The organism is Coleofasciculus sp. G1-WW12-02, assembly GCF_040219735.1.
Taxonomy (GTDB): domain Bacteria; phylum Cyanobacteriota; class Cyanobacteriia; order Cyanobacteriales; family Coleofasciculaceae; genus Coleofasciculus.
This window is the reverse complement of sequence record NZ_JAVJRX010000121.1, coordinates 1-57,671: the sequence shown is the minus strand read 5'-3', so window position 1 is coordinate 57,671 and position 57,671 is coordinate 1. Positions and strand designations below refer to the sequence as shown.

The window sequence follows — 57,671 nt, the reverse complement described above, 5'->3', positions numbered from 1 at the left end:
TTAGCCGGTACCCTTGAGAGTCACTGCCAACAAAAACGCTACCGACACCAAAATGGCAGCATTGTCTGGGTACAAATCACTATATCCGTAGTGCGATCGCCTCAAGGGAATCCGAAGTACTTTTTGCACGTCATTCAAGATATGAGCGCCTGTCAAGCGGCTGAATCGGCTCTGCAACGCTCAGAAGCCCGCTTGCGCGAAAAAGCTCACCAAGAAGCCTTGCTCAATCGCCTCTCAACCCAAATCCGCAACAGTTTAGACCTAGATACGATTCTGAAAACAACTGTACTAGAAATCCGCCAGCTATTGCGAATCGATCGCTGTCAGTTTATCCGGTATCATGCTGAGCAAGTGCCCGCTTATTGGGAAGTTGTCACCGAAGATCGAGAGTCTTCGCTTCCCGATTTGACAGGCTGCTATTGGGCGGACACCAATCAAGTTCTCACGCAGCAGTTATACCATCTGAACATGATGCGGATTGATACCGTAGAAACGGTGAGCGATTCCTTATTACAGGAATTTATGCGATCGCTCGATTATCAGTCTCTATTGCTTATCCCCCTACAAACCCCTTCCGGAATCACCGGGGTGATTAGTTGCAGCCACACTCAGGAAACTCGCCCTTGGATAGATAGCGAAGTTGAACTCCTCGAAGGGGTGATCTCTCAACTGCTCATGGCAATTCAACAAGCTGAACTTTACGCCGCTAGCTGTCGAGCCACAGAACATGCTCGAAAACAAGCCGCACAATTGTCAAAAGCTCTCCACGATTTGCAGCGCACCCAATCTCAGCTGATCCAAAGTGAAAAAATGTCCAGTTTGGGTCAGCTTGTGGCGGGTATTGCTCACGAAATTAACAATCCGGTTAATTTTATTTATGGCAATCTTATTTATGCCCAAGAGTATTACCAAGATCTCATCGCGCTGGTACAACTTTACCGCACTGCTTATCCTAATCCTCCAGCCATTCTTAAAGAGCGGATCGATAGCATCGATTTGGACTTTATCTTGACCGATTTTGCTAAACTTCAATATTCAATGAAGGTTGGCGCTGAACGGATTCGAGAAATTGTTCAATCTTTGCGGACTTTTTCTCGTTTAGATGAGTCAGGGCGCAAAATAGTAGATATTCATTCGGGTATTGAGAGTGCTTTGATGATTCTGCAATATCGACTTAAGGAGAAGCCGGGATCAGCCGGAATCTGTGTGATTAAAGACTATGGAGATTTGCCCCCCATCGATTGTTGGCCCGGACAGTTAAATCAAGTTTTTATGAATATCTTGACCAATGCGATTGACGCGATCGAGGAAAAGGCAAGTCATTATTCGTCTCCAACTGAGGCAGAGTTTTTGGACGGGATGGGACTATTTTCACCAACAATTACGATTCGCACAGGTATTAGCCAAACAGACTCGGTTAAGTCTCCAATGGCTGATGATGTAGCCGAGGAAAATTCTAAGGGAGAAAGGGACGATTCTGAACCAGATACTCCTTATGTTTTTATCCGCATCACAGATAACGGAATCGGGATGAGTCCACAAACGAAAAAACGGCTCTTTGATCCCTTCTTTACTACGAAACCTGTGGGTTTAGGGACGGGTTTAGGGTTGGCGGTTAGTTACCAAATTGTTGTCGAAAAACATGGCGGTAAGCTGTGGTGTAATTCGACACTTGAACAAGGATCTGAGTTGGTGGTTGAGATTCCGATTCAACAACCGCAGAACAAACGGTGATTGGGGAAGATTTAATCCGGCTCCCCCGTGCAAAAAAAGCGAAGCATCCTCTGGTTTCCCCGTGCAAAAAAAGCGAAGCATCCTCTGGTCTCCCCCGTGCAACAAAGGCGAAGCATCCTCTGGTCTCCCCCTTTTTAAGGGGGACTTTGAATAAATCCGGTTCCCCCCTTGTTAAGGGGGGCTAGGGGGGATCTCTTCTCAAGTAGCGATTATTTTGCATCAGTTTATGGCTTTCTCTGTTCAGTTTAGATCCCCCTAAATCCCCCTTAAAAAGGGGGACTTTGAATAAATCCGTTTCCCCCATGGAACAAAAAGCGAAGCATCCTCTGGCTTCCCCCGTGCAAAAAAAGCGAAGCATCCTCTGGTCTCCCCCGTGCAAAAAAAGCGAAGCATCCTATGGCTTCCCCCTTCTTAAGGGGGACGGGAGGGGGATCTAAAGGGGGACGGGAGGGGGATCTAATAGGGGGACTTTTAGTGCTATGTTTAGTAGATTTCGCTTAAGGTTCGTTACAGTTATAACCAATGACAAAGAACTAATGCTCCTTAACTAATAACGTTACAGCATAAGCCGCTATTCCTTCTTCTCGTCCCACGGGTCCTAATTTCTCATTGGTGGTGGCTTTAATCCCGATTTGATCGGGTTGTAATGCTAAAGTCATGCTGAGGCGATCGCGCATGGTTTTGATGTGAGGCTTCAGCTTGGGACGTTCGGCGACGATTACCGAGTCAATATTGCTAATCTGCCAACCCTGCGATCGCACGAGCTGATTCACCTGACTCAATAACTCTAGACTATCGGCTCCTGCCCATTTTGGGTCGGTGGGGGGAAAATAATGACCAATATCTCCCAGACTCAATGCGCCTAGCATGGCATCCATTATCGCATGGGTTAGGGCATCCGCATCACTATGCCCTAGCAATCCGAGTTCGTGGGGAATGTTCACACCCCCAAGAATCAAAGGGCGTCCTTTCTCTAGTTTATGGATATCGTAACCGTTACCAATCCGGATAGTCATTGCTTTTTCCCCAGGTTAACCTCAATAATTTACCAAATCCTCATCCTTACCCAACTTACCCCATGACTAATCCCTAACCACGATTTTCTTTATCAACTCTTTACCAAACCGGTTAATTTTTAAAATCATAGTAAATTTTTGCCCCTTTTTCCAGAAATTAAGCGTCAAACACTTCAATTTTATCAATAGCAAGCTATTCTCAGTAATAAGAGTGACAACAGCCCTTTAAGTTTAAATAATCGTTCAACCTCGTTTAGGGTTGTCTACTTATAAATTTTATCGCCGTTGAATTGCGCCAAACGCTGCAACCTTTAACGACGATTTATTATCCGTTTCTCAGAACCAGCAACCTTATCTTGAAATTGCTCATTGTACTCAACTTAACCCTCCTATGAAACCGCAACATCATCGAATTCCTGAAGAGCAAGCCCAAGACGTTTTGATGCGAGCTGCTCAACTCTATGCTCAGCACAACCAAAGTTATTCTGCACAAGAGCTAATCGATGCTGGAACCGAAGCCCAAATTCCACCAGAGTTTATGGAAGAGGCGATTAATCAGATTGAGTTAGAAAATATCCAAGCTGAGGCTCAACTCCGGAAAGCTAAACGCGGTAAACCCTTATTTATGGGATTCGCGATTTGTCTTCCTTTATTAATCGCCCTTGGCGTAGCCGGATGGTTGTTGCCGAGAAATAGTGTAACCAATGCCGCCGTCAGTCAGTCAGCCCAGACAAACCAGGCGATATCCCCGCTAAGTAACATCAGTTCTGCCACTATAGCGCCGAGTAACTTTAAATGTGCTGGCTTAACCCTCAATGGCGCTGATTTGAGTGGTAAAAATCTTAAGGGTGCCGATTGTACCAATGCCGATTTAGCCAATGCTAATTTGACCAATACCAATCTCGAAGGGGCAAATCTGAGTCATTCTAACTTAGAAAATGCTAATTTAAATGGCGTTAATCTCAAAGGCGCAGATTTAGCTGGAGCGAATTTAGCCGGGGCAAACCTAGACAGCGCAAACCTAGAAGGCGCGAACCTGAGTAATACGGATTTAAGAAATGCCAATCTCAACAACGCCACTATCACCGGAACGGATATGGCTGGAGCGAACTTAGACGGGGCGAACTTGAATAACGCTCAAAAATAAGCGGTTCCCCATAGTGGGAGCATCTTGCTCCCTAGATGCTGCTCCCTGGGTGTTGCTCCCCCAGCTCCCAGACGTAACATGCTACGTCTCTAGATTGCTCTCCTAGCTCCCCCACCTCTCTCGGCAAGAGTGGTGGCAAAATGTTCTCTAGCAACTGTTGTAGATTCGCTGACTTGTTAAGCTTTTTTAAGGATAAACTGAAACAGACCTAAGTGAATCTACTTACCGCAACCTCAACATTATGAAAGAGCTCGACCTGAAAAAGACCATTGACGTACTCAACACCATTATGGAGTTTGAGTTGGCTGGCGTCGTGCGTTATACTCATTACTCCTTGATGGTGATTGGTCCTAACCGAATTCCGATTGTAAACTTTTTTAAGGCACAGGCTAGCGAGTCTCTGCTCCACGCTCAACAGGTGGGAGAAATTATCACAGGCTTAGAAGGTCATCCCAGCCAAAAGATTGCGCCCATCGAGGAAACCTACCAACATTCCGTGCAAGATATTTTGCAGGAAAGCCTTAATCATGAGAAAAAAGCATTAGATCTCTATAAAGACCTTCTGCATATCGTGGAAGATGCATCCGTGTATCTAGAGGAATTTGCCCGTGGTCAAATTGGTCAGGAGGAAATGCACAACGTAGAGATTAAGAAAATGCTGCGTGACTTTAGCTTGTAAATCACGGGTCATTAGTTATTGGTAATTACCTTAATATCTTCCCAGATCCAATCGAAGATTATGGTCTGGGATTCCCTAAAAACGCTCAATTAAGTTTTCTGTCTCAATTGACAACGATGACAAATAATTGCAACTGCATAAAGCGTGGGACTACTTTAAATCTCGTGGGTTTGGCTTTCCTAGGTTTAAAAAATTTGGGCAGTTTAAGTCATTGCTATTCCCTCAGTTTAAGGAGAATCCAGTAACGGGACTCCATCTCAAACTACCAAAACTGGGGACAATCCCAATTAACTTGCACCGCCCTATTCCATCTGGTTTTACGGTTAAACAGGTGCGAATTACAAGGAAAGCCGATAATTGGTATGCATGTATCAACATTCAGTGTAATGTCAGTGTCCCCGATCCAAAACCTCATGGACACCCAATTGGGGTAGACATAGGTGTAGGGGCGAAGCATTTGCGTACTATACTTATGCCACTTCCTGTTCACTAATCTCCGCAAATGCTTCGCCCTTACTGGCGACCAGCGATGGCGTTGTTGTCAAGCCGCCTAAGTTTTTTAGGACACTACAAAGCAAGCTTAAATTGCTGCAACGTAGGCTGTCTAGGAAACAGAAGCGGTCAAAAAATTACGAGAAAAAACGACTCAAAGTTGCCCGACTTCACCACTACATTGACAACATCAGGAAAGATTTTCACTTCAAGCAAGCTCACGCCCTTTGTGATGCTGGCGATATGGTTTTCATGGAAGATTTAGACTATAGAGTTAGCGCCAAAGGGATGTTGGGTAAGCAGATGCTTTATGCGGGGTTTGGTCAATTTCGTACCATTACCCAATATGTGTGTTGGAAGCGTGGAAAGTTTTTTGGTGTTGTTGATGCCAGGGGTACTTCTCAGGAGTGTCCTGAATGTAAAGGTGAAGTCAAAAAAGACCTAAGTGTTCGGGTACATGATTGCCCTCACTGCGGCTACAAAACCGATAGGGATGTTGCCAGCGGTCAGGTAATCAGAAACCGAGGAATAAAGTTAATTGGTACCGATGGGCTATCGGGAAAGGAAACTGCCTGTGCAGCCGATCTACCGGGGGTTGAGGTAACTCAATCTAGGCAAGTGGCGCAATCCCCAAGGGGAATAACCAGGAAATCCTCAAAGTGATTTGGGGAAGCCCACACCATAATTTTCAATTTGGTGTGGGAGGATGTCACTAGTCAATCTCCAAGAATCAAACCACTTGATACCCAAAAAACAACTAAGATACCCATATTTTTTCCTCTGACTCTGGATAGTCTAGTTAAGTAATCACTCCAGAAGCCTTACAGGATATAGCTTTCTCAAAAGCCCGTGACGAGGATTGAACTCGTGACCTCACCCTTACCAAGGGTGTGCTCTACCACTGAGCTACACGGGCATCACCATAAACGTTTCTCATACACACACTCTATAAAATAGAGCAATGTGGTGGGCCGGGTTGGATTTGAACCAACGTAGGCGTAGCCAGCGGATTTACAGTCCGCCCCCATTAACCGCTCGGGCACCGACCCATTTCGTTCACAGTTACCCATACTAGCACAACTTTTTATTTATATTCAACTTTTTTTTCGGACGTCCCCGTCTCAGCCATCTGAGCCATCTCCTCCAAGGGCGGGTTGAGTCACCTTATCGGCTTGTAGGCATAAGTTATCTGTAAAACCATCCGTGTCAATTTAAGCTACAACCCTTGCCAATTATTGGTTCGAGCAGTTCGATACAAACTGGGGCCTGTTGCTTGCTCCCTCTGCTTCCCCTACTTCCCCTACTTCCCCTACTTCCCCTACTTCCCCTACTTCCCCTGCTCCCCCTGCTCCCTCTGCTTCCCCTGCTTCCCCTGCTCCCCCTGCTCCCCCTGCTCCCTCTGCTCCCCCTGCTTCCCCTGCTTTTAGCGCTTAAGTTGACACCAATGCTGTAAAACCCGCCTCTACACCCCGGCTTCCAGACAGAGGTTCCACGCCTTACGTCTCTACTTGCCTATCCCTTGTAGTAGCACCATCTCACCCATCTGCTAAATCTCCTCCATCTGGGCGTTTGGTATCAGAAATAACAATTACTCGGCTAAGCTGGCTCTATTATCGCAGCTTAACCTTGTTTATCTCTATCAACGAACGGAATTACCTGAGGAATCTTTATAAAAATGGTTAGACGATTAGGGCGACGTAAATTTTTGATCTATGGCGGTGCCACGTTAGGAACCAGTCTTCTCCTCAAAGCCTGTAGTGAACCGCCAGCAACGGATACCACCGTAGATGCGACAACGCCTGACTCAGCAGCAGGTGGTAGTAGTGGCGAGACGATAAAAGTTGGGATTCTCCACTCCCTGAGCGGCACAATGGCAATTAGTGAAAAAAGTGTTGTCGATGCTGAACAACTCGCCATTGAGGAAATCAACGCCGCCGGTGGTATTCTCGGTAAGCAGATTGAAGCAATTGTGGAAGATGGTGCCTCAGATTGGCCCACGTTTGCTGAGAAAGCGAGAAAGCTAATTGACCAAGATAAAGTAGTCTCCGTTTTTGGCGGCTGGACTTCTGCAAGCCGCAAGGCGGTATTGCCCGTCTTTGAAGAGAAAAAACATCTGCTCTGGTATCCTGTGCAGTACGAGGGTCAGGAGTGTTCTAACAACATCTTCTATACAGGCGCTGCTCCCAATCAGCAGATTGAGCCAGCCGTGGATTGGTTGCTGGAGAATAAGGGCAAAAAATTCTTCCTGATTGGTTCTGACTATGTGTTCCCTAAAACCGCCAACACAATTATTAAGGCACAGCTAAAAGAACTCGGTGGCGAGACGGTTGGCGAAGATTACTTACCCTTGGGAAATACAGAAGTTACCCCAGTTATTACTAAAATCCGTGCCGCGTTACCAGAAGGGGGCGTTATCTTCAATACCCTCAACGGGGATAGTAATGTGGCATTCTTCAAACAGCTACAGGGTGCCGGTTTGACACCTGACAAGTATCCGGTTATGTCTGTCAGTATCGCTGAAGAAGAAGTCAAGGCGATTGGGCCCGAATACCTCAAAGGTCACTATGCGGCTTGGAACTACTTCCAAACCGTTGACACACCACGAAACCAGGAGTTTGTCAAGGCATTTAAGGCAAAATATGGTGAAGACCGAGTGACCAACGACCCGATGGAAGCCGCCTATATTGGGGTTTACTTGTGGAAGCAAGCGGTTGAACAAGCGGGAACGGCTGATGACTTAGAAGCTGTCCGCAAAGCGGCTTATGGTCAGAAATTTGAAGCCCCAGAAGGTATGGTGACCATGAATCCTAACCATCACCTCTCGAAAGTGGTGCGGATTGGTCAAGTGGGAGACGATGGTTTGTTTGAAATTGTCAATGAGACAGAAGCCGCCGTCGAACCGATTCCCTGGAATCAATTTGTGGCTGAAACTAAAGGGTATGGTTGTGATTGGTCTGACCTGAGTAAGGGTGGCAAATACAAGTTAAAAGACGTATAACCTCTGGAACAGGCAGACAAGGAACAGGAAAGATAGGGGAGTCGGGGCGGGCGCAAGTCCCCTCCTTGGTGAGGCAAGAAACGATAATAGTGAAAAGAACCCCTACACAATAAAAAATCAACCATCAATAATCAAAGTAGAAAATTGTGCTAGCAGGACTGTTAGATAGTCTCTATGGCGGTATCAGTATTGGCGCTGTTCTCTTAATTGCAGCTCTAGGATTAGCCATTGTGTTCGGACTCATGGGTGTGATCAACTTGGCGCACGGCGAGTTGATGATGCTGGGTGCTTATACGACCTTTGTTGTCCAAAATGGGTTCAAGTCTCTGGGGGCACCCTGGTTTGAAGCTTATATCATCTTTGCCGTACCGATCGCGTTTCTGGTTACCGCCGCCGTGGGATTGGTTCTCGAACGGGGCGTAATCCGGTTTCTGTACGGGCGTCCCCTGGAAACTTTGCTAGCAACGTGGGGTGTTAGCCTAATTTTGCAGCAGTTTATCCGCAGCGTAAATTGGGTGATGGCAATTGGTATTGTCCTATTTTGCCTGCTGTTTTTTGGGGCAATGTGGGTGCTGTCTCGTCGGGCAGATTTTCCGAGGATTCGCTCTTGGGCAATACCAACAATGCTGGTACTATCCTTAGGGATTGTCTTTACCATTGGGAAGGTTTTAGGTGAAACCTTTGCCCTGGCGACGACTAAGCCTTGGTTTGGCACTCAGGGTGTCGATGTAACTGCACCAACCTGGTTACGGGGAGGGTGGTTAGTTGAGTTACCCGAAGGCAGTTTTCAGTTATCTTATGTCCGACTATTTATTATTGGGCTAACTATTCTTTGCATTACGGGAATTTACCTATTCTTACAGCGTTCAGCTTGGGGATTACGAATTCGCGCTGTGACTCAAAATCGGAGTATGAGCGCTTGTTTGGGTATTCCTACGGGTAAGGTTGATGCTTTAACCTTTGCCATTGGTTCGGGATTAGCAGGAGTGGCGGGTTGTGCGATTAGTTTGCTGGGTTCAGTGAGTCCCAATACGGGTCAAAATTATGTCGTCGATACGTTCATGGTGGTGGTGGTTGGCGGCGTTGGTAAATTGGTAGGTTCGATTGTGGCGGCGTTAGCGATTGGGACAATTAATTACCTGATTGGTTCTGGAATACTGGCTTTGCTCTTTCAGCCCATTGAGCCGTTATTTGATTTGTTTACCTTTTTTGCCACCACCACTATGGCAAAGGTGATGGTGTTTGCCCTAATTATTATTTTCCTGCAAATTAGACCGGGCGGTATTTTCCCGCAGAAGGGACGCTCCTATGAATTGTAATGACGAATGACAAATGATATCTGACTCAGTAATTGAAATTCCTGGAATAGAGCGACGGCGAAAGCGTCGTCGATCACTGCTGATTGAAGTGGGTGTGGTTACTCTAATCGCACTGGTGTTGATTATTGTCATACCGTTGGCGCTGTCTGACTTTCGCCTGAACCTTCTGGGGCGATTTTTGGCATTGGCGATCGCAGCCTTGGCAATTGACTTGATTTGGGGCTATACCGGACTCTTGAGCCTGGGTCATGGCATCTTTTTTGCCCTGGGGGGTTATGCTTTGGCCATGCACCTGCAATTAGCCCCCCTTCTAGGGGGTCGTTTGCCGGAATTTATGACGCTCTACGGTGTGGATACATTACCCTGGTTTTGGCAACCGTTTGATTCTTTTGGGTTTGCTGTTTTTGCGGTTATTGTTGTTCCAGCTATCGTCGGGGGCTTATTTGGCTATCTCGTCTTTCGTAACCGGATTCGGGGCGTTTATTTCTCCATCCTCACCCAAGCCGCAACCATTATATTTTTCAATTTATTCAATGGTCAGCAGAAACTATTCAATGGTGCAAATGGTTTAACCAATTACCAAACCTTGCTGGGTGCTAATGTGAATGACGACCGAACCCAGTTTATATTTTATACCATTACAATCCTGTTGTTGATAATCTCTTATGCCTTATGTCGCTGGCTGACTCAGGGTCGTTTTGGACGGTTACTGGTGGCGATTCGCGATGATGAAAGTCGGGTAAGATTTTCGGGCTACAATCCCACAGGTTTTAAGGTTCTAGTTTTTGCTATTTCTGCGGGGTTGGCGGGAATCGCTGGTGCGATGTTCACCCTGCAAACGGGTATTGTTTCACCGACGACGATGGATATTGCCTTCTCGATTGAAATGGTGATTTGGGTGGCGGTTGGTGGTCGCGCCACACTCGTGGGGGCAATTTTAGGGGCGCTGGTAGTCAATTTTGCTAAAAGCATTTTAAGTGAAAAGTTTGCCGAAAGTTGGCTATTTTTCCAAGGGGGATTATTTTTGCTGGTGGTGACGGTATTGCCAAATGGAATTGTCGGTTGGTGGCGGTATTCCGGTTATCAGGGGTTGCTTAGTTTATTCGGTAAGCGCAAAGAAGTGATTACCTATCCCAGTTTAGAAGAAGACCCAGAGGTGCAGCGAGAACGAGAAGAAATTAGTCCTTAGTCATTCGTCATTACTCATTCGTCACCTCAACTCCGGCAAAACATGAATCAAAAAATCTTGGCAATTGAAGATTTAACCGTTAGTTTTGATGGCTTTAAAGCACTCAATAACCTCAACTTCAGTATGGATACTGGAGAGTTACGGGTGATTATTGGACCTAATGGTGCGGGAAAAACTACGTTTCTCGATGTGATCACGGGAAAAGTACAACCAACCCGGGGGCGAGTTTTATTTAAAGGACAAAATCTGCGGCGCAAATCTGAACATAAGATTGTGCAGATGGGTATTGGTCGTAAATTCCAAACGCCGCGAGTTTATCTAAATCTAACGGTTCGAGAGAATTTAGATTTAGTCTGTAATCGCCATAAAAATGTTTTTTCGACTCTCTTTGGTCGTCCTGCTGCATCGGAACAACGCAAGGTGTCAGGATTATTAGAAACGATTGGTTTAGTTCCCAAAGCCGATTTACAAGCTGATTTACTCTCCCATGGGGAAAAGCAACGGTTAGAAATTGGCATGTTAGTGGCGCAATCCCCGGATTTATTGCTTGTCGATGAACCTGTGGCTGGGTTAACGGATGAAGAGACGGAAAATATCGCTGAATTGCTAATCGCCCTCGCTGAAAGTCATTCGATTATTGTGATTGAACATGATATGGAATTTGTGCGGCTGATTGCCCGTAAGGTGACGGTACTCCATGAGGGTTCGGTATTATGTGAAGGGAGTATCGATGAGGTGCATAATGACCCTCGTGTTATTGAGGTGTATTTAGGACGAGAGTCCTCGATTAGCGCCCATCAAATGAAACTGCTGCGAATTGTGACAGCGATGGCTTGGTCTGATGGGGATTTAGCGCCTGCAGAAGCCCAGTTAATTATCTCTCGATTGAGTCAATTGTTTTCGCCTGATAGTGAAGAACAGGAAAAATTACAAACAGAACTACGGGATTATCTAGCGGCAAATGTTGATATTGATGAATTGGTTGCTCAAATTGAAAGTCCTGAAGAACGGGAGTTGATTCTAAAGTTGGGTTATGAGGTGATTAATGTTAGCGCCCGCACGCCTAATGAACCCATGATTAATGCACAAGAAGCCGCCGCTTACAAAGAACTGGTGAAACTTCTGGATTTACCGGAAGCAGTTATCAATCGCTTGGAAGCGGATACCGCCGAGTCGTTGTGATTGAGAATTCAATTCATTAAATGTGTTTTTTGTCAAATCAATCTCTGATCAAGTCCAGAAAATTTTGTCGTTGGGGTATGCTTGTATTATTTGAGTTTTGCCGACGTTAAGGAAAAAAATGACGCTATATTAAGGGTTTAAGCCAGGTTTTATTAAAAATTGCCTATAAATAGCCTATCTTATCATCATTTACAAAATTTCATAAATCATACTACAGTTAAAAAACAACGTCAAGTTAGGCTTTGCCAGGGACTGCTGCTGCCGGGTCAAAATTCTATCATCTTTGTAAAATCAAAACTCAAACTAGGAAATGAAAAGTTTTGCTTATATTATATCCAACCTAAAACAGTTCCTCAACTTAGCACTCCTCAACAACTTTTGAGTTATGCTGCACTAAACTAAGAATACTAATTCAAGGCTTCTAGGTATGAGTCCAACTGAGCAAGTTATATCTAAAATCGATCATCAATTCCCAACTCAGTTCATGCTGCAAATTAGGGATTTGAATGTGTATTATGGCGAAAGTCACATCCTGCGGGATGTGGATTTAACTGTACCCGTTGGACAAATGGTTTGTCTGATTGGACGCAACGGTGTGGGAAAAACAACGTTACTGAAAGCGATTATGGGGTTGCTCAAACCGCGAACGGGTACAATTACCTTAGCCGAGCAACCGATTACCCATAAATCCCCCGATCAACGGGCAAAATTAGGAATTGGTTATGTTCCCCAAGGACGGGAGATTATTCCCCGGTTAACGGTAAAAGAAAATCTGCTGTTGGGGTTGGAAGCCTGTCGTCAGGGTAGAGGGAACAAAGCTGAGATTCCTGAAGAGATTTTTAGCTTATTTCCCGTTTTAGAATCCATGCTATCTCGCATGGGGGGAGATTTAAGTGGAGGACAACAGCAACAACTTGCGATCGCGCGGGCTTTAATGGGGAAACCTCGATTACTGGTGTTGGATGAACCCACAGAAGGAATTCAACCCTCGATTATCTTAGAAATTGAAGCCGCTATCCGTCAGATTGTCAAGTCTACAGGGATTTCTGTGCTGCTGGTGGAACAGCATCTGCATTTTGTCCGACAAGCGGATTGGTACTACGCGATGCAAAAGGGAGGTATTGTCGCATCGGGTTCAACCCATGAACTAAGTCCTCAAGTGATTCAGCGGTTTTTAGCGGTTTAATCGTCCTTTGTTAAGCAACATGGGAGACGGTAAGATGATGGAGATAGAGGAGATGGGGAGATGGGGAGAATATTTACAATCCCGAATTGTGTTATGACTGAAACATCAAATTCACAGGATTGACATCTGAAAATTGTACTTTAGAGGGGCAAAGGGTGTTTTGTCTAGAGTAGAACAATGACGGTATTGTGTTTGTTTTATGCATCACTCAGAATCGGGTATTATTTCTCATCATCCAGGTATCGCGACTCCTTCCACGCCAGCGCGTCGCTTCCGTCTGCTTGCTAATCCTGGACTCTGGATCAATCGTATCAGCCGTCGTTGGAGTATTCATCAAAAAATTGGTTCTGGCTATTTTTTAGCGGTAAGCATTGCTGTTTTAGGAACGGCGACGGGATTAATCGTTGGAGAACATTATGATGATCGCGCCAGAGAGTCGTTAGAAATTACTCAGGAACGACTGGATATGTTGGGAAATTTAGAAAAATCTTTTTTCACTATTCAATTGTACCAAGAACGACTCACCTATTTATCAGCCAATCAGCTTTTGGAAGCTGATAAGCTTAGAGAATTAAATGAGACTTTAATAAAAAGCAATAGTCAACTCGAACAATTACAATTTCATTTAAAAAATCATCGTCAATTACCAAGGGATTATAGGAACTCCTCAAAAGAACTATTGAATTATTGTGATCGGGGTTTAGACACCTATCATCAGCTTGTTAGCTCTATTTTAGAAAGACTTAATTATGAAACGCTTACTCCCAGTCAAATTCAAACGATTCAACCTTTTTTGGTAACAACCTTTAAAAGCGAACTGATTCCCCAGTTTGAAACAATATCAGCAAGTTTAGACAAGCTCGTTCGCTTAACTGAAATTCAACAACAGCAGGCAAAGGCTAAATTTAAGGACGCTAAGATATTACGGGCTAGCATCATTGCTGGGAGTATGATGCTATCGATAGGAATTGCGGCAGTTTTAGCCATCTATACCAGTCGCGCGATCGCACGTCCGATTCAAGCCGTAACCCGCATTGCAGAACAAGCCACTCACGACGGTAATTTTCACCTGCAAGCCTCGGTGACAACTGAGGATGAAATTGGAGTGTTAGCCACGTCTCTCAATCATCTGATTCAACGAGTCGCTACCCAAATTCACGACTTACAGCAAGCCCAAGCGCAACTGATTCAAAGTGAAAAAATGTCTAGCTTGGGACGGATGGTAGCTGGACTTGCCCATGAAATTAATAATCCGGTGAATTTTATTCATGGTAATCTAACCTATGCCCAAGACTATACTCATGATCTTCTAGAACTGTTGCATCTATATCAGCAGCATTATCCCCATCCTTCGGCAGAGATTCAAACTAAACTTGATCAAATTGATTGGCAGTTTATTTGTGAAGATTTTCCCAAAATTATGAATTCCATGCAAGTGGGGACTGAACGCATCCGCCAAATTATTTTATCCTTACGAAATTTCTCTCGCCTAGATGAAGCAGACATGAAACAAGTCGATATTCATGAAGGCATTGATAATACAATTTTAATTCTAAATTCTCGCCTAAGTCGGGATATGAAAGTGATTAAACACTATGGGCAGATTCCTTTAATTGAATGCTATCCGGCTCAGCTCAATCAAGTTTTTATGAATATTATAAACAATGCTATTGATCAACTAAGCAGTGAGCCAGGATTGAGCAAACGGCAGATTATTATTCAAACCCAGCACGTTGCTCCTAATCAAGTTGAAATCAAAATCCGGGATACAGGTTCTGGGATTCCTCCAGAAATTAAACCTAAAATATTCGATCCATTTTTTACAACCAAGCCTGTGGGACAAGGAACGGGAATGGGTCTAGCTATCTCCTATCAGATTATTCACAAACATCAGGGAAAAATTGAGGTGATTTCAGAATTAGGTCAGGGTTCAGAGTTTATCGTCAGCTTACCAATAAAACCTGGATAAATCCGTGGATTATACAGTATGCGATCGCAATAACTCTCCTTTTTACTTAGCTCCACGGTTTCTTAGAACTGAGAAATGATTATAATTGTGATGGGAGTTTCTGGCTCTGGCAAATCTAGGGTGGGTCAAACTTTAGCTCAACGCTTGGGATGGCAATTTCGGGATGCTGATGATTTTCATACTCAAGCCGCAAAAGAGAAAATGAAACAAGCCATACCCCTAAACGATCAAGACAGACAACCCTGGTTAGAGGCGATGCGAGCGGCAATGGATCAGTGGCTAATGGCAGATAAAAGTACAGTATTAGCCTGTTCGGCTCTCAAGTCAAGTTATCGTCAAATTTTAGGTATTCAAGATTCACGAATCCAGTTTATTTACCTGCAAGGTAGCTTTGAACTCATTTATGAACGGCTCAAACATCGCCAGAACCACTTTATGCATGAAAGCCTGCTGCAAAGTCAATTTGAAACATTGGAAGAACCGACTCCCTCTGAAGCAATCTACATTGACGCTTCCCAATCTCCAGAGGCAATTGTTCAAAGCGTGATCAATAAGCTGCATATTAAGTGAAATTGGTTCATCATTGATTCTTCATTGTTAAACTAAAACCTAAAACCTAAAACCTAAGAACAATCGGTTAACTCACTCGCTGGAACCACTGCATTAGAATTGGCAAATCCTTGTAATTTTTGTTTATAATCAAATAACTGTTGCCGAACCTCTTGGGAGTCAGTCTGACCGATCATTCGATTGACAACATTCATCGCTTGTGACCAGTTTTGGTTACAGACAGCTTGTCGTAACTGGGCATTGAAGTTAGGTGGAGGGGGACTAACAGTTCCGGTGGCGCCTCCGGTAAGTCGGAAGGAATTAAAAAAGCCCTGAATACTTTTTTGTAAATAGTTTTCTTTGGAGGTGATAACTCCTAATAAATAGACACGTTGATTGACTAAATAAACCCGATATCTACCCACAACACCTTCACCATGCTGGGTTCTAAATTCTTTTCCCGAATAATTATTTAAAGTAATCGTTTGCTGATTTAATAGTTGACCTTCCAGACTCTCTAATAATCCCTGCACGACTGCATTTAAAAACTCGTTAATTTGACCAGAGGTTTGAATCCTATTGCTCAACTCCCCAGGTAAATCAAAGTAAGCTACCCAATAGATCGCCTCATTAGGACGTTCAACGCTAAATCCATTTAAGTTCAGTGAACCGAACTGAGTGTTAACTGTATCCTGTTCTTGGCTAGGTGTACCGGGCATTAAGACCGTGAAATTGCCTGCGGCTGAGGAGAAGGGTTTCCAGATAGATTGGGCGACTTGAATCGGGGGTTCAGCATGCCCGATTTCCGGTACTAAAGAGTCACTTACCAGCAAGGTGGTGAGCAAGAATGGGAGTAGTACTTTGGTATTCACGGTTCTATTCCTTTAGCAAGGCTATCAGCTTCACTTTAGCCCAAAAAAGACTCCTACAAAAATACAAAAAAGGCGCACTGTTGGTAGTGCGCCCTCGGTTATTCATTAGTAACAGAGGCATAAGTTTGAGAATCCTGCCACAGCTTAGAGAGAAAAAACTCGGTGCGATCGCTCAACTTGACTACAAACACACCCTCTTCACCATTAGGATTGGATGTCATCCAGTTGCCTTTGAGGGTGACTTCGATAAAATCAGCATCGCAAATCGATAGGGAAATGTCATCGATTGTTTGTTGCCGAACCGCCTTTTCTAAGTCAGCCAACTGAGGCATATCGGCAGGCAGTAAAAACGAAGCAGTGCTAGATTCAACCCAGAGGCTGGATGCGGCTCGCAGCGCCAATATGACTCGGCAAGTCACCCATTCCTCTAGAGAACCCGCTAGACGCTCTAGGTAAAAGCCATTTTCAGTATAAGTAAGTTTCAGCATGACCTGATATCTCCTATTATTCCAGGTGTACGTGCTGTTGGCGCCAGAACTGTTCGGCAAAAGCCACAGTGGGATGCATGGGCGCTTTAGGCTGGGTGAGTAGAGTCATTCCCGCTTGCTCAGGTGTGCGATCGCCTTTTCGACTATTGCACTGTTCGCAGGCAGTAACTACATTGTCCCAACGATGGTTTCCGCCCTTAGAACGGGGGATAACATGGTCGAGGGTGAGCCGTTTTGGGCTACCACAGTATTGGCAACGATGCTTGTCCCGGCGCAAGACTTCCCGGCGATTCACAGGGGGTACTTTCCAGACGCGATCGCAATTAGCTTTGGTCAAGCGAATCTGTTCGGGAACAAGTAAGACTAAGCTTGGTGAATGCACTGGATATCCTTGACCATTACACCAATCTAGCGGTTCGGCTTTCCCAGTAACCAGGAGCGTCACCGCCCGCTTCATGTTGACTCGACTCAGGGGTAGGTAGTTCTTAGAGAACACCACCACTGAGCGCCTTAATCTTTCAGTTACACTCGTCACGCTTTTTACTCCTTGGGATAAGAAACCCCGCTGCTGTTTGAGTCAGAGCGGGGGATTGGAAAAACGTTATGGTTTTCTTGTCCTATATCGGTACGGCTTGGATGCGCCTGTACCTCCCGCTTTTGTGATCCGGTTTTGGATTGATGGTTGTTAAATGCTCGGCGTCAAAATTAAATAGGTTGCCGATTTGGGCTATACCTGGTTCTATCGAGCGATATCCATCCCGAATAAAAAACTCCACCGACAAACCTGCTGAGCGCCAATCGCCGAGGCGACTGGTATCAGGGCAAGTGGTGGAGATGGATAGATGAAGGCTCACAGAAGGTAATTTGTTTCAATACTGCTTTTTAAATACTACACTTGTATTACGAACCTGTCCACATAGTTGAGGAAAAAAACATGATACGTGCCATTCCTAGGACTTCAACCACTGACATGGAAGTAACCAGCATCCGCTTGGAGAGGGAGTTAAAGGAGAAGCTCAAAGATCTTTCTGGCAACCAAGGCTATCAAGCCCTGATTCGAGATATCCTCTGGAATTATGTCCAGCATAAATCGGGGGATTATCGACCCAACTTTTGCGAATCGGATATCAGAGTCAGTATTCCGGCTACCGCCCAGCAAGAAGAGCGGTGTGTACTCACGGGCAAATTTATTCAACCCCAGGAACCGATGTTATTAGGACTGACGTTTAACGGCGATATGGTACCCCTCAGTCTGGAGAGTATGCCCCAGGAGACATCTAGAGCTAAAGCGGCGCGTTAGGTATCCACCTATTCAAAATGCGCTATCTGTAGGGACACGACACGTCGTGCCCCTACTAGAGGTTTCCTTTTATTCTCTTAAACAGAAGCGCTACAGTTTCTCAATCTCTTCTCTAGTAAGTCCTGTTGCTTCTGTGATTGTGTCAAGATCTGTCCCTTTTTCTTTTAATGTTCTCGCTATGTGAATCTTTTCCTGCTGTTTGCCTTGCTCTATGCCTTCCTTGAGACCCTTTTCTAAACCCTCCAATCTTCCCTCTGAGCGCGAACTTTCTATTATACTGACTTCATAACGCTGATTCTCCATAAATCTCAGGTAGTTCGCTCTTTCTTCTTCACTCAAGCTATCTACTAGTAAATTTTCCTTCGCTTCCGCTAAACCTTGGGCTGTAAATTCATCTTTGATTTGGCTCTTTTTCAAGAAATATATCCATTCGTCTAAGGTTGTTTTTGCTATGTCGTTAAAGTTGTTGACTTTAATCACATAATATTCGGGAAAAATCTCAGAGACGTCTTTGATATTAAACAGCTTCTGCTGGTTTATTGATAGACCCAACCTGTCTTCTAAGTGAAGACCACAAAAATCTAATTTTCCTTTGTAAATATAATCATCTCCCTGTCCCAGAGAAAAGTAGACGACATTCACTGAATAAACTTTTTTGACCTTCCCATAAGGCTCCCCTTTTTCCAGGAAGTCAGTAATTAATCTCGCAGTGCCATAGAGCATCCGATGGAAATAATCTTGCTCTGTATTGTTTTGCACTTCAATGAGAATCAATTCCCCCTGGTCATTTTCAGCCAGAATATCGACTCGATTTAGCTTGTCATCCTCCGCTTGTTGATTGCTTTCACCTTCGAGTATTGATTGGATCTTGATTGGTTTCCCCAATAACTCACTCAAGAAACCTGCCAAAACACCATAATTAGCTTTGTTTCTCAGTAATTTTTTAATCGCCCAATCAAATCTGATGTGTGTTTGAGGCATAACGGCATTGATGGGAACGTTTACTTAGTATATTGTGACAGATTTAGCCCTAATGATTCAAGATACAGCGCTTTGCGCTGTAATAAAGTACAGTAAATAAAAGTCCCCCTTTTTAAGGGGGATGCGAGGGGGATCGACAATGTACCGCATAGCAGAGCAAACTGCTGTAATGGCTCTGTTGCCAATCTACTCACGACTTGAACCTGAAGTCACCTCATCATTTATGTAGAGACGTTCCATGGAACGTCTCTACAATGGTGCCGAAAGTCTTAATCGATCTGTCTACTGCTATACCCTGAAAAATCTGTGTGTCACCCACTCACCACCAAGCCGCCGTTTTCCAGCACGTACATGACATCCGCACGCATCGCATGAGCCATGCGGTGGGTGATGAAAATCACCGTGCGGTCTTGGGTGATACGCTCAATAGTGGCGAGGATTTCCGCTTCTGTGGCAGGATCGAGGGCGGATGTGGCTTCATCCAGAATCAGAATCGCAGGATCTCTCACCAGCGCCCTGGCTAAGGCGATTCGTTGCCGTTGTCCCCCGGATAATTGCCCGCCTCTGTCACCTACTGGGGTGTCGTAGCCTTGGGGTAAGGACAAAATAAACTTGTGAATTTCGGCGGATTTAGCGGCGGCTTCCACTTGTTCGTCCGTGGCGTCTAAATAGCCCATGCGGATGTTTTCTCGCACGGAACAGTTAAATAGAATCACATCCTGAGAAACCAGATACATTTAACCCGGAAAAATCTGGCAATTGCTGGAATTTTCTGGGTATGGCACAATCTGGAATGAAGCTATCACTCCAGATGCGGAGGTATCTCTCAAAGCCTTCAACAAAATGTTGAAAGCGCCATTGATATCACGCCCAATCGCGTGACCACAGGAGGGGCAAACAAACTGTTTGTTGCCTCCTAGTTTTGTGTGAATGTGTCCACACTTTGAACAGGTTTTACTGGTGTACTCTTCTGTTACGTCTACTACAACACAACCATACTTGGCTGCTTGATGCTTCAACGAAAGCTTGAAACGGTAATGGGACCATGTAACCAATTTTCGCGCCGTCTTGGTTGATAGTCGCCGCTTACCCCGTTTGACCATATTTTTGACCTCAAACGTTGGCAAGAATATTACCTTATATTTGGTGCATAAGTAATTAGCTGCCTTTTTGTGTAGTTCCGAAACTAGGTTCCGAATCTTGATGCGGATTTTTTGGGCGGCTTGACGCAACCGATACCGTAGGCGTTTAGATTTGCGTCCCTTGGCTAGAGCCATCCGAGACATTAGCTTGTCAAGATGGCTGGCTAATCGGTAAATGCGTCCCATATCATACTTGCCAATCTCCCAAATTTCGGAGCCATCAAACCCCGTTAAAAACGTTCTCACACCCGGGTCAAGGGCAATGGCTAGCTCACTTTTCAGGGGTTCGGGTCTAGGCGCATCTATGGCGTAACAAATGAACCAACGTCCTCTGTCTAGTACCAAGGTAGGCTCATGGTGCATGACTTCGATAATTGGTTCACGAGCCTTGAAACTTAGCCCCTTGGTTTGTGTTGGATAGAACGTTCCTTTTTTCCAGTTATCCTTTTGAAACCGAATGGACTTAACGGGTTCACGCACTGAGCGGAACTTGGCGTCTCCCCCTGATTTTCTGGCACTTTTGTGTGCTTCAAACGCCTGAAATACGGCTAATTGACGTGGATTATAAGGGGTTTGGCTTACCCAAGATGGAGCCAAGCTCATTACCATTTTTCTCAAGTCGTATTTACCGATTCTTTGGGTTTTGAGTATGGCAATGGCTTGATTAAAACACCATCGGGAAGCCGATATCCATTGAAACCATGTCTTAGCTAGTGCCGTTTCTGGGTAAACTCGAATCTTCTTTGATAGCAGAATTGTACTTTCTTTTTCCGTACACTCGGCAACATTAGACATGGACGATGGCAAGGATATCCTCAACCCTTTGGAGTTCATTAGATCTCTCACTTGTGTTGAGAACCAAGAGGAAGCCGTTTTTTGGCTGACATAACCACTCGATGAAGTCAAGACCGAACCTGACAAGTCGGTCTTGGTGAGAGACCACAACTTCTGTGACATTTCCTGACAAGACTTGTCCCAAAAGGGAAAGTAATCCTTTGGGCTTGTAATTGAGTCCTGAGCCGACTTCATTGTTGTTTTTGCTAACCGGAGCAATATATTACCACGCCCAGGGAGATATTTCAAGAAGTATCTAGAAATTGCCTGTCAATCAGGCTCTAGTCATCAACAGTCCAATTTGAGAACGGAGGGAGCGTACTGTGACATGACGTAAATCAACGCCATCAAACAGAATGCGTCCTTTATCCGGGTCATAAAATCGCATTAGTAAGTTGATAATTGTACTTTTTCCCGCGCCAGAAGCACCGACAAATATTGCAAAGTCTCCTTGGCGAATCTTTAGGGATAGATTTTTTACCCCACTTCTTTCAGCCGAGTAGTTAAAGGTAACGTTGTCAAAGTAAATGTCACTCTGAAAATGAGGCAAGTCAATCGCATCTGGGGCATCCTGAATCGCAGGGACTTCTGACAAAATATCGTTAATGCGTCGCAGGGCTGCAATGCCATCGAGAAAATAAGGCACTGACCCAGTTAAAGCAATAATATTGAGATTCAACCTAACTAATAAAAGCTGATAAGAAACCAGGGTTCCTACCGACATCACATTGGAGAACGTCATCGACGCACCGACGCTTAAGGTCACAATCTGCGTCAGGACAAAACCAATCATGGGGATTCTCTATCATAGCTTGCTAATCAAGCTCAAGTGAGCCAACAAGATCAACCGATTCAAACTGAAACAAATTTTTGCATGATACGTGGACGATTCAGGTATTGCATTTAATTTCTAATAGCTATCCCCATTTGGAGTAATGTCATAATTGGAACCCTCCCCACCTATAATCTTTGATTGAGGTGGGGAGGGTTCAATTATGTATTTTTATCAAAAATAAGATGACTCAATTGAGTTAGGGTGATTAAACCACCAATTGTAGGAGCACGATATACCGTGTCCCTACAATTAGTGGCGTCTGTGCGTAAGTCCTGACTACGATACTATCTGAATACTTGTTTCGTAGAGACTGCCTTCATCCTCATTTTTGAGGACTTTTGTTTGCAGTAATTCATTCCACAATTTGGCTGTAGTAAAACTCAAAGTGCTTGAAGTCATTTTCCGCATCCTGTTTACAATCGTTGCGTTCATTTGCTGCATGCCATGCAGCGTTCCATGCTCCCCACTTGATATCGTCTAGTGCATTTTGGCTTAACTTAAGCTCCAGAGCAGTTACGGCTTTACTCATATCTCCGGAGTGTTTTTTGAAGCCTACGTCATTCGTTCCAGCATCCCCTTTATATTTGTCCCCTGCACGAGTGTTTGCCGCATACCATGCAGCATTCCATGCCATCCACTTGACCTCTTCAGCCACTTTAATTGGTAACTTGTTTATGGGAGTGGGAGTAGAAAGGATTTTCTTGCCCGGTTCCGTAGGGTGAATCTACCGACACTAAAGGAATCCCCCAATCAAGGCGAGCAGTAAAATTCTTCTGTTGCCACTGCTCGCCCCAGACCCACAGATGCCAGAGTATTGGGACTGGGATTCGCTTGACCGGAACTATTCCAAGCCGTGCCAAAATCAACAAAGGGAACCACCTGTATCACCCCCTTTCCCCGGAAAACCCGCAGGATAGGGAGTTGGACTTCTGCTGAAGCAAAAATTCCATTGTCGCGCGATCGCTCTTTTACTTGGTATGATAGGCAAGAAATTGCACCTCTAGATCGGATCGTCTGTTGTGGCTAAGGCTCGTTTTCATCAGGTTGTTAAGACGGCTCTTGCCAAGGATGGGTGGAATGTTACTCACGATCCGCTTGACTATTAAAGTAGGTGGTGTAGATATGGAAATTGACTTGGGGGCAGAGTCCTGAGCTTGCGAAGGATCTCTGGCTGCGGAGCGAGGAGATGAGAAAATTGCGGTTGAAGTCAAAAGTTTTTTAGCTAGTGCATCGGCAATTTCCGAGTTTCATACAGCGCCGACCGCAGTTTATTAACTATCGGGCTGCGTTGCGTCGTGAAGAACCCGATCGCATTCTCTATCTAGCTGTGCCCGATCTAATCTATAACAGCTTCTTTCAACTTGATTTTCCGGCATCAATGCTGCAAGAAAATTCCGTAAAAATAATTGTTTACGATATTGAAGTGGAGCAAATTTCACTATGGAAGGAGTGACGGATAAACTAACGAACTATCAGCAAATTGTGCAGCAACTGTTGATGAGGTACGCAGAAATTAAGCCAGCTTATGGTGAGATTGATGTTGAGATTATTTTTGATACGCAGCGAAATCACTATCAAATTGTGCATCTAGGTTGGCAGCATAAGCGCTGGGTGCATCATTGTATAATGCATCTTGATATTCGCCATGAGAAAATCTGGATTTTTCACAATTCAACGGAGCATGATATTGCGGCAGAGTTAGTCGATTTGGGCGTACCAAAACAAGATATTGTTCTAGGTTTTCATCCTCCTTTCATGCGGGAAATGAGTGACTATGCAGTGGGCTAAAAGCAGAAGGATGAAAGAGGCGATCGCTTGATGGATAAGTAGTGCGATCGCGCTCCGGTTAAAAAGTCACCAAAAATAACTTCCGCCGTTTACTCTTAGAACGAAGCGCCACCCCCACTCTCACCTCTGAGGAAATCGAACAAAGCGATAATTACCACACTGAAGACCCCAAAGGCAATATCTTAATTGTTGACGATCTCGTCGAAAATCTGCATTTTTTTAAATGACATCTTAACCAAACAGGAGTACAAAGTCCGCAGCGTCACCAACGGCACGATGGCATTAAGAACCGTCCGCAATCACCCCCCGGATGTCATCTTACTGGATATTAAAATGCCCGATATCGATGGCTATCAAGTCTGCTCAACCCTGAAAGCCGACGAAGAAACTTCAGACATTCTCATTATCTTCCTCAGTGCATTAAACGAAGTATTTGATAAAGTCAAAGCCTTTCAAGTTGGGAGATGGCTTTTCAATAACCGTGCGCGAGGTGAGAGATTAGGGAGGATGGGGGAGATGAGGGAGATGGGGGAGTTAGATTGATTTACTTCGGGTCTGCTGAATAAGTCTTGTGGGGGGGGTAGGTAGCAGGGGAAGCAGGGGAAGCTGGGGGAGCAAAGATACATTTTTCCTGATAAGTAGGTGGACACAATTAAAGTTAAAGGTGGAGATCGTCTTTCGTCATTTGTAAGAGTTTGAGGCGTGTTTACATAACTTAATAGGTTAATCATTTCTAGTGCAAGAAGGTAGAATTTCTGCCTTGGGATAGTACAGCTTTCCCGATGAAGGGGTTAGGGTGGAGCTGTTGAAACAATTAGGCTGTAATGAGTTCAGAACCAAACAACACATCACCGGAACAGGAAAAGGCTCCAGAGCAAACTCCAACCGTTGACCCAAAGGATTTAGCGATGAAACCCGGTTATATTGCCGATCGCGACGCCCAGGAAACTGTAAACAATCCAGCCGTAGCACCGCAAATGCTCAATGATCCCAGTGACGATCGGGGAGATTTAAGACGGGATTGACCTTGGGGTATTTTTGTGCTGAAGCGATCGCAAAAACTGGGCAAGGGGAATCCGCGATCGCATCTGTTTCTTCCTTGCCCAACCCCCTTAAATCGGGTTCGCCACCGATGGCTCTAAATCCACTTGAGAATCACCCATGGGTTGATACCCATTCTCTGGGAGAGGGCGTCGTTCCTCAATCAAGCGAATCGTACCACTCACCTTTTCCGGGAAAATCACCACCAAACCACCGGACGCCACTCCGTCTAACGCGGTGTTAATCGCCTCGGTTTCATCAAGAATAATTTCATAATTGCTATCCTGATTTTGCGCCAAAATTCCCTTGCGAATCAACTCCGCCGCGTCACCACTGGGACGTCCCCGTCGATCCGCATCTTCTTTAATAATGATCCGGTCGAAAATTTGTGCTGAGAGTCGTCCTAAGTTAATGAAATCCTCATCCCGGCGATCGCCAGGTCCACCGACGACGCCAACCCGTTCCCCAGACCAATTGCGGACAAAGCCGCCCACAGCTTCATAACTAGCGGCATTATGGGCATAATCCACCAAGGCATGATAATCACCCAGGTTAAATAAATTCATCCGTCCCGGTGTCTGAGCCACAGACGCCCGGAATGTGGTTAAAGCGTCACGAATTGCCTCAATAGGAACACCTTGAGCAAAAGCGGCGAGACTAGCGGCTAAAGCATTAGCAATTTGAAACGGTGCCATTCCTCTCATCGTTACAGGCATATTTTCCGCCTTCTCAATCCGCAGCGTCCATTCACCTCGGATTAATGACAGATAGCCATTTTCATACACAGCCGCCAAACCCCCTTGCCTGGTGTGAGCTTGCACCACCTCATTGTCGGGATTCATGGAGAAAAATGCCAGATGCCCTTTGACGCGCTGTGCCATGGCTGTAACCAGGGGATCTTCGGCATTTAGAATGGCATAGCCAGATGGACTCACGGATTCAGCCACCACACTCTTGAGATGCGCCATCTGGTCGAGGGTATCGATATCGCCAATTCCCAAATGATCCGCCGAGACATTTAACACAACGCCCACATCACAAGCATCAAAGGCTAAACCCGATCGCAGAATCCCGCCTCGTGCTGTTTCCAATACCGCCACCTCAACCGTCGGATCTTTGAGAATCACTTGAGCGCTTTGGGGTCCGGTGGTGTCTCCTTTTTCCACCAGATGATCGCCAATGTAGATCCCATCCGTGGTGGTATACCCCACAACATGACCTGTTTGCTTATAGATATGGGCAAGCAAGCGAGTGGTTGTGGTTTTACCATTCGTCCCTGTAACCGCCAGAATGGGAACGCGACTCTGTTGTCCCGGCGGAAACAGCATATCCATCACCGGGGCGGCGACATTGCGCGGTAAGCCTTGAGAGGGACAAACATGCATTCGGAATCCGGGTGCTGCATTCACTTCCACAACCACGCCGTCAATGTCCCGTAGGGGTTTGGCAATATCGGGCGTAACAATATCAATCCCGGCAATATCCAGACCAATAATTTTAGCCACACGCTCAGCTAACCAAATGTTTTCGGGGTGGATATCGTCCGTGCAGTCTATGGCAATACCCCCCGTACTCAGATTAGCCGTTGCCCGTAAATAACAAACCTCATCTTCTTTGAGGACTGTATTTAAACTGTAACCCTGACGTTCTAGTACACTCAAACTCGTATGATCGACGACAATTTTCGTCAGGACGTTATCATGTCCATCTCCCCGATTGGGATCGCGGTTCGTCTGTTCAATCAGTTCTTCAACCGTAGACTTACCATCCCCAATTACCCGTGCTGGAATCCGCTGGGCGACGGCTTCAACTTTCCCGTTAATCACCAAGACGCGGTGGTCAAAGCCGGGATAATAGCGCTCGACAATCACTGCACGGGAGATATCCTTGGCGCGGTCATAGGCTTTTTCCGTTTCGTCCCAGGTGCGAATGTCAATCGTAATCCCACGCCCATGATTACCATCTAGGGGTTTAATCACAATCGGATAGCCCCCCAACTCTTCTATCGCGCCCTCTAATTCGTCTAAATAACACACCGTTGTGCCTCGGGGAACCGGAACACCCGCATCGAACAAAATCTTCTTCGTCCCTTCTTTATCACAGGCTAATTCCACCCCTAAAATTCCGGAGTAATTACTCAAGGTGGCTTGTATTCGCTTCTGATGCACCCCGTAGCCAAGCTGAATCATGGCTCTGGCACTTAAGGGAAGCCAGGGGATGCCTCTGGCGTCGGCTTCTTTGACCAGGGCTTCTGTACTCGGTCCTAATGCCGCATCGCGAGCGAGTTCGGTGAGGTCTTTTATGTCTTGGTTTAACTCACCTTGGGGATAGGTTCCGGTATCGATAATACTTTGACACAAGCGCACGGCTGCTCTGGCTGCATAGCGACCGGCCTGTTCATCAATGTACTCAAAGACGACTTGATAAATTCCGGCTGTCCCGGTTTCCCGCGTCCGACCAAACCCGACGCGCATTCCCGCTAATTCCTGAAGTTCGAGCGCCAGATGTTCGATAATATGCCCCATCATCGTGCCTTCCCTGACCCGACTTAAGAACCCACCTCGAACACCTGGAGAACAGAAATGCCCTTCCAGGCTGGGTAGCGCCTGCACCAGTCCCTTGTAGAATCCCGGAAGTACATTGGAGGGTTTATCAATGAGTTCCTCCAAATCAAGACGCATGACAATGAGTTTTTGGCGTCGAATGCTCCAGTAATTGGGACCGCGTAACGTCTGGATTTTTAGAATTCTCATAGTGATGAAATCGGGGATGGTTCACAACGTCGGCAAGGAAACACAAACTAGCAACTGTGCAAAATCTATTTTAGGAATTTCTGTAACATTACGTGACATTCTCCTACGCTGAATCTCGCCTATTAAGGCGTAGGCGTCCAAGTATCGCTACTTACATTTTCTCGTCAACATTTTTCGCGGTTCTCAGAAGTCCTCCACGTAGTAGGGGGGGAATCGTTTACTCTTGCCCAGACGGGATTTACCCGCTTTGAGTGGATGGGAAATCTTATCTAGTTTCCGACTGTTCAAAGGGATCAAACTGTTCATCATGAACATTTTGCTGGGACGATTGGCGATTTCAGCCTGCTTGGGAGCCGTTGGATTGAGTCTTAGGGGTTGACTGGCATTAATGCCCGTTTATAGACATGATAGCGATCGCCATGACAAAAAATATGCACCCGGAGGTTATGCAGACTAATGGGTTCGGTGCTGTCAATATCCACCTGATTGGTGTGAGCCAGTTCTGTGGGATCAATAATCGTCACCGTACCTTTGCCCATGACCTGTAACCAACCATCTCGCTCGAAGATAATACAAGTATCTTCATCGATCCCAATCCCTAAGCGATCCGGGTGCATGGCGATCGCACTCATCAAGCGGGCGATGCGATTTCGATTCAGAAAATGCTGATCGACGATCACTTCAGGAATAATCCCTAAACCCGTTGCCATATCGACTAAGGAGCGATTCGGGGACTCACCACTCCCACCGCCTGCGATCATGTGATGACCCATTACAGCCGCACCTGCACTGGTTCCTGCCAAGGTAATCTCCCCTAAATGTACCCGTTGACGGACTTTTTCCATTAAAGGGGTATCGGAGAGCAAACCGCACAAGCGCAGTTGATCCCCACCGGTCATGAATACACCCGTACAGGTTTCCACATACTCTTGGAGCTCAGCATCCGAACCTTGAGCGCGATCGCGCACATCAAGGACTTTAATTTCCTTTGCCCCCATATCCTCAAAGATCCCCTGATACCGTTCGCCAATCAGTGCTGGTTCTCGCGACGCGGATGGAATAATCGCAATTCTCGCCTCACCTGAACCCGATCGACGAAAAAAAGTTTGCAGGATCTCCCGTCCATGAACTTTGTCTTCCGCACCACCAATAACAATGATTGCGGTTTTTGTCGATTGAGGCATTTTCGTCACTTGGAATTGAGAGTCTAACTGCAGCATACTGTCGAGTTCGAGCATAAGGTGAGTTCAATATTTGAGTATCGCGCTAGGGCTAGGACTGTCTACTTTATTATGATTTTGACCCTAGCTCAACTACTGATTTAGGTTGTTCTTGGTAAGCTTCACCACAACTAAACACCATCGCGCTTGGCTTTCATCAGATGCACTCTACAGCCGCCTAAATGCGGTGACTTGATGGAAATCGTTAATTGTTTAGCCACGGAAGAACGCTTACTCACGGCACTCAGCCGTGGGGAGGAAATCTGGCGTTTCCCAGTCATCATGGCAAATTATACCAATAATTACTTATACTATGATATAAGATTGACCCTTTTTGTCTTGAGAACGACCCAATCCTTGTGCGTTTTGATGTTGTAACACTGTTTCCGGATTTCTTTACCTCTCCCCTAGCGTCAGGACTGCTGGGTAAGGCATTGACCAAACAAATCGCCCAGGTGCACCTGGTCAATCCTCGTGATTTTGCCACGGATAAACACCGACGGGTTGACGATGAACCTTATGGGGGTGGCGTGGGGATGTTAATGAAACCCGAACCGATTTTTGCGGCTGTGGAGTCGTTGCCCATATTACCTCGGCGAGAGGTAATTCTGATGACGCCCCAGGGACAACCCCTGAATCAGCCACTGTTGGTGGAGTTGGCGACAGGTTATGACCAGATTGTGATCATCTGTGGGCATTATGAGGGTGTCGATGAACGAGTTTTACATTTAGTAACGAAAGAGGTGTCCTTAGGGGATTTTGTCTTAACCTGCGGTGAAATTCCCGCACTCGCCCTGATTAATGGGGTGGTGAGATTACGCCCCGGAACCGTGGGGAAGGTGGAATCCCTCAAATCAGAAAGTTTTGAAGCCGGATTATTGGATTATCCTCAGTGGACACGCCCTGCTGAATTTCGCGGTTGGCAAGTCCCAGAGATTTTATTATCGGGCAATCATCAGGTAATTGACCAGTGGCGCAAAGACCAACAGATTCACAGAACCCGGGAACGTCGCCCTGATTTGTACGACAAATGGGTTAAGCAGACTGAGAATCTACCGAGTTCTCATCCAACAAGGGATAGAGACACAGGGGAAGCCCGGTTGTAGGGGTGGGTTTTACCAATAACCTTTTGTCGATATCAGATAACTTGACTCGCGCCCGCCCTTCTCTGGGAACAAGGGAAGATAAGGTGGGAAAGACAATTCTTCTATGAATGACACTTAGGAAAAGGGCGGGTTTACTTACCGGGGAAGTTTTTTGCACTAGATAATAGTAAAACCCGCCCCTACTAACCCAATTATTGACAGACGAGTTTTTTTGCCGCGTCTCTACTTTCAGATGTGTCACAATGAAACTCGATTGTAATTAAATCCTTGCTGCTTTTAACTGTGCTTTCTTTTATGAAATCGTCTGAGTTGCTGAAAAACTTATCAACTCCTGCACAGATAGTGTTGCGACCCATGTTGCTGATTTCCTTGGTGTTGCACGGTATTGTGCTAATGCTACCGATTTCCGATGATCTGAGAAAATCTGAGAACCCTGAAAAAGAGGAAACGGTTAAAATTACCAAATTACCTTCTCCTTCCATTCCTAAATCCTCTCCCTCCCCGAAATCGACTTCTAAAGTCACTCCTCAAAGGAGTCCAGTCACTCTTGCCCAAACTCCTCAGAGGCGTCAGACTAATTCTCAAATCATTATCAATCGTCCGGAGTCTCCGGCAAATCCGTCTTCTAATCAGCCAATTAACCAACCGTCTGTTAGTTCTAAATTGTCTCAGACAAAAAAACAGCAAACTTCTGAAACATCAAATGTTGTTCAGACTGATCAGGACAAAACTTCAGATACATTAGACGAGTCGGATCAAAACTATACCCCACCCCAACCCGCCCAAAAAGAGGTTAATTTTTTCGCAATATTTCCTCGTTATCCAGGGGCAGAGAAAGGCTCTGGTGGTGTACTTAGACCAGAGTTTGATGAAGCAACGTATATATGGCATATAGAAGAGGACTTGGAAAAAGTAGCGTCTAAGTTTGAGAAGGAACTATTGCCTAATCAAGATTTTCAGCAACCCAAACCTCTAAAAAATGAGGGTAATTTTAGAGTTTATGAAGTGTCAAATACGAAAGGCAATGAAACTAAGTATTTACATTTAATTCACAAAGACAGTAAAACTTCTATTTATCTAGAATCTGAAAGTTATGATCTAAAAGAATTAGTCAAAAATAAAACAGAGGATAGAGCTGAATTTTTAGTTATGGCATCTTTAAGTACTGCTATTGAAACTCTAAAACTACAATATAAACTCAAAGATTTTAACGTAGAAGATGACTTTGATACTCTTGTTGAAGCCGATAAGTTTAAAAGGGCAAATTTTGATTTCACAATAGCACGAAAAACAACAGCAGATCATCCGATATCCCCCCAAGAACTTGCTATTAGCTTGAATGAACAACTGCAAAGTTTAGAATTTGAGCCGTTATCGCCAACGGGAGATGGCGAGTATGGCGGAGGAACTCTTTACAAAATAAAGAAGGATAGATTTGAACGTTATCTGATTTTGACACCTGCAAAAGATGAAAAAGAAAATTTGATCACAGTGATTATTTTAGCTGAAGATGATCCTCGCCAGTAGAAAATAAGATACTCAATTACTCTCAATAGCCAAGGAAACGCGATCGCCTCCCACATTCCGCATTTGAGCTAATAGCTGAATCACTTGCTCGTAGGGCAATTGACTGTCGGCTTGTAAGAAGACAGCCCCTTGAGGATTTTGAGATAAATAGGTTTGCATTTGCTCAAACAATTGCTCTTGGCTTACCGATTGATTACTGATGACCAGTTGTCCTGGGGACTTCAATTGTACAATTAAAGGAGCGGGATTTTCCTGCGGCTGAGTTGGATTATTTTCATTATTAGGGAGTTGAACATTAACTCCTTCTTGAGTGGTCAACATCATGGAAGTCATTACGAAAAAAGCTAGAACTCCCATGATCACATTAAGCATAGGGATTAACTGAATGGACGGTATTGATGACTGGGTTCGCTGGGTTCTAAAACGCATTGTTTAACGATTTAAATAAACATGATTATGGGACAGATAATTGAGACTATGGTAACCCATTATAATTGAGTAGAATGGTGTTTTAAGTTGATGCAGGCGGGTCACCCCTACAGATTGTTCATTTTAACGACGCTCAATTGCTAGAGAAACGCGATCGCCACCAATTCTTGTCATTTCTTTTAACAGTTTTTGGACATCTTCATACGGTAAATCTCGGTCTGCTTTTAAAACGACTGTAGCATTTTGATTTTGTTCTAGGTATGACTGGATTCTTTCAGACACCTGATTAATAGTAATAACTTGATTATTTAGTAAAATCTCGCCTTGGCGATTCAAGCCAATGACTAGAGTGTTGCGAGTATTTGACTCGCCACTAGCGGTTCCCGTACCAGGTAAACCAGGTAGATTAATGTCTCCTAAGCGCTGACCTGTATAACTCATTGATGTGATAATAAAAAAGGTTAGCACTGACATCATCACATCCATTAAAGGAATCAGATTAACTTCGGGGATTGGTGAGTTTTTTGACTTGTTTCTAAAGTGCATGAATCCTAGATTTTTTGAAGCCTATCATTGCAAAAATCACTTAAACGCTTCTCCCAAGCTAGGGAAATGCTTGCACCCAAAGCCATGTAGAATCTATTCCATCATTTCATAATTTTACTGACTTAAAGGTTTATAGTTAGCAATTTCAGCATTTATAGAAGACAGCGCAACTACGAACGGTTGGCGAGGGTTGGTTCGTACCAAACCTGGCGATAAATAAGTTCTAACTCACTCCCAACTTCCGCAAAGTAATCCATTTGCTGAGAGTGTAAAGTGACGATAGTTCGGAGAACTAAAAGCGCAATAATTGCCACAATCATACCCGCTGCTGTGGTAATTAGCGCTTCACCGATACCTCCAGCTACTTTTGTCGCCTCAACTGTTGTTCCACCCCCACCAATTTTCAGGTTATTGAATGTACTAATTAAACCCGTAACTGTTCCTAATAGACCAAGTAAAGGGGCAACAGCTACAATAGTTTCCAGGAGTTTTTCACCTTTTCGCATTTTGATGAATTCTTTATCACCAGCGGCTTCCATTGCTAAACGAAAGGTTTCTGGTGTTGGCTGTTTCAGCTTGAGAGGTGCATAGAGAAAGCGACCAATGGGCAAGTTTTGAGCCGATTCAGCTATGTCTTTAGCCTGTTCTAAATTCGACTGTGCCGCCGCTAGCACATCGTTCACCAGGGTAGCTTCTTGGCTTAATAATCGAAACCAAAACCAAGCACGATCTAGCCCACAGGATATCGTTAATATAGATAATCCCAGAATGGGCAGCATTACTAAACCGCCTTGGATTAATAAATCATAGACTCTTGTCATTGGAAATCTCAGACTAATTTCGCAAAATTAACCCTGGTAACTTTTATACTATAACGCGACAGACCTATTGTCCAACAGGTAAGGAACTAGATCTCCGACTTCTTGAAGACATTGGAGATGGGGTAGGAAAATGGGATTTATCTTCAGTTTAACTCTTTTGCGATCGCGACTCGATAGTCCTGGTCAATTAAAGCCATATTGAACATAGTTGGACGGTTGCGTAAGAATTTAATCAGACTCGACTTGGGTTCAAACTTTTTAACACAAGCATCGGCTGTCATTTGGTACTGATCCTGAAACTCTTTCTTTACGTCATTGACGGCTATATCTTTAGCTCCAGATACCTGAATTCTTGTCTCAATTATGTTTTTTATGACTTTCTCTAATTCTTTGAATGAAGTGATCGATTCTGGAGTAGATTTAATTTCATTTTGGGTTTCTTCTTTTGTGAAATTACCAGGTGTAATTTTATATTCTTTTCCAGTTTTTTTTAGCTCGAATAAATTACACCCCTTTAAAAAGGTTATAAATTTAACGCTGATGTTCAAACCTTTAAGCACCTGAGTAATTCCTTGCTTATGCTGTTTGCAGAATTCACTACCCACATTAGAAATGGGAACAGAGGTTTGACCCGAATCAGCCATGAGTCTTTTGACTATTTTAACTAATTCTTGTTCTAACTCAACCTTGGATTTAATCTTTGTATTTAAAAAACTATTTAAATCCGGAGATTCGGTCGAGGCACTCGGATTAGGAGCGATAACTGAAGAATACATTTCAAACAACGTTACATACAACCCTGACTGTTCCGGTAAGTTGTGTAAGACAAACTCATTCGGGTAATCAAGAAAAAAATCTGGAACCGTTTTACCAGGACAGTGGTATGAAACCAAGCAACTTATTGTTGTCTGGTACTGGCGGCGAAATAAACTAGAAATCTTAGACAGTTTAACCCACTGATTTCCGGTGCGAGTTTGTTCAAGTCTAATAATCGCTTTGATTTGCTCAATAAATTTTTCCAGACCCGGAATTTCAGGTGGCGGACTCAGGCAATGTCTTTGAGTCTGGTTCGTATCACTATTTAAAACGGTGATCGTATCCCCTTGTTTGCGAACTAAATAAACAGTAAAGCCATGAGTCCGAAGTGTATTATAAAGATGAGTCATCACTCCATCCGAGGAGCAAACTAATATTTCCCTAGCATTGGGATAATGGATAAAGATTGACGATCCCACCGTTGCCATTTTCACATCGGCACTGTCTTTCCCTGGTGGAACGTGAATCAGTTCATACCCACGACTGTGGAATTCTGCGTCTTTTTTGCCGAGGCTGCGCCAATTGGCAAAGGCGACTTTAATTTGAATCGGATAGGTACAGAGTTTTGCTAGAAATTTTTCAGTTTCAATATCCAGTTGTAGGTTCTCGGCGTCTAGTAAAAGAATGGCAATACCTGGGGAATTATTGGTCACTGAAGCCGGAGAAGGTACAGCTTCCGAACTATCTGAACTGACCAATTCCGGCGACGGCGATGGGGAATGTGGGGGAATTGAGGACTGTAGAGTTTGAGTCAATTCACCAAAACTGGGTTGTGTAAAATAGCTGGGAAGGAGTAAAATTTCTAGGAAACGCCGTATGTTTATCAGTTTGGCTTCCTCGTCCTCAGCTTGAGTCAGTCTAGCTTTTAATTTCTTGATGAAGACCGATTGATTGTGCGGGGTATGCCAAGGAGTAGTCCTGTACTTTTCTTTGAGGAGTTCCGGATGCTGCTGTTGGATATCCAGGACGATTTGGTAAACGCAATCGCAAATTTGATCAATAGTCACTGTATCAGTTCCCAATGGCACGCTGGACGGATCAGACATATCACGAAGTCGCACAGAGGATAGCGTATGCGTCCATAATAAAAGAAAGAAAAAGCTTTACACATCTTAACTATGGCGAGAGATCTGCGGGCATTCATTCAGCTTTTAGAGGAACGGGGACAGTTGCGCCGGATTAAGGCGTTGGTTGACCCGGATTTAGAAATTGCCGAGATATCCAATCGGATGCTACAGGCAGGCGGACCTGGCTTGCTGTTTGAGAATGTCAAAGGTTCATCATTTCCCGTCGCCATCAACCTGATGGGAACCGAGGAACGGGTGTGTTGGGCGATGAAGATGGAACATCCCCAGGAGTTGGAAACACTGGGGAAAAAGCTGGGAATGCTACAACAGCCAAAACCGCCGAAGAAAATTTCCCAGGCGGTGGAGTTTGGCAAGATTTTATTTGATGTCGTCAAAGCCAAACCGGGACGAGATTTTTTCCCCGCCTGTCAGCAAGTGGTGGTGGAAGGAGACGCCCTGGATTTAAATAAACTGCCCCTAATTCGTCCCTATCCAGGGGATGCGGGAAAAATTATTACCTTGGGGTTGGTGATTACTAAAGATTGTGAAACGGGTATACCCAATGTGGGTGTATACCGTCTACAACTGCAATCGGGTAATACCATGAGTGTCCATTGGTTATCAGTACGCGGTGGGGCGAGACACCTACGCAAAGCGGCGCAGAATGGCAAGAAACTAGAAATTGCGATCGCGCTAGGGGTTGACCCCTTAATCATTATGGCAGCCGCCACCCCGATTCCCGTAGACCTTTCCGAATGGTTGTTTGCTGGACTCTACGGCGGTTCCGGGGTGCCACTGGCAAAGTGCAAGACGCTAGATTTACAAGTCCCCGCCGACTCAGAGTTTGTCCTCGAAGGGACGATCACACCGGGGGAAGTATTACCCGATGGACCCTTTGGCGATCACATGGGATATTACGGCGGCGTCGAAGATTCCCCGGTGGTTCACTTCCACTGCATGACTCATCGCCAAAACCCAATCTATCTCACCACCTTCAGTGGGCGTCCCCCGAAGGAAGAAGCGATGATGGCGATCGCACTCAATCGGATTTATACGCCAATTTTACGACAACAGGTATCCGAGATTGTGGACTTCTTCCTCCCCATGGAAGCCCTCAGTTACAAAGCCGCGATTATTTCCATTGATAAAGCCTATCCTGGACAAGCTAGACGGGCAGCTTTAGCGTTTTGGAGTGCTTTACCCCAATTTACTTACACCAAATTTGTAATTGTTGTGGATAAAGATATTAATATCCGTGATCCGCGTCAAGTGGTGTGGGCAATTAGTTCCAAAGTAGACCCCACGCGAGATGTATTTATTCTGCCCAATACGCCCTTTGATAGCTTAGATTTTGCCAGTGAAAAGATTGGTTTAGGCGGACGCATGGGGATTGATGCAACGACTAAAATTCCTCCCGAAACTGAACATGAATGGGGTGCACCATTGGAATCCGATGCAGATGTCGCCGCTATGGTTGATCGGCGCTGGGTCGAGTATGGCTTAGATGATTTGGAATTGGGAGACGTTAATCCGAATCTATTTGGCTATGATATGCGGTGAACAAATTTATACCTTCTGCCCAAGACGTTGAGAACGAAGTCAAAGGAATGCAGGAACGCGGCGTTACGAATGCGGAGGTTCTACAAGCCATGGCAGTTATTGCTGACAAACAAGGGGATTCTACCTTAGCCAGAAAACTCGCCAATACAGCCCAGGAGTTAGTAAAAGAAAGGCAAATTTAAGTCAAAACCATGCCCTATGCGCGAAGTGAAGGGTCACGCGCCATGTCCTAGAGCGAAGGATTAATCGGGGCGGGTTTAGTTGCATCTGGGTCAAAAAGAGACGATAGTAGTGAAACTCGCCCCTACACCCCTCAAAACTTACAAGTAAGACTATACACAACCGAATCTACCGGACTTGATATGACTGGTAAACCTAATTTTCCTGGCATGAACCCCTACCTGGAACGACCAGACATTTGGCCCGAAGTCCATTATGGGTTAATTAGTGGATTAATGAGGACACTCAACCCAGTACTTAACCCCAAATATCGGGCGGCTGTCGATAAGCGGGTTTATTTGGATTCTGTTTTAGTCGGTATTCCTGATACAACAGTGGTTCAGCAAACGCCTAATCGCACTACAACCTCTACCTCAGCCGCCGTTTTGAGCCAGCCTGAGCGCGTGACGGTACCCATGCTCGAAGAAGTCACTGAACGCTTTTTGGAAATTCGCGAAGTGGCTACTCGCAAGGTTATTACGGTTATTGAAGTGCTATCACCCAAGAATAAACGATCCGGCGAAGGGCGATCGCAGTACCTAAAAAAGCGTCAAACCTTGCTCAGCAGCCAAACCCATTTGGTCGAAATTGATCTGCTCAGAAGCGGTGAACCCATGCCTGTCCAAGGTGGATGCAAAGCAGACTATCAAATCCTGGTCAGTCGAGCCGATGAAAGACCTGCTGCAGAACGCTATCCCTTCAATCTGCGGGAGCCAATACCCGTGTTTTTATTACCCCTGAGCGCCGTAGACGTTGAACCTGCGATCGATTTAGCTACCTTACTTGAACAAGCCTATCAGGAAGCCGCCCTTGACCTGGTGATTGACTATTCGATGCCGCCAGAACCCGCCCTGAGTGAAGCAAATATGGCTTGGCTAGATACCTTACGGTAGTACCCCATCACACTTGAATTAGTCGGACACAATTAAAGTTGAGCATGAGGACAAGGGAATTCTTAATAGGGAACGGGGAATAGTCATGATTTGAGGATTCTTAACATTTATTAGTACAGCGTACATACTTTATCTCCAGGTACTTAAATCCCATATTCCGCACTTGAGTCCCAGAAATTTTAGAGTGCGTCAATTTAGCGCCTAGGCAGATTGCCTGGGCATTTTTATGCAACATTCTATGATGTAAAACACCTCTTTACTTTAGTTTTATCATCCATCTTTGGTTCATCAGATTTTGGAACTAAAGATGAGCCAAAAAAACGAGAATTACCTTGCCCGTCTCGAACAAATCCGGTGGGGTAAGTATCCTCAATGCCCCTATTGCCAATCAACTCATTCTCGACGCTTAAAAAAAGAACGCCGATATCAATGTAACGAATGCTTTACTTCATATAGCGTTACAGTTGGGACTCTGTTTCACAAAACTCATGTTGACTTAGAAAAATGGGTTCTGGCAATTTATCTGGTTCTCAATCCTCTGGAACGGATCAGTGTGCGTCAGTTAGCGAAGAAAATCGGAGTCAATAAGAATACTGCCTCGTATATGATTGCCCGGATTCGTCAGGCAATGACTCAAGAGGCGGACTTGCTACAGCGACTTGTTGAAATTGATTTTGAGTGAATTACAAGTCCAGTGAGTTTTTTATCCTATCTGTTGTGACATTAACCCCCTAAACCAAAGCCGTTTGAGTTCCCTGATTCCTCCCCTTTATAAGGGGAGGGTTAGGGTGGGGTCTGTCTAAAGGTATTGGAGATTTGTCAACTTAATCGGTTAACTCTTTTTAGGAATGTCCAAGGAAGAAAGGTATTTAGACAATGATTCTCCCAACTGTTCTTCGGGTGTCTTTTTTTTATCGGGTTTTTTGGCAGTAAATCCACCAAAAAACCAAACCCAAAGCGAAGTATAGAGGAATAGTATGAAAAATGGTGACAGCATAATCGTTAACGGTAGATAACCCTAATGAAACTAATCCCAGAGATAGGTAAGACTGAGGATACAGTCTTTCACTCCCTCTGCGACTACTGACGGTTAGGAAACTTTCCTTACATCCAAGTGTAAGACTGTGTGTCGAAAAAGTCTCGACCGCTAACTAGGACACTCTGAGGAAGTAGAGACGTAGCATGCTACGTCTCTACAGGGTTTTGGGTGGATGTCAATCCAATTCTATCCGTTATACGGTACTACCAGAGAGCAAGGTTATCCCGATAATATTTTGTGAATTTATTCGGATATGATGGCTAACAATCTGCTGAATTTTATGGTGAAAATGTTTTTCGGTATAGTTTTTAAGACTTGCCAAAAATGCAAGTAATCGTTGCTTATCTAATAGCGGTAACTCCCTAATCAATTCTTCAGCTTCCTCTAACATTCGCTCTTGTGCCTCTGGCATCAACTTTATCCAGTTAGAATACAACAGGTTGCGTTCGACGATAGCCAGCTTCCATTGATATTCGGGCATGTTGCTTTTCCCAGTTAATCATTTGGTATCTGTCGATCATCCTAAATGAAAGAATATGAAGGAATTGCAAAGATGGCACTTTCTGTTGTAAAAAAATTATAAATATAGCAATTTCCCGTCTGATGCGGTACATCGGTGGGGGCGCAAGCTCTCATTGGTTTCAACTTCAGGGCTTACGCAGCAACCCTATCCACAGTAAGTTGACACGGATGTTCAGGAAGAGTCCCCTACAGGTAGCGCCTGTGGGGGAATTTGCATAAGTCCTGATTATTTAGTTGGCGTCAGCGCCTTGGTTCGAGCTTGAAATCCCGCCGACTTCAGCCTGTCAACCATACCTTCATAATCTTGTACCCAGTATTTAGGATCAAAGCGCACAAATTGACTCTGATTTAACGCCCCAACCCTAGCGATAACTGGCACTTTTTGTGGTTTCCTCTCCCCTGATTGTTCTTGCAAAATCGCTTTCAGATATTCCATGGTCTTTTTGTTTACGTGCTGGGGGGTCAGTTCCACGATAATCATTTGTGCCTTTTCAATGGGTTCGACGTCTTCGATGATCATCTGGATTTTCTCATCTCGTTCATCTGCTTTGCCCCAAACAATTAGACGGGCATCTTTTTCAATTAAGCAACTAATCCGCTCAAAAGTTTTAGGAAAAATCACGCCATCAGCTTGACCTGTAAGGTCTTCCATTTGCACAAATGCCATGCGTTCGCCGCTTGTTTTGGTATTGTGAAATTTTACCTCAGCCAACATGACAATAGCACTAAGCATTGTGCGTTTACTTTGCTCGCCTAACTCGTTGAGGTTAATCGGCATAAGTACCTGATTGGCGACTTGACGCACGGATTTTAGGGGGTGTTCTGAGACGTAGAATCCGAGCAATTCTTTTTCTTGCTGCAGCTTTTCTTGAGCCGAGAAATCATCAACCCTCGGTGTTTTTGGGGCGGCTTTCCAGGCATCATTCCCATCACTGTCGTTATTATCAGCGCTTCCTAACATATCAAAAATATTGATTTGACCACTCTCTCGATCCTTCGCTCGATCTTGCGCCCAACTAATCAGCACATCTAAATCTTGAATCAGTTGTTTGCGATTCGGTTCTAGGCTATCAAACGCCCCGGAGTAAATCAGGGATTCCAAGGTGCGACGATTCACCACCCGCAAATCCACGCGATCGCAAAAATCGGCTAATGACTGAAAATCTCCCTCCTTTTCCCGTTTCTGGAGGATATTGTCAATCGCCCCCTCGCCCAAATTCCGAATCGCCGAGAGTCCGAATAAGATTTTGCCAGAGACTGGGGTAAAATCGACCTGCGATCGGTTAATATCCGGTTGCAAGACATCGATGTTCATCGTCGCACAGGTGGCGATGTACTTCTGTACCTTATCCTGATTCCCACTACTAGCCGTCAGCAGCGCCGTCATGTACTCCACCGGATGATTGGCTTTCAGATAAGCCGTTTGATAGGTAACATATCCATAAGCCGTGGAGTGGGACTTGTTAAAGCAATTTGACGCCACCGAGCCATTGAAGAGCATAAAATTATGGTCGCGCTCGACGCCAATGTCATAGACTGGTTGAGTACCCAAGGGTTTGCGACCGATAATTTTAACCACGTTTAGAACTCCTTAATCGTTTCCAAATTGTCCTGACATGTTAAGAGCCGGAATTGTGGGATTGCCCAACGTAGGCAAATCTACCTTATTTAATGCCCTCGTCGCCAATGCTAAAGCAGAGGCGGCGAATTTCCCCTTCTGTACGATTGAGCCGAATGTCGGGGTTGTTGCTGTACCAGATGAACGGTTGTCCGTGCTGGCAAAAATTTCCACCTCTGTCGCAATTGTGCCAACTCGGATTGAGTTTGTCGATATTGCTGGATTGGTGAAGGGGGCGAGTAAAGGTGAGGGACTCGGTAACCAATTTTTAGCCAATATCCGGGAAGTAGATGCCATTGTCCATGTTGTGCGCTGCTTTGATGATGAGAATATTATCCATGTTTCCGGTTCCGTTGATCCAGTGCGCGACATTGACGTGATTAATCTGGAACTGGCGTTAGCAGATTTAGCCCAAGTGGAACGCCGCATGGAACGCACCCGCAAACAGGCGCGGACGAGTAAAGAGGCGCAGTTGGAACTGGAAGCCTTGGAAAAGTTGAGTGCGGGATTGAATGAAGGCAAATCGGCGCGGAATATCAGTTTAACTGAAGACGAAGCCGAGGCGGTGAAGCCGTTGGAATTACTCAGTGCTAAACCGATTATATACGCGGCGAATGTGTCAGAAGATGATTTAGCGACTGGGAATGAATGGGTGGAACAAGTCCGACAAGTAGCCACGGCTGAGACAGCGGAAGTCGTGGTGGTTTCGGCGCAAGTGGAGTCAGAATTAGTTGAGTTACCGGAAGATGAACGGGGAGATTTCTTGGAGTCATTAGGCGTGGAAGAAGGGGGATTAAAATCCTTAATTCGCGCTACATACAATTTATTAGGATTACGTACCTTTCTAACCACCGGACCCAAAGAAACCCGTGCTTGGACGATTACAGCAGGAATGAAAGCACCCCAAGCCGCCGGCGCGATTCACACTGATTTTGAGCGGGGTTTTATTCGGGCGGAAACGGTTGCTTATGATGATTTAGTGGCGTCTGGTTCAATGAATGCGGCGAAGGACAAAGGATTAGTGCGGGCGGAAGGGAAAGAGTATGTGGTACAAGAAGGCGATGTGATGCTATTTCGGTTCAATGTTTAAACCGGGTGCGGAACCCGTAGGGGCGCACGGCGTGCGCCCTTTACCCAGTGGCGTGCGCCCTTTACCTGGTGTGCGCCTATTAAACCGTGGTCAATCCCGATCATCGGGGTACATTTAAAATAACCCAGGCGCGATCGCATCGACGATCATACACAAAGGAAACGGTACGGCGACAACCACCGACATCATGGGCGCACGCCGTGGGATGGGCGCACGCCGTGCGCCCCTACGAATGGATGAACCGATGGATGGACGGATGGGCAGACAGACAGGTAAAATAATCTTGCGATCGCCAATTGGTTATGAATTTTCACCCAGATTACTATCATCGCCATTCGATTCGCCTCAAGGGTTACAATTACGCCCAACCTGGGGCATATTTTGTCACCCTTTGCACATACCAACGCCACTGCTGGTTTGGCGAAATTCGCAACGGGAAAATGGGTTTAAATCAAATTGGTAAGATTGTCGCCCAAGAATGGCTGTATTCGGCTCAATTACGCCAAGAAATCCAATTGGATGCATGGATAATTATGCCCAATCATCTCCACGGTATTGTCATCATTACCCCATCAAAAGAAAGAAATAATCATCCCATTGATCCAATCGATAAGGGAAACAACCCTGGGTTTCCTCAATTTGAATACACTTCCCCCACAGGGAAACAACCCGATACACCCTTATCCAATTTACCCATCCATCGCCCAGCTCGTTCCTTATCATCATTTATGGCTGGGTTTAAATCCACTGTCACCAAACGCATTAACTTGATGCGTCAATCAATTGGAACTCCCATTTGGCAACGGAACTATTACGAACATATCATTCGCAATCAAAAATCATTATTCAACATCCGAAACTACATTATCAACAATCCCCGTCGATGGGAATCTGACGCAGACAACCCGTACCATGATCCCAATTATCAATCAATGGAATTAGATTTACCATTCTAATCACCCGCCGTTTAAATCCACCCCCGTTGTCAACTGTAGGGGCTCATGGCGTGCGCCCATTACCTGGCGTGCACCCCTACGAATGAATGAACCGATGGAAATCGTGATCAATCCAGATAACCCAGGTACATTTAAAATAACCCAGGCGCGATCGCATGGACGATGTTACACCCAAAAAACCCCAAGGCAATAATCTGGATGAACGTAAACCGTGGTTAATCCAGATAATCGGGGTAAATTGAAGATAACCTAGGCGCGATCGCTTCTCCCCAGGATACACAAAGGAAACGCCATGGCGACAACCACCGACATCATGGGCGCACGCCGACATCATGGGCGCACGCCGTGCGCCCCTACGAATGGATGAACCGATGGAAATGGTGATCAATCAATCCAGATAACCCAGGTGCGATCGCGCCTTGCCATTGTACACCGGAAAACCCGTATAATGATTGAACTCTATTGTGTCCGTATCCGCTATTTTTACACAAGAGAGTGTCAAACCCAACATACAGATTAACGATGAAAAATCTCTGGAATCCTCAAGAAGCCAGTCAATATCAAAGTGACTTAGAACTGCGAGTTTATACATCTCGTCTCTTAGGAAAAGATCCATCTTTAGTTTTGCATGGAGGCGGCAATACCTCGGTCAAAATCACCGAAAAAAACCTAGTCGGAGAAGGAGAAGACATTCTTTATGTCAAAGGGAGTGGTTGGGATTTAGCCACGATTGAAAAAGAAGGGTTTGCTCCCGTGAGAATGGCGCATCTGTTGAAATTAGCCAAACTTCCCGCTTTATCTGATTCTCAGATGGTCAATGAGCTGAAAACTCAGATGACTGTTGCTACAGCCCCTTCTCCTTCTGTTGAAACTATTCTCCATGCCATTTTACCCCACAAATATGTGGATCATACCCATGCCGATGCGATTGTCACCATTACCAATACTCCCAACGGTTTGCAGAGAATTAAGGAAATTTATGGTGATAAAGTTGTGATCATTCCCTATATTATGCCGGGATTCGATTTAGCCAGATTGTGTGGAGAGAAATTTCCAGTAGAAGCCGATGAAAATACTATCGGAATGGTTTTGATGAATCATGGTATTTTTTCCTTTGGGGATACCGCTAAAGAGTCTTATGACCGAATGATTTCACTGGTTAGTGCAGCGGAAGACTGTTTACATAACCATAACGCTTATTCTCCGTCTCCCAGTAGTGTTTGGCAAGAAAAACCTTTAGCTACACCCTTAGCCAAATTACGGCATCAGCTTTCAACAATAACCGGATTTCCGGTTATTTTATCCAGTGATCAATCGCCTAAATATATGGCGTTTGCCCAACGCGAAGATATTGGGGTAATTTCTCAACAAGGTCCAGCGACACCGGATCATGTGATTCGCACCAAGCGTCTGCCTTTAATCAGTCAAGATGTTGACGCCTATAGTCAAGCCTATCAAGACTATTTCCAAACTCATGCTAGTCCTGAGCATACTATATTAGATACCATTCCCCGAGTTATCCTAGATCCAGAACTAGGACTCTGTACCATTGGCAAAACGATTAAAGCGGCAAATATTGTCGCTGATATCTATGATCATACCATTGATGTGATAGAAACGGCGACCAACTTAGAGGAATATAAACCCCTATCCGCCCAAGATATCTTTGCCGTCGAATATTGGGAGTTAGAACAAGCCAAATTAAAGAAAGGAGGAAAAGAACCCGCCTTCACTGGCGAAATTGCCTTAGTTACAGGAGCCGCGTCGGGTATTGGTAAAGCCTGTGTAGACTCTCTCTTAAAACGAGGTGCTGCTGTTGTGGGTTTAGATATAAATAAGGATATTGAAACCCTGTATAATCGTCCTGACTTTATCGGCATAACCTGTGATGTCACCGATGAAACCGCTATTACTCAAAGTCTAGAAAAAGCGATTCGTAAGTTTGGAGGTTTAGATATCTTAATCCTCAATGCGGGCATCTTTCCAGGGGGGTGTCCAATTAAAGATTTATCAACCCAGGACTGGCGAAAGGTGATCACTATTAATTTGGATGCGAACTTAATTTTAATGCGAGAATGTCATCCCTTTTTAAAATTAGCCCCCAAAGGCGGTCGAGTTGTCGTTATTGGCTCGAAAAATGTCTATGCACCTGGAGTTGGCGCTGCTGCTTATTCGGCGTCTAAAGCGGCGTTAAATCAATTGACACGGGTGGCGGCTTTGGAATGGAGTCAAGATAAAATTCGGATCAATTCTGTACATCCGAATGCCGTTTTTGATACCGGAATTTGGACAGAAGAGGTATTAAAGTCTCGTGCGGCTGCTTATGGTTTAACGGTAGACGAATATAAAACCAATAATCTGCTCAACGTTGAAATAACTAGCCATGATGTCGCCGAATTAGCCGTAGAACTCTGTGGAAATTTATTCAGTAAAACAACGGCGGCGAATATTCCCATTGATGGCGGCAATGAACGAGTTGTTTAGAGTAGAGATTGGAGGCTTTCGCCCCATTCACTAATTCAATTATTCCCCGAAACCGGGTTTCTCGTAAAAATAACAACTCTCCTATCAGCATTTCATTTTCATAACCCGGTTTATTAACCGACGCCCTAACCAATGATCAATTGAGTCGCATAGCTAAAATACTCTTGATACAACTGACAACTCACCGTAGCCGTGGTTTCCTTGAGATCGATCAAACCTAAACTCTTTAACTTAAATGCCAACACTTGCTCTAATTCCACAGGTGCTTGCGCCCTCAAAACTTGCTTAAAACCTGTCTCTAACTCAGGATAGTTTTGCAGATAGTTTAATTCTTCGTGCAAATATTGGCTGAAAATTCCGGTTTCACTGGTGGCTGTGCTGAATAATTCCCTTAACGGGATATCGTCAAACACGCTATGATAAAGCGCTAAATTCACTAAATAGGGAAATCCGCCGAATAAACTCATCAGTTCGGCTAATTCCGTTGATGATAACTGAACTCCATACTGTCGGGCTAATTCTTCAACCTGATCAGCGGTAAACCTGGGTAAACTTAAGCATAACCCGACAGTAAACGGTGATTTATTCACATCTAAGGCAATATAACAATCGGTTGACTTAAGGAGTACCAGTCTCAGGTTTTGCCAAATGACATTGTAGTTTGTTTGCTCATGCCAGCTACGCAACAAGGCTAAAAAGTCATGGCTTAAGGTGGGAAAGGAAAACAACTGGTTCACGTCATCTAATACCAGGAGTATCGGAGAATCGATTGCTGGCAGGATATAGTCTTGAATATAGGCAGTACAACTGACTAAACTGCCCATATCTTCATCCCAGTAGTCATCGAGTTGAGACGCTAACTCAAGCTGTCGAGTCAGGTTGGCACAAAACCAGCGCCAGAATTTTGCTGTGGAATTGAATATTTGACTCTCGACTAAGTTTAAGCTGATGTATACTGTGGAAAAGTTGTACTGTTTAGCCCGGTTGATAATTCGTTGCGCTAGAGAGGTTTTTCCCATCTTTTTTGCAGAGGTAATTCGCAGGAATCCACCAGGTTTGAGAATTTCTTGATAACACTTGGATTCGATGGGAGAGCGCTCGACATAAAACGGAGACTCTAAGGGAATGGGGCTACCGGGCAATTGGCAGGAAATCCCTTGTTGGTTTGGGCTTAACTCAGACGGGTAGAGTTGCTTTTTTTGTGCGAGTCGGTTAGATAACTGAACGTAACAATTTTTTTTGCCAATTTTTTCTCCCCAGACATAAGTAAGCTTTTCCCATAATTGCGGCGCAATAGTATGGCTAATATATCGCTCCGAATAATTTTGCTCTTCGGCAATTTCCCGATAGCTTTTTTGGGGATTATTCAGGACTTCCCAGAGTAAGATTTTCTGGATATAGTTCAGTTCGGTTTGAGTTTTATTTTTGATTGATTCCAGGGCGAAATCAAATAGGTCTTGAGTAGAATGCATATCACAACCAGTTGAAACAGTGTTGAGGAAAAAAACGGCAGTTCACAGGTGAAATTTGCCTGTAGGGGCGGGTTTTACGACTATCTTTTCGTTGTTAACCCCGATGAGACTAAACCCGCCCCTAGCCAATGGGATAATTTGAACCATCCCTCTAGTTGAAGATGGCGAATTACTAAAGACTAAACCCGCCCCTAGCCAATGGGATAATTTTGACCCTTTGCTTCACTCAGGGGCATCTGACTTGTCATGGGAAGTCTAGAAACCTGAGTCGGGGCGGGTTTAGTTACTTATGGTTGCAACCGAAAAGATAGTGGTGAAACCCGCCCCTACACCATTCACGCTGACTTGACGCCACATACCGTCAAAAGGTTGTTACCTGAATAGATATAGGTTATCACATGGCTCCCGCCTCAAGTCGCTAACTTGAACGGTAAAATTAGCTAATTTAATATATTGACAAAAAAAAGAAATTATGTAATCAATGCTTGTTCATAAATAAAGCCCAGTCAAACGTCAACCCGTTTTTGTAAAGACTCCATGAATTTGTGGGGAAAATTTGGTGAAGATTAGGGCAGGAGCAATAGCTAACTTTATGTGTTTTTTTCGTTCTGTAATCTGGCTAGAGTAGTTCTAACGGTTCAACTCCAAAACAATAAAAACTAACGATAAAGGTGATAAGTCATGCCGACAGTAATCAATTTTGACGATTTATCTGCTGGTGCAGTTGTCAGTGATCAGTACGACGGAGTAACATTTTCAACGGAATCAGGCTATAATGTCTCGACACTCAGCTTAGCTCCTCTTTTCAACACCTCTAGTCCAAACCTCATCGGTGTAACAAATCTAAGTGGCAATCTTGATGCGAACCAAAACCTTTACCTAGACTTTGAGCAACCCGTTAATAATCTCTCCTTTAGGGTAATAGGTGACGATACCAATGGTACGGCAGCTCTGATTACTGTCTATACGGCTGATGGATCGATTGAAACCGTTAATCTCGTCACCGATGGAAATGGCTTGAACCCAGATCTTATCGATTTATCCTCATTTAGTAACATTACCCGCATTAGTATCAACACCATCACTGATGGCGGTGGTATTGGCTATGATGATTTTCAATATGAACTAGCTCCTGTTGCCAATGCCGACAGCGTTACCACAGCTCAAAATACCCCCCTCACCATTGACGTCAGCACCCTCCTCGCCAATGACACCGATGCCGATAACCCAGCTTCGGATTTACGCATCACTGGGGTTAGCGACGCAGTAGGCGGCACTGTCACCCTGAATGATAATGGTACTGTGGGTGATTTTAGCGATGACTTTATCATCTTCAGCCCAGATAATAGTTTCACCGGGGATGCTAGCTTTAACTATACCCTCAGCGATGGCATCGAAAGTAGTACGGGTGCGGTGACGGTAGGAGTGACTGCCGTTGCTGGACTAATTATCGACGGCGGTAATGGCGTTGATGCCCTCAGCGGTGACGCCGGGGATGACTTTCTCAACGGTGGCAATGGTGCAGATACCCTCGACGGTTTGGCAGGCAATGATACCTTAATCGGTGGCAGGGGTGGGGATGTCGTCAATGGTGGTAATGGTGATGACTTGCTACTGGGAGATGATCTCAATATCGGTGCTGGCGGCGATGACATTCTCAACGGCGGTGCAGGTAACGATATTCTTGATGGTGGCAAAGGTGCTGACATCCTCACAGGCGGTGCCGGGGATGACTTGTTAACCGGTGGTAAGGGTGGCGATACCTTTGTCTTCGCGGCTGGGGAAGGTACTGATACGATTAGTGACTTCCAGGTTACTACAGATTTGATTGGTCTTTCTGGTGGTTTGGACTTCGGTTCTCTCACCTTTAGTGGCGATGAAATCCTGGTTGGTAGTGATGTTCTGGCTATCCTGAATGGGGTGGATACAACCACGCTCACGGCGGCGAATTTCGTCACGGTTTAATCCCTGAAAATGTCAGGGTATTGGCTCGGCACACCTTATGTGATCAATTAATCTTGCGCCCCGAAACCGTAGGGGCGCATGGCATGCGCCCCTAAAATCGACATATCTAATCCACCATTTTAGCTGTGTCAATCTAGTACCAGGGTGCACGCCGTTAATGTCAGGGTGCACGCCGTTAATGTCAGGGTGTACGCCGTTAATCTCAGGGTGCACGCCGTTAATGTCAGGGCGCACGCCGTAAATCTCAGGGTGCACGCCGTTAATGTCAGGGTGCACGCCGTTAATCTCAGGGTGTACGCCGTTAATGTCAGGGCGCACGCCGTTAATGTCAGGGTGCACGCCGTTAATGTCAGGGTGCACGCCGTTAATCTCAGGGTGCACGCCGTTAATGTCAGGGTGCACGCCGTTAATGTCAGGGCGCACGCCGTGCGCCCCTACGGTTTCAATGCCGTTAGCAAAAACGCGATCGCGCCAAATAGTTTATCTAAATCTGTAATCGCGATTCGGGTTTTCTCTTTGGTAAAAGTATCTAATACAAGCCGCCCCAGTTGCCATAATTCTCCATCGGTAACAATGCCATAGACAGGTTGTGTTTCATTCTGGTTCATCTTCTGTGCGGCAATTAACTCCGCAAGGCATTGCCCCCACCCTTCAATAAAGTTATTCTGTTTGGCTTCAACAACGACAATAAGCGGTAAACCCAGAATAGTTTTTCCGAGTTCTGATTTTGTTGATATTAAATAATCCGGTGTGCCTGTGAGTTTATGGTCATAAGTAATGGATTTATGACTCCAGAGTGTGTAGTTGTCAACAAAGCTTTTATAGACTTCTCTTAAGATTGGATAAATAACATTCTCACAGCGAGAGGCTTCAGATGTAAAAACATCTATATTTTCTAGGTTAAATTCAAGTTCGTTACGGAAATTATCCGAAGGGTTCAAGTCAATATATGAAATAAAGCTCTCTTCTGAATACTTGATATTGTATTCTTGTTGAACTTGAGCCAGGGATTTGAAATCTGTAAATGCCATAGGTTGTCTACCACTTTGTTCACGAATTTTCTTTTTTATATTTTATTGTACCCCAGGGTAAAGGTGCGTGACGCAAGCGCTAACGCACCCTACGAACCGGAGCGATTTTAAATTCATCAAATTCAATTACATCTGAGTCTAGTTTTGTGGTATCAAAGCGATAACTACTGACGATTCCTGTACTGGTATCTAAAATACTAAATACGGTGATATCGTTACTGGCAATATACGGTAAGGGTTGGTTATCTTCCCCGCGCAATGGTGCAATCGTTGGCAGAATCGGTTCTAATCCATTGGGATCTCCTGTAGCGGCATACTCTTTTCCCTTTGGCACTTGGCGCTGTTTTTCGCCCAGGTAAGCCCCATAGGTATTCCCCACATTTGATGATTCCAGAAAATGGATTCCCTGAGAATTCACAAAGCGATTCCAGAGATGGGAATGTCCATATAAAACCAGTTGCACACCTGCGGTTTCGAGTAAGGGGATCACATCCCGAATAATATAATCGGCTTGGGGGGGATAGTCATAATGCACCGCCGTAATTTTGCCTTTTCTATCCCGTTCAATAGTTTGTATGGGGTCAGTATAAGGCGGGACAATATTATCTCCTAAAGAATGGGGAGGATGATGAAACATAACGATTTTGTATTTGGCTTGTTGGAACTCTGGACTGTTGAGTTCAGCCTTGAGCCAGTTAGACTGAGGACTTCCCGGTTTAATTGGTTCAAAAATATGCTGTCCATATCCCCAAGCGGTAGGATTATTTAAATCCGCTTCCCGTTCCCGATATCGTCCTTTGACATTCGGTTTGAGACTAGGATTTCTCCAAATATTGGTAATGTACAGGGAAATTAGGCGAATATCACCAAAGGTAATGGCATAATAGTTCTCTTTACCCGGCAGAGTAAAAATTTCGTTGTATGTGTCGGTATTAAAGGAATTATCTTTGAGCCAGTTTGGATTGTTTTTAGGGTTTAATAGGGAAGAAGTTTGTTGATAAATTTCTGCTGCAACTTGGCGAGGAAGGGGGTCATTGAACTGGTCATTTAATCCGCTATCTGTAGAAAATCGTCCCATAACCTCGTGATTTCCAGTGGCGGGAAATAAGGGCGCATGTTGAATTAATTCACCCCCGGTGTAGAGGGTGGTGATGTTATTGTACTCCAGTTTATAATCAGCATGTCCCTGAAGTGCTGGGAAGAAAGCACCGCCGCGATTATCATCAAACCATTCGGAAGCGCGATCGGGAATATTTACTAAGTCTCCGGCGAGAAAAACGGCATCCACATTCCCCACGGTTTCTGCTACCTTTTGTAGATTGACGGCTGTCATTGGCATGAGTTGGTGATCCGAGGTGAGCAGGATTTTTAGGGGGTTATGTGGGGGAGGTGCAGAGGCTAAGGTAAAGGGGTTACTCTTGACAATTTGCCCATCATTCCGCACGCTAGTGACTTGATAGGGAACTCGTTGACCGGGAGTGAGTCGAGTTACCTTGGCTTCATGTCGCCAGATATCCCTTGGCGTGGGTTTTTGGTAAACTTGAGCATCTTCGGTTTGTTCTCCAACACGGGATTTTTGGTCTTCCCGGGTACGAGTGAGTTTGGTGGTGTTGGCGATCGCAACCTGTCTTAGTCCTTGTCCGTAAGCTACACTATGACGGGTTCCGGCAAATTCTGTAAACCAAACCACACGCACAGAGGTGTCGGTAGGCAATTGGAGAAACGGATCACTCAGCAGTTGCGGTGGGGAGAGGTAAGGGGGTTGTTGGGTAAAGAGCACGACAAGGGGTGCAAGGGCAATGAAGACGAAAACTAACACCGCTATGAGTTGTGGGCGACTGCTTAAACGATTGACCATGAATCGTCTTCGAGACAAGACTGGATAGATGGAGTCAAGTTTACTTTAGCAATAAGTGAGGATAGGATGCTGTCTACAGCATTACATGACTCGTTTCTTTTAATTGTGCCGACCTAATTTATGCCCTAAAATGTCTAAGCAACCCAAAATCCCTCGTCGTACTATTCCAGTATGCGATCGCGCCATCGAACATCTTCCTGGATTGAGTGAGCAAGATTGCGCTAAGCTTCAGCAACAGGGAATTACGACAACGACTCAACTCCTCAAACTCGCCAATAGTCGCCAATCTCAACAAGTCCTAGCCAATCAACTGCAAATCAAGGCACAATATGTGCATAAATGGGTAGCACTGGCTGATTTAGCTCGCGTACCTAGTATTGGCTATGACTACTGCGGGTTATTGCTGCACGCTGGCATTATTTCAGTAAAGCAGCTTGCTCAAACCCCGACTCACAAGTTACACCAGCAAATTTTACGACTCCAAGTAGCAACGATGCAACGCCGTGATCTGTCTCCTACTGTTGATCAAGTCGCTGCTTGGATTCAACAAGCACAGGAATTGCCTAAGTTGTAGAGACGTTCCATGCAACGTCTCTACTCCTTGGCTAAGACACCATTAAGGAAAATATCAGCAATGCCTTCTGCCATTTCTTGCACATCTTTAAGAGAGGCACCTGGTTCCATAATTGTCTCATCGCTAAATCCCGCCACAGCAAACATACCTAAAAATACCCTGGCAACAACCTTGGGGTTAGTACGCCGATATATCCCCCGCTCCATTGCCGTTTCAAAGAATGCTTCCGCCACATCAGACATTTTAGCAATGACTTCCGACTGGATGCGATCGCGTAAATCGGGGTGAAACTGGGCTTCCATAAAGCAAACCCGCATCATATCCGCATTTTCATGCATCCGCATCATCCGCCGCCGCATCACCTGCGCCACGGCTTTATAACTCCCCATTTCGCTCAATTCAGTTAGCAAATCCGTGAGCAATTCCACCCATCCTTGAGTCGCCACCTCGACTAATATGGCTTTTTTATTCTCAAAATGGCGAAATAGAGTCCCTTCAGCAACACCCGCTTTTGCGGCTAAGTCGCGGGTTGTTGTGCCGTTATACCCTCGACTGGCAAATAAACGTTGGGCAGCATCTAGGATACGCTGCTTTGTCTCTGTCTCTGACTGAGGGGGCTGATGTAAGATTCGCATTGGACTCCAAAATGAGCTGCAAGGGCTATGGGCGACAGGTTATCTATACCAGAAAAGGCACGCTTTTAAGATAAGACGTATTTTACACTAGGTTATTTCTTCCCCCAAACGGGTGAAAATTTACAAAAAGTTAGTTGCTACGGATTACACCCGAAATAAAATCTGTAGGGGCATGGCACAGAATAGCCCCTACAAATAGCTAAACTATATAAAGTTCTGTCACTATTGCCCCACCCCTGACACCTAACATAACGTAGCTGGCTTCTCGCGTCGCGAGGATGACAAATGACAAAAAATCGATCTATTTTGCCTTTTCCGCGTTGGACTATTCCATTCGGACAGTACCCATGGCGCTCCATCCTGGGAGCGTTCTTAGTCGTAACCCTGGTATGGAGCAGTATACCATTGGGGGCTTTGGCTCGTACCGAAACCCCACCCACTAATGCTGAATCAATCCAACCTTATTTGGATGGCGTGATTGACCAGGTGAGCGAGTTTCGCCTGGATAATGGGATGAAGTTCATCGTCCTCGAACGGCATCAAGCCCCCGTTGTCTCCTTTGCCACCTATGCTGATGTTGGTGGTGTTGACGAACCTGTGGGCAAAACCGGTGTGGCTCACTTTCTGGAACATTTAGCCTTTAAGGGAACCACGAAAATCGGAACGCGAGATTATCAGGCAGAAAAACCCCTGTTAGACCGCTTGGATCAGTTATCGGCACAAATTAAAGCGGCGAAAAAAGCAGGGAACGAGGCAAAGGTTGTCCAATTACAAGCGGAATTTGCCCAAGTCGAAGCCCAAGCCGCTAGCTTGGTTAAGCAAAATGAGTTGGGTCAAATCGTTGAACAAGCTGGAGGCGTCGGGTTAAATGCAGCCACGTCAGCCGATGCGACAGTTTACTTCTATAGCTTCCCCTCTAACAAACTGGAACTGTGGATGTCTTTGGAGTCGGAACGCTTCCTAGAACCTGTGTTTCGCGAATTCTATAAAGAACAAGAAGTGATTCTCGAAGAACGGCGTCTGCGAACCGACAACTCGCCAATCGGTCAAATGATCGAGGCTTTTTTGGATGAAGCTTTCCAAGTCCATCCCTATCGGCGTCCTGTGATTGGCTATGACGAAGACATCCGCAACCTGACTCGTGAAGACGTGCGGCAATTCTTTGAAACTTACTATGTTCCCAGTGAATTAACCGTTGCCATTGTGGGTGATGTTGATCCCGATGAGGTTAAACAGTTGGCTCAAACGTACTTCGGGCGCTATGAGGCAAAACCTGCCGCACCTGAAGTAACCCTAGTCGAACCTCCCCAACAACAAACGCGGGAGGTGACGTTGGAATTACCGTCTCAACCCTGGTATTTAGAAGGATATCATCGACCCTCTCGTACTCATCCTGACCATGTGGTTTATGAAATTATTGGGCGTTTACTCAGCGATGGTCGCACCTCTCGCCTGTATAAATCGTTGGTCCAAGAAAAACAAGTCGCCCTCTCCGCCGCCGGATTTAGCGGTTTTCCAGGAGATAAATATCCAAATCTGATGCTGCTATATGCCCTAACTGCACCCGGACATACTGTTGAAGAAGTAGCAACAGCCCTGCGAGAAGAAATTGAACAACTCAAAACCGAACCCGTTTCACCTCAAGAGCTCGAACGTGTGAAAACTCAAGTCCGTGCTGGCTTATTGCGATCGCTTGATTCTAATATGGGGATGGCACGTAATTTAGTCGAATATGAGGTGAAAACAGGCGACTGGCGTAATCTGTTTAATGAAATCCAGGCAATTGCCCAAGTCACACCGGCTGATATCCAAAGGGTGGCTCAAGAGACGTTCACGCCGGAAAATCGTACCATTGGACGGTTGTTATCGAGTCAATAGTTTGTTGTCATTGGTTATTTGTTGGGTTGAATCTGTTGTCTTGCGAATTGTTTTTTAACGCAGAGGACGCAGAGGTTTACGCAGAGTAACGCAGAGGTTTTGGCGATTGAGTAGGTGGGTGGAAATACACTCAGTTTTATTCGGTTGTGTTAATAGTTCTAAATCTCTGACAAATGACAAATGACAAAGGACAAAGGACAAATGACGAAGGACAAATGACGAAGGACAAATGACAAATGAGCAATCTTATATTGAATAGATTCGGTCGCAAAGTCTGGCGCTGGTTTGGATTACTGGTTGCTACGATGCTTCTGGTTATCGTATCGCGCACGCCTGCTGTAGCGGCGACGGCGAAGCATTATACCGAGTTAACGTTTCCGCCTCTGTCAGAGATTCAGATTCCTGAGTATACTCGCTATCAACTGGATAATGGCATCGTCGTCTATTTAATGGAAGACCACGAATTGCCCTTGGTGAGTGGTACAGCGATGATTCGTACAGGCGATCGCCTTGAACCGGCTGATCAGGTTGGCTTAGCTAATATTACCGGAGAAGTTCTCCGCACAGGTGGGACAACAGAACATTCGCCGGATGAACTGAATCAGTTACTCGAACAACGAGCGGCGTCTGTGGAAACAGGTATTGATACCTCTGTCGGTAGCGCCAGTTTCAATGCCCTCAGTGAAGATGTGGATATGGTGTTTGACTTATTCGCTGAGGTGATTAAAAAGCCTGCCTTTGCCGAAGATAAGCTGGAGTTGGCGAAAAAGCAACAAGCTGGACAAATTGCCCGTCGCAATGATGATCCTAAAGATATTGCCAGTCGCGAATTTACTAAACTGATTTATGGGGATCAGAGTCCCTATGCCCGCACCATCGAATATAAAACCCTAGCTAATATATCCCGTGATGATGTGGTGGAATTTTATGAGAAATATTTCCATCCAGAACGGATGATTTTGGGTATCGTGGGAGATTTTGATTCAGACAAGATGCGATCGCGGATTCAGGAGAAGTTTGGTAACTGGAATCCCCCATCACCTCCCCCAGAGATAACCGTACCCTCGGCGTCTCAGGCAAAGGAAGAGGGTTTATTTGTCGTGGATCAGGATCAACTTACCCAAAGTTATGTGTATCTGGGACATATTGGTGGAGAATTTGATAACCCTGATTATCCGGCGTTGGATGTGATGAATCAAATCCTGAATGGGTTTGGTGGACGGTTATTTAACGAAGTGCGATCGCGCCAAGGGTTAGCCTACTCTGTCTATGGGTTCTGGAGTCCTCGCCACGACTATCCTGGGATGTTTGTTGCGGGTGGACAAACTCGTTCTGAAGCAACTGTATCTTTTATTCAAGCGATTCGCTCAGAAATTGAGAAAATCCGTACCACACCTGTTACCCCAGAAGAACTTGAGTCGGCTAAAGACCAAGTTTTGAACTCATTTGTCTTTAACTTTCAAGATCCCAGCCAAACCTTATCACGGCTGATGCGGTATGAATATTATGGGTATCCCGAAGATTTTCTCTTCCAATATCAGCAGAAGGTGAAAGAGACGACGATTGAAGATGTGCAACGGGTGGCTCAAAAATATCTACAACCCAATCAACTGGTTACGTTAGTCGTTGGGAATACAGATGCAATTCAGCCTCCCTTAACCAGTCTTTCTAACAATGTCACATCGTTAGATATCACCATTCCCGAACAAAGCAGTTAGTGGTTAAACCTGTAGGGGTGGGTTTTACAGATAACGTTCGGTTGATATCCGATAACTTGACTAAACCCGCCCTTCTAAAAAACATAGGACGAATGACATAAGACATAAAACCAATAACCAATGACACCGACCCAGTTATTAATTTTTGCATCTGCTGGCTTATTTGCCGGAATCCTAGCAGGCTTTTTGGGAATCGGTGGCGGTACAGTTCTTGTACCTTTATTAGTAACGTTAGGATATGACTATCAACAAGCCGTTGCTACAAGCACCCTGTCAATCGTCATTACAGCGATTTCGGGTACATTACAGAATTGGCGGCTGGGTAACATAAATTTTAAACGCATCATTGCCATTGGCTTTCCGGCTATAATAACAGCGCCGATTGGCGCTTATTTAACAGAATTATTTGCCGACTACTGGTTAAAAGCGGCATTTGGACTATTACTCCTACTTAATATTTACTTAGTTCGACTCCGCAAACGTTTGAAAGCCAGAGAAAAGCAAGACGCTCCAGAAACGGAACATCAACGACAAACTCCCCACTCAAAAAGCAAAGCAGCATTAGCCAGAATTGGCACAGGAAGTAGCGCCGGCTTACTCGCTGGCTTATTTGGTGTGGGTGGAGGCGTGATTATGGTTCCCTTGCAAATTTTACTTTTGGGAGAGAGTATTAAAACAGCAATTCAGACCAGTTTAGGCGTGATTGTAATTACCGCAATTTCGGCTTGTATCGGTCATGCTGTACAAGGGAATGTGTTATGGATTGAAGGATTACTTCTCGGTACAGGGGGTTTATTGGGAGCGCAAATTAGTACCCGTTTTTTGCCTAAATTACCGGATCAGGTGGTCAGTTTTGCATTTAGTACACTACTAGCTATCTTAGCCATTTACTTTTTCTGGCAGGCGTGGCAAAGTTATATAAATGGGGTCTGATATCAAATCCGGGTTAGCCACCCCCTTTATAATCTAGTCCGCGCAGGCGGACGAAAGTTTGGTTCTTCAGGACTTATTATGCTAAAATGTTAGTTAATACCTGAATAAACACAGTCGAAAAATGAAGAAACAGCTTACTCAACTTCTTAGTTTGCAAGGCGTTATAGTTAAATCTAAAAAAAACCTTGAAAAAGCCTTAG

Annotated in this window: 54 protein-coding genes, 2 tRNA genes and 3 pseudogenes (1 of these 59 running past the window's edge); 32 read left to right on the top strand and 27 right to left on the bottom strand. The window is 45.0% G+C overall.

What is annotated here, in order from left to right; genetic code table 11:
- A protein-coding gene (locus tag RID09_RS20145; protein ID WP_446337699.1) for a PAS domain S-box protein crosses the window boundary here: on the top strand, positions 1-1,734 show its 3' portion. Its footprint begins 291 nt before the window's first position; only the last 1,734 of its 2,025 coding nucleotides appear in the window; its start codon lies off the left edge, out of view; its stop codon occupies positions 1,732-1,734.
- A gap of 533 nt (positions 1,735-2,267) precedes the next feature.
- Here RID09_RS20145 and ispF read toward each other — a convergent pair.
- Positions 2,268-2,750 carry a 2-C-methyl-D-erythritol 2,4-cyclodiphosphate synthase gene (gene ispF / locus RID09_RS20140; RefSeq protein ID WP_446337698.1) on the bottom strand — a complete coding sequence of 161 codons (483 nt, stop codon included), beginning with the start codon at positions 2,748-2,750 and terminating at the stop codon, positions 2,268-2,270.
- 391 nt (positions 2,751-3,141) lie between these two features.
- Here ispF and RID09_RS20135 point away from each other — a divergent pair, with 391 nt between their 5' ends.
- The 4 genes and pseudogenes from RID09_RS20135 to RID09_RS20120 all read left to right on the top strand — a co-directional run.
- The gene (locus RID09_RS20135; protein WP_446337697.1) at positions 3,142-3,897 is read left to right on the top strand and encodes a pentapeptide repeat-containing protein; all 756 of its coding nucleotides are present in this window, start codon (positions 3,142-3,144) and stop codon (positions 3,895-3,897) included.
- 241 nt (positions 3,898-4,138) lie between these two features.
- Positions 4,139-4,576 carry a ferritin-like domain-containing protein gene (locus tag RID09_RS20130; protein ID WP_446337696.1) on the top strand — a complete coding sequence of 146 codons (438 nt, stop codon included), beginning with the start codon at positions 4,139-4,141 and terminating at the stop codon, positions 4,574-4,576.
- 130 nt (positions 4,577-4,706) lie between these two features.
- Positions 4,707-5,019 (top strand): annotated as a pseudogene (locus tag RID09_RS20125) (RNA-guided endonuclease TnpB family protein); the annotation flags it as partial.
- A 70-nt stretch (positions 5,020-5,089) separates the two neighbouring features.
- A pseudogene (locus RID09_RS20120) lies at positions 5,090-5,731 on the top strand (RNA-guided endonuclease InsQ/TnpB family protein); the annotation flags it as partial.
- A gap of 181 nt (positions 5,732-5,912) precedes the next feature.
- Here the strand turns inward: RID09_RS20120 and RID09_RS20115 are convergent.
- A tRNA-Thr gene (locus RID09_RS20115) sits at positions 5,913-5,984 on the bottom strand.
- Between the two features lie 48 nt (positions 5,985-6,032).
- Positions 6,033-6,117, bottom strand: a tRNA-Tyr gene (locus RID09_RS20110).
- Between the two features lie 626 nt (positions 6,118-6,743).
- Here RID09_RS20110 and urtA point away from each other — a divergent pair.
- The 7 genes from urtA (at position 6,744) to RID09_RS20075 (ending at position 15,481) form a co-directional block, all read left to right on the top strand.
- On the top strand, positions 6,744-8,066 hold the full coding sequence (gene urtA, locus RID09_RS20105; RefSeq protein ID WP_446337695.1) for an urea ABC transporter substrate-binding protein: 1,323 nt from the start codon (positions 6,744-6,746) through the stop codon (positions 8,064-8,066).
- Between the two features lie 146 nt (positions 8,067-8,212).
- A complete protein-coding gene (urtB, locus tag RID09_RS20100) occupies positions 8,213-9,385 on the top strand; it encodes an urea ABC transporter permease subunit UrtB (RefSeq protein ID WP_446337694.1) in 1,173 nt (390 codons plus the stop codon).
- Positions 9,386-9,398: 13 nt separating this feature from the next.
- A complete protein-coding gene (gene urtC / locus RID09_RS20095) occupies positions 9,399-10,574 on the top strand; it encodes an urea ABC transporter permease subunit UrtC (protein WP_446337693.1) in 1,176 nt (391 codons plus the stop codon).
- A 42-nt stretch (positions 10,575-10,616) separates the two neighbouring features.
- Positions 10,617-11,756, top strand: a complete 1,140-nt coding sequence (gene urtD, locus RID09_RS20090) for an urea ABC transporter ATP-binding protein UrtD (RefSeq protein ID WP_446337692.1) — start codon at positions 10,617-10,619, stop codon at positions 11,754-11,756.
- 484 nt (positions 11,757-12,240) lie between these two features.
- Entirely contained in the window at positions 12,241-12,942 is a 702-nt protein-coding gene (gene urtE, locus RID09_RS20085) for an urea ABC transporter ATP-binding subunit UrtE (RefSeq protein ID WP_446337708.1), read from the top strand.
- A gap of 199 nt (positions 12,943-13,141) precedes the next feature.
- Complete coding sequence (locus RID09_RS20080) at positions 13,142-14,911, top strand: HAMP domain-containing sensor histidine kinase (RefSeq protein ID WP_446337691.1); 1,770 nt, start codon at positions 13,142-13,144, stop codon at positions 14,909-14,911.
- A gap of 75 nt (positions 14,912-14,986) precedes the next feature.
- The gene (locus RID09_RS20075; RefSeq protein WP_446337690.1) at positions 14,987-15,481 is read left to right on the top strand and encodes a gluconokinase; all 495 of its coding nucleotides are present in this window, start codon (positions 14,987-14,989) and stop codon (positions 15,479-15,481) included.
- A 53-nt stretch (positions 15,482-15,534) separates the two neighbouring features.
- Here RID09_RS20075 and RID09_RS20070 read toward each other — a convergent pair whose 3' ends face one another.
- The 4 genes from RID09_RS20070 to RID09_RS20055 form a co-directional block, all read right to left on the bottom strand.
- Positions 15,535-16,332 carry a hypothetical protein gene (locus RID09_RS20070; RefSeq protein WP_446337689.1) on the bottom strand — a complete coding sequence of 266 codons (798 nt, stop codon included), beginning with the start codon at positions 16,330-16,332 and terminating at the stop codon, positions 15,535-15,537.
- A 98-nt stretch (positions 16,333-16,430) separates the two neighbouring features.
- Complete coding sequence (locus RID09_RS20065; RefSeq protein ID WP_446337688.1) at positions 16,431-16,820, bottom strand: alr0857 family protein; 390 nt, start codon at positions 16,818-16,820, stop codon at positions 16,431-16,433.
- 16 nt (positions 16,821-16,836) lie between these two features.
- Positions 16,837-17,355, bottom strand: a complete 519-nt coding sequence (locus RID09_RS20060; protein ID WP_446337687.1) for an HNH endonuclease — start codon at positions 17,353-17,355, stop codon at positions 16,837-16,839.
- Between the two features lie 82 nt (positions 17,356-17,437).
- Entirely contained in the window at positions 17,438-17,674 is a 237-nt protein-coding gene (locus RID09_RS20055) for a hypothetical protein (RefSeq protein ID WP_446337686.1), read from the bottom strand.
- Positions 17,675-17,757: 83 nt separating this feature from the next.
- Between RID09_RS20055 and RID09_RS20050 the strand changes: the two genes are divergently transcribed.
- Positions 17,758-18,120 (top strand): hypothetical protein, encoded by a 363-nt coding sequence (locus tag RID09_RS20050; protein WP_446337707.1) that lies wholly within the window; start codon positions 17,758-17,760, stop codon positions 18,118-18,120.
- A gap of 90 nt (positions 18,121-18,210) precedes the next feature.
- Here the strand turns inward: RID09_RS20050 and RID09_RS20045 are convergent, their stop codons facing one another.
- The 6 genes from RID09_RS20045 to RID09_RS20020 form a co-directional block, all read right to left on the bottom strand.
- The gene (locus RID09_RS20045) at positions 18,211-19,101 is read right to left on the bottom strand and encodes an Rpn family recombination-promoting nuclease/putative transposase (protein ID WP_446337685.1); all 891 of its coding nucleotides are present in this window, start codon (positions 19,099-19,101) and stop codon (positions 18,211-18,213) included.
- A 311-nt stretch (positions 19,102-19,412) separates the two neighbouring features.
- Complete coding sequence (locus RID09_RS20040; protein WP_446337684.1) at positions 19,413-19,838, bottom strand: ATP-binding cassette domain-containing protein; 426 nt, start codon at positions 19,836-19,838, stop codon at positions 19,413-19,415.
- On the bottom strand, positions 19,839-21,038 hold the full coding sequence (locus RID09_RS20035; RefSeq protein ID WP_446337683.1) for an RNA-guided endonuclease InsQ/TnpB family protein: 1,200 nt from the start codon (positions 21,036-21,038) through the stop codon (positions 19,839-19,841).
- Positions 21,039-21,351: 313 nt separating this feature from the next.
- The gene (locus RID09_RS20030; RefSeq protein WP_446337682.1) at positions 21,352-21,870 is read right to left on the bottom strand and encodes an ATP-binding cassette domain-containing protein; all 519 of its coding nucleotides are present in this window, start codon (positions 21,868-21,870) and stop codon (positions 21,352-21,354) included.
- A gap of 394 nt (positions 21,871-22,264) precedes the next feature.
- Positions 22,265-22,567, bottom strand: coding sequence for a hypothetical protein (locus tag RID09_RS20025; protein WP_446337681.1), 303 nt, complete (start codon positions 22,565-22,567; stop codon positions 22,265-22,267).
- 95 nt (positions 22,568-22,662) lie between these two features.
- The gene (locus RID09_RS20020) at positions 22,663-22,791 is read right to left on the bottom strand and encodes a hypothetical protein (RefSeq protein ID WP_446337680.1); all 129 of its coding nucleotides are present in this window, start codon (positions 22,789-22,791) and stop codon (positions 22,663-22,665) included.
- A 140-nt stretch (positions 22,792-22,931) separates the two neighbouring features.
- On the opposite strand from RID09_RS20020, the pseudogene RID09_RS20015 reads away from it, so the two are divergent.
- The 4 genes and pseudogenes from RID09_RS20015 (at position 22,932) to RID09_RS20000 (ending at position 24,725) form a co-directional block, all read left to right on the top strand.
- Positions 22,932-23,365, top strand: a pseudogene (locus tag RID09_RS20015) (element excision factor XisH family protein).
- Entirely contained in the window at positions 23,353-23,700 is a 348-nt protein-coding gene (locus tag RID09_RS20010) for an element excision factor XisI family protein (RefSeq protein ID WP_446337679.1), read from the top strand. The pseudogene RID09_RS20015 and the gene RID09_RS20010 overlap by 13 nt, the downstream one beginning before the upstream one ends.
- A 186-nt stretch (positions 23,701-23,886) precedes the next feature.
- Positions 23,887-24,243, top strand: a complete 357-nt coding sequence (locus RID09_RS20005; protein WP_446337678.1) for a response regulator — start codon at positions 23,887-23,889, stop codon at positions 24,241-24,243.
- Between the two features lie 281 nt (positions 24,244-24,524).
- Positions 24,525-24,725: a hypothetical protein gene (locus RID09_RS20000; RefSeq protein WP_446337677.1), complete on the top strand. Its 201-nt coding sequence runs from the start codon at positions 24,525-24,527 to the stop codon at positions 24,723-24,725.
- 87 nt (positions 24,726-24,812) lie between these two features.
- Here RID09_RS20000 and cphA read toward each other — a convergent pair whose 3' ends face one another.
- The 3 genes from cphA to RID09_RS19985 all read right to left on the bottom strand — a co-directional run bounded on the left by cphA (position 24,813) and on the right by RID09_RS19985 (position 28,998).
- Positions 24,813-27,494 carry a cyanophycin synthetase gene (gene cphA / locus RID09_RS19995; RefSeq protein WP_446337676.1) on the bottom strand — a complete coding sequence of 894 codons (2,682 nt, stop codon included), beginning with the start codon at positions 27,492-27,494 and terminating at the stop codon, positions 24,813-24,815.
- A 368-nt stretch (positions 27,495-27,862) separates the two neighbouring features.
- The gene (locus RID09_RS19990; RefSeq protein ID WP_446337675.1) at positions 27,863-28,732 is read right to left on the bottom strand and encodes a cyanophycinase; all 870 of its coding nucleotides are present in this window, start codon (positions 28,730-28,732) and stop codon (positions 27,863-27,865) included.
- Between the two features lie 113 nt (positions 28,733-28,845).
- Positions 28,846-28,998, bottom strand: a complete 153-nt coding sequence (locus tag RID09_RS19985) for a hypothetical protein (RefSeq protein WP_446337674.1) — start codon at positions 28,996-28,998, stop codon at positions 28,846-28,848.
- 75 nt (positions 28,999-29,073) lie between these two features.
- On the opposite strand from RID09_RS19985, the gene trmD reads away from it, so the two are divergent.
- On the top strand, positions 29,074-29,820 hold the full coding sequence (trmD, locus tag RID09_RS19980) for a tRNA (guanosine(37)-N1)-methyltransferase TrmD (protein WP_446337673.1): 747 nt from the start codon (positions 29,074-29,076) through the stop codon (positions 29,818-29,820).
- 267 nt (positions 29,821-30,087) lie between these two features.
- Positions 30,088-31,347 (top strand): hypothetical protein, encoded by a 1,260-nt coding sequence (locus tag RID09_RS19975; protein ID WP_446337672.1) that lies wholly within the window; start codon positions 30,088-30,090, stop codon positions 31,345-31,347.
- A 12-nt stretch (positions 31,348-31,359) separates the two neighbouring features.
- Here RID09_RS19975 and RID09_RS19970 read toward each other — a convergent pair whose 3' ends face one another.
- The 4 genes from RID09_RS19970 to RID09_RS19955 all read right to left on the bottom strand — a co-directional run bounded on the left by RID09_RS19970 (position 31,360) and on the right by RID09_RS19955 (position 34,966).
- Positions 31,360-31,776, bottom strand: coding sequence for an ExbD/TolR family protein (locus RID09_RS19970; RefSeq protein ID WP_446337671.1), 417 nt, complete (start codon positions 31,774-31,776; stop codon positions 31,360-31,362).
- A gap of 123 nt (positions 31,777-31,899) precedes the next feature.
- Entirely contained in the window at positions 31,900-32,322 is a 423-nt protein-coding gene (locus RID09_RS19965) for an ExbD/TolR family protein (protein ID WP_446337670.1), read from the bottom strand.
- Between the two features lie 170 nt (positions 32,323-32,492).
- Positions 32,493-33,143, bottom strand: a complete 651-nt coding sequence (locus RID09_RS19960; protein WP_446337669.1) for a MotA/TolQ/ExbB proton channel family protein — start codon at positions 33,141-33,143, stop codon at positions 32,493-32,495.
- A gap of 143 nt (positions 33,144-33,286) precedes the next feature.
- Positions 33,287-34,966: an NYN domain-containing protein gene (locus tag RID09_RS19955; RefSeq protein ID WP_446337668.1), complete on the bottom strand. Its 1,680-nt coding sequence runs from the start codon at positions 34,964-34,966 to the stop codon at positions 33,287-33,289.
- Between the two features lie 111 nt (positions 34,967-35,077).
- Here RID09_RS19955 and RID09_RS19950 point away from each other — a divergent pair, with 111 nt between their 5' ends.
- From RID09_RS19950 to RID09_RS19935, 4 genes are all read left to right on the top strand, one after another.
- A complete protein-coding gene (locus tag RID09_RS19950; protein ID WP_446337667.1) occupies positions 35,078-36,586 on the top strand; it encodes a UbiD family decarboxylase in 1,509 nt (502 codons plus the stop codon).
- Complete coding sequence (locus tag RID09_RS19945) at positions 36,583-36,768, top strand: hypothetical protein (protein ID WP_446337666.1); 186 nt, start codon at positions 36,583-36,585, stop codon at positions 36,766-36,768. Before RID09_RS19950 ends, RID09_RS19945 begins: the two co-directional genes overlap by 4 nt.
- A 180-nt stretch (positions 36,769-36,948) precedes the next feature.
- Positions 36,949-37,698 carry a DUF4058 family protein gene (locus RID09_RS19940; RefSeq protein WP_446337665.1) on the top strand — a complete coding sequence of 250 codons (750 nt, stop codon included), beginning with the start codon at positions 36,949-36,951 and terminating at the stop codon, positions 37,696-37,698.
- Between the two features lie 307 nt (positions 37,699-38,005).
- Positions 38,006-38,380, top strand: coding sequence for a transposase (locus RID09_RS19935; protein WP_446337664.1), 375 nt, complete (start codon positions 38,006-38,008; stop codon positions 38,378-38,380).
- 550 nt (positions 38,381-38,930) lie between these two features.
- Here RID09_RS19935 and RID09_RS19930 read toward each other — a convergent pair.
- Both RID09_RS19930 and RID09_RS19925 read right to left on the bottom strand, forming a co-directional pair.
- Entirely contained in the window at positions 38,931-39,218 is a 288-nt protein-coding gene (locus tag RID09_RS19930) for a hypothetical protein (protein WP_446337663.1), read from the bottom strand.
- A 267-nt stretch (positions 39,219-39,485) separates the two neighbouring features.
- Positions 39,486-40,838, bottom strand: coding sequence for a helix-hairpin-helix domain-containing protein (locus RID09_RS19925; RefSeq protein ID WP_446337662.1), 1,353 nt, complete (start codon positions 40,836-40,838; stop codon positions 39,486-39,488).
- A gap of 37 nt (positions 40,839-40,875) precedes the next feature.
- Between RID09_RS19925 and ychF the strand changes: the two genes are divergently transcribed.
- The 3 genes from ychF (at position 40,876) to RID09_RS19910 (ending at position 42,923) form a co-directional block, all read left to right on the top strand.
- A complete protein-coding gene (gene ychF, locus RID09_RS19920) occupies positions 40,876-41,967 on the top strand; it encodes a redox-regulated ATPase YchF (RefSeq protein ID WP_446337661.1) in 1,092 nt (363 codons plus the stop codon).
- Positions 41,968-42,053: 86 nt separating this feature from the next.
- The gene (locus RID09_RS19915; RefSeq protein ID WP_446337660.1) at positions 42,054-42,248 is read left to right on the top strand and encodes a hypothetical protein; all 195 of its coding nucleotides are present in this window, start codon (positions 42,054-42,056) and stop codon (positions 42,246-42,248) included.
- Between the two features lie 21 nt (positions 42,249-42,269).
- Positions 42,270-42,923 (top strand): transposase, encoded by a 654-nt coding sequence (locus RID09_RS19910; protein ID WP_446337659.1) that lies wholly within the window; start codon positions 42,270-42,272, stop codon positions 42,921-42,923.
- 76 nt (positions 42,924-42,999) lie between these two features.
- On the opposite strand, the gene RID09_RS19905 is transcribed toward RID09_RS19910, so the two are convergent.
- On the bottom strand, positions 43,000-43,311 hold the full coding sequence (locus RID09_RS19905) for a hypothetical protein (protein ID WP_446337658.1): 312 nt from the start codon (positions 43,309-43,311) through the stop codon (positions 43,000-43,002).
- Between the two features lie 134 nt (positions 43,312-43,445).
- Here RID09_RS19905 and RID09_RS19900 point away from each other — a divergent pair, with 134 nt between their 5' ends.
- Complete coding sequence (locus tag RID09_RS19900; RefSeq protein WP_446337657.1) at positions 43,446-45,407, top strand: bifunctional aldolase/short-chain dehydrogenase; 1,962 nt, start codon at positions 43,446-43,448, stop codon at positions 45,405-45,407.
- 125 nt (positions 45,408-45,532) lie between these two features.
- Here the strand turns inward: RID09_RS19900 and RID09_RS19895 are convergent, their stop codons facing one another.
- Positions 45,533-46,879: an AAA-like domain-containing protein gene (locus RID09_RS19895; protein WP_446337656.1), complete on the bottom strand. Its 1,347-nt coding sequence runs from the start codon at positions 46,877-46,879 to the stop codon at positions 45,533-45,535.
- Positions 46,880-47,560: 681 nt separating this feature from the next.
- Between RID09_RS19895 and RID09_RS19890 the strand changes: the two genes are divergently transcribed.
- Positions 47,561-48,844, top strand: a complete 1,284-nt coding sequence (locus RID09_RS19890) for a calcium-binding protein (protein ID WP_446337655.1) — start codon at positions 47,561-47,563, stop codon at positions 48,842-48,844.
- A gap of 434 nt (positions 48,845-49,278) precedes the next feature.
- Here the strand turns inward: RID09_RS19890 and RID09_RS19885 are convergent, their stop codons facing one another.
- Positions 49,279-49,875, bottom strand: coding sequence for a hypothetical protein (locus RID09_RS19885; protein ID WP_446337654.1), 597 nt, complete (start codon positions 49,873-49,875; stop codon positions 49,279-49,281).
- A 79-nt stretch (positions 49,876-49,954) separates the two neighbouring features.
- Positions 49,955-51,733, bottom strand: coding sequence for a metallophosphoesterase family protein (locus RID09_RS19880; protein ID WP_446337653.1), 1,779 nt, complete (start codon positions 51,731-51,733; stop codon positions 49,955-49,957).
- 130 nt (positions 51,734-51,863) lie between these two features.
- Between RID09_RS19880 and RID09_RS19875 the strand changes: the two genes are divergently transcribed.
- Positions 51,864-52,307: a DUF4332 domain-containing protein gene (locus RID09_RS19875; RefSeq protein ID WP_446337652.1), complete on the top strand. Its 444-nt coding sequence runs from the start codon at positions 51,864-51,866 to the stop codon at positions 52,305-52,307.
- A 20-nt stretch (positions 52,308-52,327) separates the two neighbouring features.
- Here RID09_RS19875 and RID09_RS19870 read toward each other — a convergent pair whose 3' ends face one another.
- On the bottom strand, positions 52,328-52,942 hold the full coding sequence (locus RID09_RS19870; RefSeq protein WP_446337651.1) for a TetR/AcrR family transcriptional regulator: 615 nt from the start codon (positions 52,940-52,942) through the stop codon (positions 52,328-52,330).
- Positions 52,943-53,227: 285 nt separating this feature from the next.
- Between RID09_RS19870 and RID09_RS19865 the strand changes: the two genes are divergently transcribed.
- The 3 genes from RID09_RS19865 (at position 53,228) to RID09_RS19855 (ending at position 57,471) form a co-directional block, all read left to right on the top strand.
- The gene (locus RID09_RS19865) at positions 53,228-54,820 is read left to right on the top strand and encodes an insulinase family protein (protein WP_446337650.1); all 1,593 of its coding nucleotides are present in this window, start codon (positions 53,228-53,230) and stop codon (positions 54,818-54,820) included.
- Between the two features lie 236 nt (positions 54,821-55,056).
- Positions 55,057-56,538, top strand: a complete 1,482-nt coding sequence (locus RID09_RS19860; protein ID WP_446337649.1) for a M16 family metallopeptidase — start codon at positions 55,057-55,059, stop codon at positions 56,536-56,538.
- Positions 56,539-56,658: 120 nt separating this feature from the next.
- Positions 56,659-57,471: a sulfite exporter TauE/SafE family protein gene (locus tag RID09_RS19855; RefSeq protein WP_446337648.1), complete on the top strand. Its 813-nt coding sequence runs from the start codon at positions 56,659-56,661 to the stop codon at positions 57,469-57,471.
- The last annotated feature ends 200 nt before the right edge of the window (positions 57,472-57,671 follow it).

What these genes read in the sequence shown, in the direction of transcription:
- ispF (WP_446337698.1), bottom strand. Translation starts at nt 2,750, where the DNA reads ATGACTATCCGGATTGGTAACGGTTACGATATCCATAAACTAGAGAAA.
- RID09_RS20135 (WP_446337697.1), top strand. Translation starts at nt 3,142, where the DNA reads ATGAAACCGCAACATCATCGAATTCCTGAAGAGCAAGCCCAAGACGTT.
- RID09_RS20130 (WP_446337696.1), top strand. Translation starts at nt 4,139, where the DNA reads ATGAAAGAGCTCGACCTGAAAAAGACCATTGACGTACTCAACACCATT.
- urtA (WP_446337695.1), top strand. Translation starts at nt 6,744, where the DNA reads ATGGTTAGACGATTAGGGCGACGTAAATTTTTGATCTATGGCGGTGCC.
- urtC (WP_446337693.1), top strand. Translation starts at nt 9,399, where the DNA reads ATGATATCTGACTCAGTAATTGAAATTCCTGGAATAGAGCGACGGCGA.
- urtD (WP_446337692.1), top strand. Translation starts at nt 10,617, where the DNA reads ATGAATCAAAAAATCTTGGCAATTGAAGATTTAACCGTTAGTTTTGAT.
- urtE (WP_446337708.1), top strand. Translation starts at nt 12,241, where the DNA reads ATGCTGCAAATTAGGGATTTGAATGTGTATTATGGCGAAAGTCACATC.
- RID09_RS20080 (WP_446337691.1), top strand. Translation starts at nt 13,142, where the DNA reads ATGCATCACTCAGAATCGGGTATTATTTCTCATCATCCAGGTATCGCG.
- RID09_RS20075 (WP_446337690.1), top strand. Translation starts at nt 14,987, where the DNA reads ATGATTATAATTGTGATGGGAGTTTCTGGCTCTGGCAAATCTAGGGTG.
- RID09_RS20065 (WP_446337688.1), bottom strand. Translation starts at nt 16,820, where the DNA reads ATGCTGAAACTTACTTATACTGAAAATGGCTTTTACCTAGAGCGTCTA.
- RID09_RS20045 (WP_446337685.1), bottom strand. Translation starts at nt 19,101, where the DNA reads ATGCCTCAAACACACATCAGATTTGATTGGGCGATTAAAAAATTACTG.
- RID09_RS20040 (WP_446337684.1), bottom strand. Translation starts at nt 19,838, where the DNA reads ATGTATCTGGTTTCTCAGGATGTGATTCTATTTAACTGTTCCGTGCGA.
- RID09_RS20035 (WP_446337683.1), bottom strand. Translation starts at nt 21,038, where the DNA reads ATGTCTAATGTTGCCGAGTGTACGGAAAAAGAAAGTACAATTCTGCTA.
- RID09_RS20030 (WP_446337682.1), bottom strand. Translation starts at nt 21,870, where the DNA reads ATGATTGGTTTTGTCCTGACGCAGATTGTGACCTTAAGCGTCGGTGCG.
- RID09_RS20010 (WP_446337679.1), top strand. Translation starts at nt 23,353, where the DNA reads ATGGAAGGAGTGACGGATAAACTAACGAACTATCAGCAAATTGTGCAG.
- RID09_RS20000 (WP_446337677.1), top strand. Translation starts at nt 24,525, where the DNA reads ATGAGTTCAGAACCAAACAACACATCACCGGAACAGGAAAAGGCTCCA.
- cphA (WP_446337676.1), bottom strand. Translation starts at nt 27,494, where the DNA reads ATGAGAATTCTAAAAATCCAGACGTTACGCGGTCCCAATTACTGGAGC.
- RID09_RS19990 (WP_446337675.1), bottom strand. Translation starts at nt 28,732, where the DNA reads ATGCTCGAACTCGACAGTATGCTGCAGTTAGACTCTCAATTCCAAGTG.
- RID09_RS19985 (WP_446337674.1), bottom strand. Translation starts at nt 28,998, where the DNA reads ATGATGACTGGGAAACGCCAGATTTCCTCCCCACGGCTGAGTGCCGTG.
- RID09_RS19970 (WP_446337671.1), bottom strand. Translation starts at nt 31,776, where the DNA reads ATGCGTTTTAGAACCCAGCGAACCCAGTCATCAATACCGTCCATTCAG.
- RID09_RS19965 (WP_446337670.1), bottom strand. Translation starts at nt 32,322, where the DNA reads ATGCACTTTAGAAACAAGTCAAAAAACTCACCAATCCCCGAAGTTAAT.
- RID09_RS19960 (WP_446337669.1), bottom strand. Translation starts at nt 33,143, where the DNA reads ATGACAAGAGTCTATGATTTATTAATCCAAGGCGGTTTAGTAATGCTG.
- RID09_RS19950 (WP_446337667.1), top strand. Translation starts at nt 35,078, where the DNA reads ATGGCGAGAGATCTGCGGGCATTCATTCAGCTTTTAGAGGAACGGGGA.
- RID09_RS19940 (WP_446337665.1), top strand. Translation starts at nt 36,949, where the DNA reads ATGACTGGTAAACCTAATTTTCCTGGCATGAACCCCTACCTGGAACGA.
- RID09_RS19935 (WP_446337664.1), top strand. Translation starts at nt 38,006, where the DNA reads ATGAGCCAAAAAAACGAGAATTACCTTGCCCGTCTCGAACAAATCCGG.
- RID09_RS19930 (WP_446337663.1), bottom strand. Translation starts at nt 39,218, where the DNA reads ATGCCCGAATATCAATGGAAGCTGGCTATCGTCGAACGCAACCTGTTG.
- ychF (WP_446337661.1), top strand. Translation starts at nt 40,876, where the DNA reads ATGTTAAGAGCCGGAATTGTGGGATTGCCCAACGTAGGCAAATCTACC.
- RID09_RS19910 (WP_446337659.1), top strand. Translation starts at nt 42,270, where the DNA reads ATGAATTTTCACCCAGATTACTATCATCGCCATTCGATTCGCCTCAAG.
- RID09_RS19900 (WP_446337657.1), top strand. Translation starts at nt 43,446, where the DNA reads ATGAAAAATCTCTGGAATCCTCAAGAAGCCAGTCAATATCAAAGTGAC.
- RID09_RS19895 (WP_446337656.1), bottom strand. Translation starts at nt 46,879, where the DNA reads ATGCATTCTACTCAAGACCTATTTGATTTCGCCCTGGAATCAATCAAA.
- RID09_RS19890 (WP_446337655.1), top strand. Translation starts at nt 47,561, where the DNA reads ATGCCGACAGTAATCAATTTTGACGATTTATCTGCTGGTGCAGTTGTC.
- RID09_RS19885 (WP_446337654.1), bottom strand. Translation starts at nt 49,875, where the DNA reads ATGGCATTTACAGATTTCAAATCCCTGGCTCAAGTTCAACAAGAATAC.
- RID09_RS19880 (WP_446337653.1), bottom strand. Translation starts at nt 51,733, where the DNA reads ATGGTCAATCGTTTAAGCAGTCGCCCACAACTCATAGCGGTGTTAGTT.
- RID09_RS19875 (WP_446337652.1), top strand. Translation starts at nt 51,864, where the DNA reads ATGTCTAAGCAACCCAAAATCCCTCGTCGTACTATTCCAGTATGCGAT.
- RID09_RS19870 (WP_446337651.1), bottom strand. Translation starts at nt 52,942, where the DNA reads ATGCGAATCTTACATCAGCCCCCTCAGTCAGAGACAGAGACAAAGCAG.
- RID09_RS19865 (WP_446337650.1), top strand. Translation starts at nt 53,228, where the DNA reads ATGACAAAAAATCGATCTATTTTGCCTTTTCCGCGTTGGACTATTCCA.
- RID09_RS19860 (WP_446337649.1), top strand. Translation starts at nt 55,057, where the DNA reads ATGAGCAATCTTATATTGAATAGATTCGGTCGCAAAGTCTGGCGCTGG.
- RID09_RS19855 (WP_446337648.1), top strand. Translation starts at nt 56,659, where the DNA reads ATGACACCGACCCAGTTATTAATTTTTGCATCTGCTGGCTTATTTGCC.